At 40.1% G+C, this 57,671-nt stretch carries 54 protein-coding genes and 2 tRNA genes (2 of these 56 running past the window's edge); 30 read left to right on the top strand and 26 right to left on the bottom strand.

What is annotated here, in order from left to right:
- Positions 1–97 carry the start of a type B 50S ribosomal protein L31 gene (locus tag PARA125_RS06965; protein WP_213158100.1) on the bottom strand. It extends 173 nt beyond the left edge of the window, so 97 of the gene's 270 nt are visible here — the first part of the coding sequence; its start codon is at positions 95–97; its stop codon lies beyond the left edge, outside the window.
- Between the two features lie 352 nt (positions 98–449).
- Here PARA125_RS06965 and PARA125_RS06970 point away from each other — a divergent pair, with 352 nt between their 5' ends.
- From PARA125_RS06970 to PARA125_RS06985, 4 genes are all read left to right on the top strand, one after another.
- On the top strand, positions 450–2,354 hold the full coding sequence (locus PARA125_RS06970) for a ubiquitin carboxyl-terminal hydrolase family protein (protein WP_213158102.1): 1,905 nt from the start codon (positions 450–452) through the stop codon (positions 2,352–2,354).
- A gap of 80 nt (positions 2,355–2,434) precedes the next feature.
- The gene (locus PARA125_RS06975) at positions 2,435–3,370 is read left to right on the top strand and encodes a rhomboid family protein (RefSeq protein WP_213158104.1); all 936 of its coding nucleotides are present in this window, start codon (positions 2,435–2,437) and stop codon (positions 3,368–3,370) included.
- Between the two features lie 400 nt (positions 3,371–3,770).
- Positions 3,771–5,576 (top strand): hypothetical protein, encoded by a 1,806-nt coding sequence (locus PARA125_RS06980; RefSeq protein ID WP_213158106.1) that lies wholly within the window; start codon positions 3,771–3,773, stop codon positions 5,574–5,576.
- Positions 5,577–5,737: 161 nt separating this feature from the next.
- Positions 5,738–6,328 (top strand): hypothetical protein, encoded by a 591-nt coding sequence (locus tag PARA125_RS06985; protein WP_249274249.1) that lies wholly within the window; start codon positions 5,738–5,740, stop codon positions 6,326–6,328.
- A 404-nt stretch (positions 6,329–6,732) separates the two neighbouring features.
- Here the strand turns inward: PARA125_RS06985 and PARA125_RS06990 are convergent, their stop codons facing one another.
- Positions 6,733–7,659 (bottom strand): MORN repeat-containing protein, encoded by a 927-nt coding sequence (locus PARA125_RS06990; protein ID WP_213158109.1) that lies wholly within the window; start codon positions 7,657–7,659, stop codon positions 6,733–6,735.
- A gap of 962 nt (positions 7,660–8,621) precedes the next feature.
- Here PARA125_RS06990 and PARA125_RS06995 point away from each other — a divergent pair.
- The 6 genes from PARA125_RS06995 (at position 8,622) to pgsA (ending at position 15,792) form a co-directional block, all read left to right on the top strand.
- Positions 8,622–9,206, top strand: coding sequence for a collagen-like protein (locus PARA125_RS06995; protein WP_213158110.1), 585 nt, complete (start codon positions 8,622–8,624; stop codon positions 9,204–9,206).
- A gap of 359 nt (positions 9,207–9,565) precedes the next feature.
- Complete coding sequence (locus PARA125_RS07000; protein WP_213158111.1) at positions 9,566–11,368, top strand: ABC-F family ATP-binding cassette domain-containing protein; 1,803 nt, start codon at positions 9,566–9,568, stop codon at positions 11,366–11,368.
- 193 nt (positions 11,369–11,561) lie between these two features.
- A complete protein-coding gene (locus tag PARA125_RS07005; protein WP_249274250.1) occupies positions 11,562–12,311 on the top strand; it encodes a Stp1/IreP family PP2C-type Ser/Thr phosphatase in 750 nt (249 codons plus the stop codon).
- Positions 12,308–13,447, top strand: coding sequence for a cysteine desulfurase family protein (locus tag PARA125_RS07010; RefSeq protein ID WP_213158113.1), 1,140 nt, complete (start codon positions 12,308–12,310; stop codon positions 13,445–13,447). The genes PARA125_RS07005 and PARA125_RS07010 overlap by 4 nt, the downstream gene beginning before the upstream one ends.
- Positions 13,448–13,538: 91 nt before the next feature.
- The gene (locus PARA125_RS07015) at positions 13,539–15,065 is read left to right on the top strand and encodes a glycogen synthase (RefSeq protein WP_213158114.1); all 1,527 of its coding nucleotides are present in this window, start codon (positions 13,539–13,541) and stop codon (positions 15,063–15,065) included.
- Between the two features lie 118 nt (positions 15,066–15,183).
- The gene (gene pgsA / locus PARA125_RS07020) at positions 15,184–15,792 is read left to right on the top strand and encodes a CDP-diacylglycerol--glycerol-3-phosphate 3-phosphatidyltransferase (RefSeq protein ID WP_213158116.1); all 609 of its coding nucleotides are present in this window, start codon (positions 15,184–15,186) and stop codon (positions 15,790–15,792) included.
- 450 nt (positions 15,793–16,242) lie between these two features.
- Here pgsA and PARA125_RS07025 read toward each other — a convergent pair whose 3' ends face one another.
- Together PARA125_RS07025 and PARA125_RS07030 are read right to left on the bottom strand one after the other, a co-directional pair.
- On the bottom strand, positions 16,243–17,592 hold the full coding sequence (locus tag PARA125_RS07025; RefSeq protein ID WP_213158118.1) for an amino acid carrier protein: 1,350 nt from the start codon (positions 17,590–17,592) through the stop codon (positions 16,243–16,245).
- Positions 17,593–17,667: 75 nt separating this feature from the next.
- Positions 17,668–18,147, bottom strand: coding sequence for a DTW domain-containing protein (locus PARA125_RS07030; protein WP_213158120.1), 480 nt, complete (start codon positions 18,145–18,147; stop codon positions 17,668–17,670).
- Between the two features lie 140 nt (positions 18,148–18,287).
- On the opposite strand from PARA125_RS07030, the gene PARA125_RS07035 reads away from it, so the two are divergent.
- Entirely contained in the window at positions 18,288–18,809 is a 522-nt protein-coding gene (locus PARA125_RS07035) for a thioredoxin family protein (protein WP_249274251.1), read from the top strand.
- A 26-nt stretch (positions 18,810–18,835) separates the two neighbouring features.
- On the opposite strand, the gene PARA125_RS07040 is transcribed toward PARA125_RS07035, so the two are convergent.
- The 3 genes from PARA125_RS07040 to rpmH are packed head-to-tail and all read right to left on the bottom strand — an operon-like array spanning position 18,836 to position 21,418.
- Positions 18,836–20,869 carry an ATP-dependent helicase gene (locus PARA125_RS07040; protein WP_213158122.1) on the bottom strand — a complete coding sequence of 678 codons (2,034 nt, stop codon included), beginning with the start codon at positions 20,867–20,869 and terminating at the stop codon, positions 18,836–18,838.
- A 60-nt stretch (positions 20,870–20,929) separates the two neighbouring features.
- Positions 20,930–21,274, bottom strand: coding sequence for a ribonuclease P protein component (rnpA, locus tag PARA125_RS07045; RefSeq protein WP_349305696.1), 345 nt, complete (start codon positions 21,272–21,274; stop codon positions 20,930–20,932).
- Positions 21,275–21,280: 6 nt separating this feature from the next.
- Positions 21,281–21,418 (bottom strand): 50S ribosomal protein L34, encoded by a 138-nt coding sequence (gene rpmH / locus PARA125_RS07050; protein ID WP_213158123.1) that lies wholly within the window; start codon positions 21,416–21,418, stop codon positions 21,281–21,283.
- Between the two features lie 537 nt (positions 21,419–21,955).
- Here rpmH and rpmJ point away from each other — a divergent pair.
- Both rpmJ and rpsN read left to right on the top strand, forming a co-directional pair.
- Positions 21,956–22,093 carry a 50S ribosomal protein L36 gene (rpmJ, locus tag PARA125_RS07055; protein ID WP_006340143.1) on the top strand — a complete coding sequence of 46 codons (138 nt, stop codon included), beginning with the start codon at positions 21,956–21,958 and terminating at the stop codon, positions 22,091–22,093.
- Between the two features lie 12 nt (positions 22,094–22,105).
- On the top strand, positions 22,106–22,411 hold the full coding sequence (gene rpsN, locus PARA125_RS07060; RefSeq protein WP_213158124.1) for a 30S ribosomal protein S14: 306 nt from the start codon (positions 22,106–22,108) through the stop codon (positions 22,409–22,411).
- Between the two features lie 52 nt (positions 22,412–22,463).
- Here rpsN and PARA125_RS10000 read toward each other — a convergent pair whose 3' ends face one another.
- Entirely contained in the window at positions 22,464–22,892 is a 429-nt protein-coding gene (locus PARA125_RS10000; protein ID WP_213158126.1) for a DUF4339 domain-containing protein, read from the bottom strand.
- 210 nt (positions 22,893–23,102) lie between these two features.
- Between PARA125_RS10000 and PARA125_RS07070 the strand changes: the two genes are divergently transcribed.
- The 3 genes from PARA125_RS07070 (at position 23,103) to mnmM (ending at position 24,888) form a co-directional block, all read left to right on the top strand.
- Complete coding sequence (locus PARA125_RS07070) at positions 23,103–23,573, top strand: Asp23/Gls24 family envelope stress response protein (RefSeq protein ID WP_213158127.1); 471 nt, start codon at positions 23,103–23,105, stop codon at positions 23,571–23,573.
- A gap of 9 nt (positions 23,574–23,582) precedes the next feature.
- A complete protein-coding gene (locus tag PARA125_RS07075) occupies positions 23,583–24,107 on the top strand; it encodes an Asp23/Gls24 family envelope stress response protein (RefSeq protein ID WP_213158129.1) in 525 nt (174 codons plus the stop codon).
- 172 nt (positions 24,108–24,279) lie between these two features.
- Positions 24,280–24,888 (top strand): tRNA 5-(aminomethyl)-2-thiouridylate-methyltransferase MnmM, encoded by a 609-nt coding sequence (mnmM, locus tag PARA125_RS07080; RefSeq protein ID WP_213158131.1) that lies wholly within the window; start codon positions 24,280–24,282, stop codon positions 24,886–24,888.
- On the opposite strand, the gene PARA125_RS07085 is transcribed toward mnmM, so the two are convergent.
- On the bottom strand, positions 24,855–25,502 hold the full coding sequence (locus PARA125_RS07085) for a 3'-5' exonuclease (protein ID WP_249274252.1): 648 nt from the start codon (positions 25,500–25,502) through the stop codon (positions 24,855–24,857). The genes mnmM and PARA125_RS07085 overlap by 34 nt on opposite strands.
- 162 nt (positions 25,503–25,664) lie before the next feature.
- On the opposite strand from PARA125_RS07085, the gene PARA125_RS07090 reads away from it, so the two are divergent.
- The 9 genes from PARA125_RS07090 (at position 25,665) to PARA125_RS07130 (ending at position 34,919) form a co-directional block, all read left to right on the top strand.
- Positions 25,665–26,060, top strand: a complete 396-nt coding sequence (locus PARA125_RS07090; protein ID WP_213158133.1) for a hypothetical protein — start codon at positions 25,665–25,667, stop codon at positions 26,058–26,060.
- A 172-nt stretch (positions 26,061–26,232) separates the two neighbouring features.
- Positions 26,233–26,553: a hypothetical protein gene (locus PARA125_RS07095; protein ID WP_213158135.1), complete on the top strand. Its 321-nt coding sequence runs from the start codon at positions 26,233–26,235 to the stop codon at positions 26,551–26,553.
- Between the two features lie 14 nt (positions 26,554–26,567).
- A complete protein-coding gene (locus PARA125_RS07100) occupies positions 26,568–27,149 on the top strand; it encodes a Maf family protein (RefSeq protein ID WP_213158136.1) in 582 nt (193 codons plus the stop codon).
- Positions 27,146–28,849 carry a HEAT repeat domain-containing protein gene (locus PARA125_RS07105; RefSeq protein WP_349305697.1) on the top strand — a complete coding sequence of 568 codons (1,704 nt, stop codon included), beginning with the start codon at positions 27,146–27,148 and terminating at the stop codon, positions 28,847–28,849. Before PARA125_RS07100 ends, PARA125_RS07105 begins: the two co-directional genes overlap by 4 nt.
- 16 nt (positions 28,850–28,865) lie before the next feature.
- Positions 28,866–31,058 (top strand): LPS-assembly protein LptD, encoded by a 2,193-nt coding sequence (locus PARA125_RS07110; RefSeq protein ID WP_213158137.1) that lies wholly within the window; start codon positions 28,866–28,868, stop codon positions 31,056–31,058.
- A 255-nt stretch (positions 31,059–31,313) separates the two neighbouring features.
- The gene (locus PARA125_RS07115) at positions 31,314–32,738 is read left to right on the top strand and encodes a UDP-glucose dehydrogenase family protein (RefSeq protein ID WP_213158139.1); all 1,425 of its coding nucleotides are present in this window, start codon (positions 31,314–31,316) and stop codon (positions 32,736–32,738) included.
- The gene (locus PARA125_RS07120; RefSeq protein ID WP_249274253.1) at positions 32,707–33,636 is read left to right on the top strand and encodes a polyprenyl synthetase family protein; all 930 of its coding nucleotides are present in this window, start codon (positions 32,707–32,709) and stop codon (positions 33,634–33,636) included. Before PARA125_RS07115 ends, PARA125_RS07120 begins: the two co-directional genes overlap by 32 nt.
- Before the next feature lie 90 nt (positions 33,637–33,726).
- Positions 33,727–34,377 carry a sugar transferase gene (locus PARA125_RS07125; protein ID WP_213158140.1) on the top strand — a complete coding sequence of 217 codons (651 nt, stop codon included), beginning with the start codon at positions 33,727–33,729 and terminating at the stop codon, positions 34,375–34,377.
- 8 nt (positions 34,378–34,385) lie between these two features.
- On the top strand, positions 34,386–34,919 hold the full coding sequence (locus PARA125_RS07130; protein WP_213158142.1) for a mreD: 534 nt from the start codon (positions 34,386–34,388) through the stop codon (positions 34,917–34,919).
- Positions 34,920–35,056: 137 nt separating this feature from the next.
- On the opposite strand, the gene PARA125_RS07135 is transcribed toward PARA125_RS07130, so the two are convergent.
- Positions 35,057–35,617, bottom strand: a complete 561-nt coding sequence (locus PARA125_RS07135; RefSeq protein WP_213158143.1) for a hypothetical protein — start codon at positions 35,615–35,617, stop codon at positions 35,057–35,059.
- 758 nt (positions 35,618–36,375) lie between these two features.
- Here PARA125_RS07135 and PARA125_RS07140 point away from each other — a divergent pair.
- Both PARA125_RS07140 and PARA125_RS07145 read left to right on the top strand, forming a co-directional pair.
- On the top strand, positions 36,376–38,232 hold the full coding sequence (locus PARA125_RS07140; RefSeq protein WP_213158144.1) for a hypothetical protein: 1,857 nt from the start codon (positions 36,376–36,378) through the stop codon (positions 38,230–38,232).
- On the top strand, positions 38,225–39,028 hold the full coding sequence (locus tag PARA125_RS07145; RefSeq protein WP_213158145.1) for an aminotransferase class IV: 804 nt from the start codon (positions 38,225–38,227) through the stop codon (positions 39,026–39,028). The genes PARA125_RS07140 and PARA125_RS07145 overlap by 8 nt, the downstream gene beginning before the upstream one ends.
- On the opposite strand, the gene PARA125_RS07150 is transcribed toward PARA125_RS07145, so the two are convergent.
- Positions 39,011–39,394, bottom strand: a complete 384-nt coding sequence (locus PARA125_RS07150) for a DUF202 domain-containing protein (protein WP_349305699.1) — start codon at positions 39,392–39,394, stop codon at positions 39,011–39,013. The two genes, PARA125_RS07145 and PARA125_RS07150, sit on opposite strands and share 18 nt — an antisense overlap.
- A gap of 66 nt (positions 39,395–39,460) precedes the next feature.
- On the opposite strand from PARA125_RS07150, the gene surE reads away from it, so the two are divergent.
- Positions 39,461–40,249 carry a 5'/3'-nucleotidase SurE gene (gene surE, locus PARA125_RS07155; protein WP_213158146.1) on the top strand — a complete coding sequence of 263 codons (789 nt, stop codon included), beginning with the start codon at positions 39,461–39,463 and terminating at the stop codon, positions 40,247–40,249.
- 161 nt (positions 40,250–40,410) lie between these two features.
- Here the strand turns inward: surE and PARA125_RS07160 are convergent.
- Positions 40,411–40,484: transfer RNA gene (locus tag PARA125_RS07160), tRNA-Asp, on the bottom strand.
- 17 nt (positions 40,485–40,501) lie between these two features.
- Positions 40,502–40,574, bottom strand: a tRNA-Val gene (locus PARA125_RS07165).
- A gap of 230 nt (positions 40,575–40,804) precedes the next feature.
- On the opposite strand from PARA125_RS07165, the gene PARA125_RS07170 reads away from it, so the two are divergent.
- Both PARA125_RS07170 and queG read left to right on the top strand, forming a co-directional pair.
- On the top strand, positions 40,805–41,743 hold the full coding sequence (locus PARA125_RS07170; protein WP_213158147.1) for a YitT family protein: 939 nt from the start codon (positions 40,805–40,807) through the stop codon (positions 41,741–41,743).
- Entirely contained in the window at positions 41,744–42,724 is a 981-nt protein-coding gene (gene queG, locus PARA125_RS07175) for a tRNA epoxyqueuosine(34) reductase QueG (RefSeq protein WP_213158148.1), read from the top strand. It abuts the gene before it with no gap.
- 425 nt (positions 42,725–43,149) lie between these two features.
- Here queG and PARA125_RS07180 read toward each other — a convergent pair whose 3' ends face one another.
- The 13 genes from PARA125_RS07180 to truB form a co-directional block, all read right to left on the bottom strand.
- Complete coding sequence (locus tag PARA125_RS07180; protein ID WP_213158149.1) at positions 43,150–43,956, bottom strand: hypothetical protein; 807 nt, start codon at positions 43,954–43,956, stop codon at positions 43,150–43,152.
- A gap of 51 nt (positions 43,957–44,007) precedes the next feature.
- A complete protein-coding gene (locus PARA125_RS07185) occupies positions 44,008–44,766 on the bottom strand; it encodes a hypothetical protein (RefSeq protein ID WP_213158151.1) in 759 nt (252 codons plus the stop codon).
- A gap of 71 nt (positions 44,767–44,837) precedes the next feature.
- Positions 44,838–45,626 (bottom strand): hypothetical protein, encoded by a 789-nt coding sequence (locus PARA125_RS07190; protein ID WP_213158152.1) that lies wholly within the window; start codon positions 45,624–45,626, stop codon positions 44,838–44,840.
- Positions 45,627–45,814: 188 nt separating this feature from the next.
- Positions 45,815–47,176: an acetyl-CoA carboxylase biotin carboxylase subunit gene (accC, locus tag PARA125_RS07195; protein WP_349305713.1), complete on the bottom strand. Its 1,362-nt coding sequence runs from the start codon at positions 47,174–47,176 to the stop codon at positions 45,815–45,817.
- A 14-nt stretch (positions 47,177–47,190) separates the two neighbouring features.
- The gene (gene accB, locus PARA125_RS07200) at positions 47,191–47,706 is read right to left on the bottom strand and encodes an acetyl-CoA carboxylase biotin carboxyl carrier protein (protein WP_213158154.1); all 516 of its coding nucleotides are present in this window, start codon (positions 47,704–47,706) and stop codon (positions 47,191–47,193) included.
- A 21-nt stretch (positions 47,707–47,727) separates the two neighbouring features.
- Positions 47,728–48,282, bottom strand: a complete 555-nt coding sequence (locus tag PARA125_RS07205; RefSeq protein ID WP_213158155.1) for an elongation factor P — start codon at positions 48,280–48,282, stop codon at positions 47,728–47,730.
- 48 nt (positions 48,283–48,330) lie between these two features.
- Positions 48,331–49,044: a ribulose-phosphate 3-epimerase gene (rpe, locus tag PARA125_RS07210; protein WP_213158156.1), complete on the bottom strand. Its 714-nt coding sequence runs from the start codon at positions 49,042–49,044 to the stop codon at positions 48,331–48,333.
- 1,144 nt (positions 49,045–50,188) lie between these two features.
- Positions 50,189–50,350, bottom strand: a complete 162-nt coding sequence (locus PARA125_RS10180) for a PP2C family serine/threonine-protein phosphatase (protein WP_213158382.1) — start codon at positions 50,348–50,350, stop codon at positions 50,189–50,191.
- 259 nt (positions 50,351–50,609) lie between these two features.
- Entirely contained in the window at positions 50,610–52,589 is a 1,980-nt protein-coding gene (locus PARA125_RS07220; protein WP_213158157.1) for a hypothetical protein, read from the bottom strand.
- Positions 52,573–53,406, bottom strand: a complete 834-nt coding sequence (locus tag PARA125_RS07225; protein ID WP_249274255.1) for an amino acid kinase family protein — start codon at positions 53,404–53,406, stop codon at positions 52,573–52,575. Before PARA125_RS07225 ends, PARA125_RS07220 begins: the two co-directional genes overlap by 17 nt.
- A 348-nt stretch (positions 53,407–53,754) precedes the next feature.
- On the bottom strand, positions 53,755–56,025 hold the full coding sequence (locus tag PARA125_RS07230) for a hypothetical protein (protein WP_213158162.1): 2,271 nt from the start codon (positions 56,023–56,025) through the stop codon (positions 53,755–53,757).
- 168 nt (positions 56,026–56,193) lie between these two features.
- Entirely contained in the window at positions 56,194–57,117 is a 924-nt protein-coding gene (locus PARA125_RS07235) for a bifunctional riboflavin kinase/FAD synthetase (RefSeq protein WP_213158163.1), read from the bottom strand.
- Positions 57,114–57,671, bottom strand: partial view of a tRNA pseudouridine(55) synthase TruB gene (gene truB / locus PARA125_RS07240; protein ID WP_249274256.1) — the 3' portion only. 156 nt of this gene lie beyond the right edge of the window; only the last 558 of its 714 coding nucleotides appear in the window; its start codon lies beyond the right edge, outside the window; it ends in the stop codon at positions 57,114–57,116. Before truB ends, PARA125_RS07235 begins: the two co-directional genes overlap by 4 nt.

The raw sequence follows: 57,671 nt of genomic DNA on the forward strand, positions 1-57,671 counted from the left end.
CCTTCGGTTGTAAAGTAGAACCACATACAAATCGATGACCTGTCGCAGAGTCAACAAATAAAATTTGCTGATATTTTGGATGCGTATTTTTTTTCATGAAAACTCCAAACAATTACGGTTTCCCTTTTTCTCGCTTGCCTGAGGAATTAGGGTTTTTATATTAATCGTACGGACATCCTCTTCGAAGAAGCAGCGGCTTAAACAATTTTAAGCGAGCTTATCCCCTTGATGTCCTAAATCACTAAATTTTTCATCTATAAAAAATAGATAATGCGTTAATAAATCACAAGCAAAAACGAAGCAAGGGGCCCCTCTTAAATTTTTTTTTATTTATTGTTAAAGCCTATTCCAAATTTTTTAGGCTTCCTTCAATAATTGTAGAGATTAAATAATTGTATGTGTGTTATTATTTAGTTATAAGTTTAAAATATTTTCTTTTGGAGTGAATAATGCCTAATATTACCCCTCGGTTTTTTTCAAAAGATCACTGGAAACATCCTTTTACTATTAAAGTGACTAAACCTTCGGATCCAACTAAAGTGGAAAAAACAAAAATAGGAAAGGGAAAAAGAATTACGGCTATTTTCCTAGCAGTGATAAGCGGAATTTTTTCCCTGGGTCTTCTAGCAGCCCCAGTTTTCTTCCTTTCTGCTTTTTTCTTTAAAAAATTAGAATTGCGCCAAAGAAAAGTAACTAATATTACCAATCAGAAGGGAATGCATCAAAAAGTTCCTAACCCCCCTTCAGCTGGTAGTGCTAAGCTTGCTGCTTCTAAACCCTCCCCATCACCTCGTTCCGAAGTTAAGTGGTATCCTAATCCTAAGGTTTCCAGACAAATACCTATTTCCGAAGCTCCAGAAAAAACAGAAGAATTTTCTCCTCCTTCCGAGGATGGCGGACGTGTCGGCTTAACAAATGTTGGCAACACATGCTGGGTAAACGCAGTTTTACAATGGTTGGCGGGTACGGGGGTGGCCGATTGGCTCATTTTCCTTCTAGTCAATGACAAACTTTTGCAGATTATGTCTACTAAAGAGCAGGTGGAGAATTTTAAAAACGATTTAAAGAATCTTTTAGACAGGATACAATCCCAAACCTATCTAAGCAAAACAGACCGGGCCTCACTGTTAGAATTCGATAAAATCTGGGATCACCTTTTCCGTAAGACTGATCTTTTAAAAGTAAACAAAGAATTAGAAGGGAGCGCAGCTTTACAAAGGGATTTAAAAAAACTTATAGCAAGCTTAGCCCGTTCCTCTGAATTTGAAGGGGAAGAGGTCATACTTACAGATTCTCATAAAGCGTTGTTAAAAAATATGACTGAAAATTGGGAAAACCTCTTCAACTCTACTTTAATTTCCCACGCACTTAAGAAGAACAGTCAATATAAAGAGACCCTCCTCAAATTCCAAACAGCTTTTAAAAATCTTATTTACACCCTGCGAACTCAACAAGGGTACATTGGGCGCAAAGACTGCCAAGCTTTTGAAAAATTGGTAACTAGTCTCATGCAACAGGATCTCATAGCTGGGACTGGAGGACAAATGGATGCGAGTGAATTTCTCCTCGTTTTGCAGCGGACTTTTAACTTCCCTCCTTCAGACGATCTAAATAAAGAAAGCCAATACAATCAAGAAAACTTTGTTAAAATGCTCACTCTTTATGAAATGCAAAAAATCCCTGAGCATACAAGCAAGCCGCCCGTTTACAAGAAGCCTTATATTGGACCTTATGAGCCACTAATCAAAATTTCTGTCCCCTACGAAGAGGCCAATTTAAAAGCGCCTATTTCTATTTTACATTCTATAGCCGCACCAGATGCTAGAACAGTCCGAGCCGACTTTGCCATTAAAGACAGCCCAGTGGATACCTACGAAGACGGCACCCCTTTTGATACAAATAGCTATCCTGTTAATCTACCTAAGAAAATAAATGTCTATTTTTCGCGACTTGTGGGGGTGGAGGAGAGCGGAAGCCAAAAATTCGATGAAGAGGGCAACCCTGTTTACATGAAATGTGAGCGTTCTTACGAAATTGACGCGCAAGGCTGCATTCAACTCATAGAATACAATCGTGACACAGTAGGAATGAACGAGGGGGCTGATTCTAACCTTTCCACTCAAGATGGAAGTGAGCCGTGGAAAATTTTACCAAACCGAACATGTACCTATGAAATTTCCGCCGCTATCCTGCATGAGGGAAGCGCAACAAGCGGCCATTATGTGATGCTTCAAAAAATAACAGACAAACAGTATCTTTACTTTAGCGACACAACTGTTAAATTTATAAGCTCCGAAGAAGCATTAGACAAAATTCGCAAGGAGGCCACCGTTATGCATTTCAAGCTTGTGTAAACCATTACTTTTCCAAAAAAAGATATACTCCACACAAACGGTAGCCCTACCGCTAAATAAAAAATTGGAAGAGGCTAAGTATGAGACCTATGACCTTTCACACGCAATTTGGACCCGAATGGACTCCACCCTTAGTTAAACAACTCATCATCGCCATCACTAGCGTGAGTATTGCCTGTGCCCTTTTGCATCCTTTATTTGCGCATGTTTTTGGAGTCCTTTCTCCTGCTCAATGGCTAAGTTTGTCATGGGCTGGAATGACAAACTATTTCATTTGGCAACCTTTTACCTATGCATTTGTGCAAGAGGGAACATTCTTTGGAATTACTCTGTCTTACTTGCTTTCTTTATGTTTTAACATGTACATTTTATGGATTGTAGGAACAGCGGTTCTGGAACGAATGACTAACCGAGGCTTTATTTTTCTGGTCACCTCGGCCTCCATCCTGAGTGGCCTAATGGGGCTTTTAGCCATGGCTCTAGAAGGATCGCCTGGTTATCTATCAGGCCCAATCCCCGCTATCCTTGCTTTATTTGTGGTATGGGCATGCCTGTATTCCGAAAATGAAATTCTTTTGTTTTTTGTATTCCCTGTTAAAATAAAATGGCTTCTGGCTGGGGTTACAACTGCTATTTTACTCATTTCTCTTTCCCATATGGATGGGGTAATGCTCTTATTTTACGGCACTGGAATGTTGGTCGGATATCTGTATTCCGTCACAGTGCTTGGCCTTCGCACTCCCTTTTCCTGGACGCATCCTTTGGATGATAGGCTGACTATCTGCTATGACAATAGCTTAAAAATATTAAAAAAATGGTTTAAAAAAAAGGATCGAGAATCGAATAAAACCAAAATATTCGATATCAAATCCGGGAAACCTATTTTCAATGACGACGAGCAATTTATCGATGCCATGTTGACTAAAATTTCTCGCCACGGGGAAAAATCCTTAAATGCAGACGAAAGAAGACGGATGCGTGAGATTTCAGAACGGAGAAATCAGAAAACCAACTAATCGCTTTAATGCCAAAAACTTTGATTGCTTCTCTCTTGCAGGAGTGGAGAAAAAAAATCCTCTCCTCTTTTAAAACGCACAACTTAAAAAACAAGGTTTAAGGGGATAAACCTTACAAACATTTCACCTTTCTTTTTAATCTTTGATGTTCTTTTTAAAATAACGTAGCTCCTCCCTTTTTCTTTTCGTAAAGTTTATGATTTAATTTTTCTACAATTGAAAATTAAGTTTTTAAATTATTTAGCCCAAACCAAAGTTATTAAGAGTAGCGGATTTCTAATTATTTTTTAAAATATTTCTTTCCTAATTTTCAAATTCATTTTATATGTGGGTTAACGAGAAATTTTTCCCAAAATTAGCAAGCCGAGCGCCCGATTAAACCATCCCAAGCGAGGAAAATATGAAACTTCTGCGAGCCCTTTCTCCTCTTATTTTAGCCTTCAGCTGCATAATAAGTCGCCTTCACGCAGAATGGTCATTGCCCGTGGATATTGCAGGCTGGTCAACACCTGTTGATCTTTCCGTTCCTGGCCAAAACGCTTCCATCCCAAAGGTAGCCACAGATCCTCTAGGGAACTCTGTTGCAGTATGGGGGCGTTTCAATGGAGCTAATTTGATCATTCAAGCTTCTAGCCTAGCATTTGGCGGGATTTGGTCTGAGCCTTCCAGTCTTTCGATTATGGGGAGAAGCGCGACCTCTCCTCAAGTAGCTGTTGACCCGTTGGGAAATGCAGTTGCCATCTGGAGTCGCAGCGATGGCTTAAACTTAATCATCCAGTCCTCCACTCAAAATTTTGGAGGCAATTGGTCTATCCCTGCCAACCTTTCGCTACCCGGCCAAAATGCCACAAATCCGCAAGTTGTGGTGGATCAAAGCGGAAATGCTGTAGCCATTTGGGAAAGGTCTAATGGAATGCATTTAGTTATTCAAGCTGCTACATTGCCACGTAATGGGAGTTGGACTACCCCTGTAGATATTTCTCTTCCCGGTCAAGAGGCGCTTCAGCCCCATTTAACGGTAAACTTAAGTGGTAATGTTTTAGCTGTGTGGAAAAGATTTGATGGAAGACATTATTTGATTGAATCAGCGGCTCTGCCTTATGGAGGAAGTTGGTCGTTCCCTACCATTCTTTCACAACCAGGGCAAAATGCTGACAAACCTCAAGTTGCACTTGATGCTGCAGGAGAAGCGATTGCAGTTTGGAGTAGATATAATGGAAAAAGGAATGTGGTGCAAGCAAGCCGCTCCACCTTCGGTAACCCATGGGACACTCCTAAAGATCTTTCTTCCGAAACAATTAATGCTTTAAATCCCCGTATAAACATGGCTCAAGGTGGAAAAGCGACTGGAATTGCTTTGTGGGAAGATACCACTAATCATGAAATACAATCGATGAAAATGTCTGAGGGGATCTGGGAAGAAGCGATTGTAATCTCTAATTCTTCAGAATTTTCAACCATTCCTCAAGTGGCAATGGATTTTCACGGAAACGCTATAGCCGTTTGGCAAAATCCTATAAAAAAAGTGGTTCAGGCTGCTACCTTACCTTTTAATGGAAAGTGGTCTCTTCCTGAAGACTTATCTGAATCTGGCCAATATGCTATTGTGCCCCAGGTTGCCTTAGATTCAAAAGGCCACGGGATAGCTGTTTGGATTCGATCAAATGGAACCCATAACATTGTACAGGCTTCTTCTGGTTTTAACTTATTCAATCGCCCTCTAAATGAAAAACCTTGGGAAATAGCAACTGAAGAGGAAGAGATCGAAGAAGAAGAGATTATTTCTTCTGAAGAGCAAATTCCCCCAGCAGAAATACCAGCTCCACAGCCTTCTCAAGAAGAAGAAGCCCCTATAGACACATTGCCTAATACAGAGCCTAGTCCAGCAAAACAGCCTCCACGGCGCCCTGTAGTTGCCACTCCACAACTTGCACCGCCTACAAATTTTAAAGTTAAGATTGTCAAACAATCTTTCTTCTCGCAAAAAGTTCGCGTGCATAAATTGTCCTGGAGCCCTAGTCCAGATACAGAAACAAGCGGGTACTTATTAATAAGAAATGGGAAGACCATTGCAAGTATCCCTGCAAAGGGGCCTTTCTCATTCTCGGATGTCAGGACCCAGAAGAGAGGAAAAGATGTTTATCAATTATACGCGTTCACAAAAACAGGCCTTACAAGTGCTACATTAACCTTAGTAGTGCCTTAAAGGCTTTTTGCTAAATATAGAACTGAAAAGAGGGAGAAACTTTCAGCTCTTAAAATAGCTTGAAGAGGACTAAAATCTCGATAAACCACCCCTACTAAGGAATGGTTTATCGAGAAGGACAAAAGGATATTATTAATTCCTATATATTAGAGGATATGGCCATGAAAATTGTGATTTTTCTAATTGCACTCTGCTTACCGCTGTTAGGACTTTCTGCTTTCGATATAAGAAATGGTTGGGAACCAGAAATACGAGCCGCGGCTTTCTATCCTTCCTCGAAAAAATTTAGAAAAATTTACCATGAATGGGATGCTGACTATCAAATTGAAATTTCCAAATCGATTTGTTACGGATTTTCAGGATGGATGAATGGGGCATGGATAGCCGAGAGAGGACGTTCAAAAGGGGATATTAAAAATTCTTCCCGCATCCATATTGTTCCGATTAGCTTTGGAGCCAAATATTCATATCAATTTGCCACCTCGTGGAAAGTTTATGCGGGCATGGGAGCTTGTTACACTTTCCTTCGAATGAAAGATCATTCCCCCTTCGTGAATAATCATCTCCATAAAAGCTCGTGGGGCGGGGTAGCGAAAACTGGCATTCAATTTTATTGGAAATCTTTATTTTTTGACTTATTTGCAGACTATCTGTACCAACCTTTCCATTTCTCTAATACTTCAAAAGTTAAACGAGATAACGTAAACGTGGGGGGATACAAATTGGGATTAGGCATAGGTTTTAGCCTATAGTGATTTAAGCAAGCCATGGTTTTAGCAACCATGGCAATATTATCGCCCAGCAGCTAAAGCTTATTTAAAAAACTTTAGCTTTTTAGTAAATTTAAGAACTTCTCTTTCAAAGTCTTTTCTGACCACTCCTTATACACTTGTGCTTTGTATCTTTTACCGCTATTGTAAAGGAGTACGGCCTTGATTCTAATTCTATCTCAGAGGCGTTTACTATGCTTTTTTGTGTTGAGCATGTAACTGCAGTCGTCCTTTTCTGCTGCAAAAAATTCATGCCTCCATTTTGAACGCAATAAAATTTTTCCTTCATGAACGGTACTACGGTATAAATGAGAAGAGGAATAGTTTTTAGTCTGGGTATGGAATTATAAAGCCGTGGCTTTTTAGCCGCGCTTTATGCAAAGAAGTTATTTCTTAAAAACGCTCCTCATTTTTTCTAAGAAGCTTGGCTTTTTTTCTCGATTTTTAGAAGTTGGGCCAATCTTCGTTTTTATGCCTTTTTGGCTAGTCATCACTCCTTTAACCAATTTACCCTCTTTAAATATTCCTTTTAATTTTATACCATTTACATATAGGGACTCGCCCTTTCCATCCATATTGCCTTCCTTAAATTCTCCGGTGAATTTATCACCTGATTTATAAGTTATTGTCCCTTTTCCATGCGCTTTGCCGTCCTTAAAGCATCCTTCATAGGTATATCCCTCACTATGCCCATTCCCTGCATACTTGTAGGTTCCGCGACCAGCATGTTTATCATTTTTAAATCGACCTTCATAAGTTGAACCATCCGAATAAGTAACCACTCCCTTTCCGTAATATTCGCCATTTATAAAACCACCTTCATATTCACCTTCACATTCTAACTCATTATCTCCATATCTACTCCCCTCATGATGCTTCCTCTCTGCATTAAGGGCTCCTGTATAGCTTGAAAAGCCTTTTTCCTTTTCTTTATTTTTTTGTTGAGTTTTTTTTTCAATTTTATGAGAAATAAAGAGGGTTAAATCTGCTCCAAAAATTTTTTTCGCTGCCTTAAATTCTTCTTGGGTTATTCCAAATCTTTTTCGCAAGCTGCTCGCATTGACTTTAACATATCCAGCTTCCTTTCCAGCGGAATTTACAACGCGCAATAAAACAGCCCTTTCCCATAAACGAATCTTGGGTTTTTTATCATAAACTTTTAAAGCAGTAAGGGCCACAGTATAGCGAGAATCATTTTCTAATCCTTGAAATTTCATCCGTTTTTTGATCTTTCCTGTGCTCTTTTCTGGAGATGAAATTGCTTTTGCAGGCAAGATATCTGCCTTTATGAATGGAATACGCACTATGTGCATAAAAGCTCTTTAATTTTATTAATTATATTTTTTACAACAATTTATACAAATAATAGTTTCCAATAAACAAAGCAAAAAAAATTAACTTAAAATTTAACAAATATTTTCTAAGTAATTCGATTTATTACCAAAATAAAATATTTCGAGAAAACTTTAATTTAATTATTTCAAAATTAGTGTTAACGTTCAATTAATTATAAAACTTTTTACAACGACTGTACTCCCTTTCGAAATTGTTAAAGAAATCAAACTACCTTCTATTAAATTAACAAAATAAAAAAAACGGCTACACTCGCAAATTAATCTGGTGATTGCTCCTTGCTAAAAAATTAAGGTTCTTAAAAACAATCTTAATTATCTCTTCTCTGCGAGTGACAAAATGAGGAGACTATTTTTTGAAGCGAATTGAGGACGAATAGCAGTATTTAAACATATCTGCTCGAGAAAACTTTTCCTATCCCTTGAGAAAGAACAAACGCCATGGGCAGCATGGCTATCTGCGGAAAAAATTAAATCTTCTCTAAGTTAGAAAAATAAGAAGACCTCCTTATGAAATTGAGGCCAGCCGATCAGCTTATTCCACATTTTTAACAGAATATAGTTTTCTTGTTTTCCTAAAGGGAAAGCCTCTTTTAAATAAAAGTTTACAAAATTTATTGAGAATTTTGATAAACTAAACTAAAAATATCCTCTATTTATTAATTGAAAATCATCGTGCGAATGAACAAAACTTTTCTTTAGATCCAACAATCTTGTGTTAGAATTGTAAGCAAAAATTATGAATATTTGTTAAGATAAAAAATAAAAGGGCTAAAACGAATATTTTGTTACAAAAAAAATAATCGCAAAGTTTTTATAAAACTAGGAGAGATACTCAGCAAATAAAACGGTGCAAAAGTTTTACAGTTTTTTTAAGCCTTGGATTTATAAGGTTAAAAAATCATTATTACTTTGGAGGATGTATGATTCAACTATCAAAATGCTTTTCAGCTTTAGCTTTGATTTTAATGGCCACTCAGTTTCTACATGCAGAAACCGTGGCTAGTCCAACCGATCCTACTGTTCTGCAAGGCCCTACTGGCCCAACAGGCCCCCAGGGAGCAACGGGCCCAATAGGTCCTCAAGGTCCCTCTGCTTTTCCACCTAGCTATGCTTTTTATTACAGCCCCAATTCTCAGCTATCCATTTATGCGGGAGAAACAATTAATCTCACTATGCTTGATCCCGAGAATGTGGGAGGCTTTACAGCCCCTATCAACGGCGGCATCTCCATTCCTCATGATGGTGTCTATTTAATTTCTTATTCGGTTTTTACTAACGTGCGAAATGGGGTGATAGCACTTGCTGTTAACGGAAAAGCTATTGCAAAAACAAGCGTAGCAGTTCCATTAAATCAAAATACGATTATTTTGCGATTAAATGCAGGGGATATTTTAACCCTTACTAATGGGTTGCTGTCCGGTTCAATCAATGCCCTTTCAGTTACAACCAATACACGTTTGCCAACTGTGCCTGTAACGTTAACTTTACAGCAAATTGGCTCTTAATCGCTTCAAGGCCTTGCTAAATTGGTTTGGCAAGGTCTTAACATTAGGTAAGATATCCTTAAAGGAGGAACGCCTACCATCAAATCCTGTACTCTCTTCAGTTATCCGCATCTTGAATGGAATCTGTAGGGAGGGATCGATCCATTTCCCAGAGCCAGATAATCATGCCTTTTGCCAGTAAAGTTTCAAAAAAGGGCCACTTTGGTAGAAGGTGGCCAGGTATACTGTTAAATAGGCATAAGTGATTTGACTTTAATTGTTTTTCGAACTATTATTTGATACAAACTTTGTTAATAAGCGTCTTTCATATTCCCAAATTCTATCCTTTCCAAAAAAAGTGTTAAGGAACTTTTTATTCTATGTCGCCTCTCATCAATTGTCACCGAATTAGTAAAACCTTTGGATCACACCTTTTATTCGATCAACTGAATTTGTCGATTTTTAAAGGAGATCGGATTGGAATCGTAGGGCCTAACGGAGCGGGTAAATCCACTTTATTAAAAATACTAGCTGGGCTCGAACAAGCTGACAGTGGAACGATTGCTACAAGGCAAAAACTAAAAGTGGGATATGTTCCCCAAGACGCTGTTTTTCCAGAAGGGACAGTAGGGGAAATTTTACGTAAACCTTTACAATCTCATGCTTTGCCTGACTACGAGCAAGAAACTTTGGTCAGCAAAATGCTAAGTAAATTGGGTTTTGAAGATCCTTTACAATCGGTAACCATTCTTTCCGGCGGGTGGAAAAAAAGACTTAGTATCGGTCTTCAACTCATTCAATCTCCTGATATACTCCTTTTGGATGAACCCACCAACCACTTAGATCTGGAAGGCATATTATGGCTAGAAAAATTCTTAAATCGAGAAAACCTTACCTTTCTTTTAATTAGCCATGATCGCTTTTTTTTGGAAAATACGGCCTCTAAAATGCTAGAGCTTAACCGTATGTTTCCTGATGGCTTATTTCTTGTCGATGGAACTTATAGCACATTTTTAGAAAGAAAAGACCAATTTCTCTCTGGCCAACAACATTATGAACGCTCTCTTGCCGGCAAAGCCCGAGAAGAGATCGCTTGGTTAAAAAAATCCCCTCAAGCTCGTACTACAAAAGCACAATCGCGGGTTCAGCAAGCCCATCGTTTAATAGATGAACTCGCTGAAATTAAAAATCGAAATAAAGCTACTCAAGTGCAAATAGACTTTTCTTCAACAGAACGGCAAACACGCAAATTGCTGACTGTAAAAAATTTAACCAAAACGTTCGGAAATAAACTGCTTTTCCGTAAGGTAGATTTTACTCTGTCTCCCGGAATGCGACTAGGGATCATTGGCCTAAATGGAAGTGGCAAATCCACATTGCTCAAAATGTTAGCCAAAGAAATTGAGCCAGATGTAGGGACTTTAAAATTTGCTGAGGGTGTGCAAATCGCCTATTTCGACCAACAGAGAGAGGAGTTGCCTTTGGACCTTTCTTTAAGGCATGCCCTCGCTCCGGATGGGGAATACATTAACTACCGGGGGCAACCTTTACATATTCATTCCTGGTGTAAACGATTTCAATTTCCCTCTGAGCGGTTAGATTTGCCTCTTCGTAAGCTCTCTGGAGGGGAAAAAGCACGCGTATTAATTGCCCGCCTGATGTTAAAACCTGCCGATATTTTGCTTTTAGATGAGCCCACGAACGACTTAGATATTTCAACTTTGGAAGTATTAGAAGAGAGCTTACTCCAATTTCCTGGAGCAGTGATCTTAATTACGCACGATCGGTATTTGCTCGATCGTGTTTCTACCACTTTGATAGGGCTGGGCCTTTCGGAAGAGCCCTCTTTTTTTGCAGATTATACCCAATGGGAAACCTATCAGCAAATATGCAAACAAGAAAGCGAATTTTCAAGGATACAAAAGAAAAATAAACAATCTGAGAGAGAGCCGCCTAAGCAAAAAAAACTTACTTATGCAGAGGAATTAGAACGGCAAGGGATGACGGATAAAATTTTGACCATTGAAGCAAAACTTGAAGAATTACACAAAGGAGCTGAAAAAGCTTCGAAAGATCCTTCAAAACTTCATGCCACTTGTGAAGAATTGACTAAGACCCAAGAAAAGCTCGATCAACTTTACGCCCGTTGGGAAGAACTCGAACATAAAGCTCAAAGAGCTTGAATATTGCCGCTTCCAAATATGTTTGATGGAAAAATAACTTAAAATGTGCTAAGGTTAATTTAAATCTAACCCAACTCGCTAAATAGAAAATAACCCTTAACTTCTTTCCGAGACGGCGGCGCATGTTGTGTTTACTACAAACCATAATTCGTAAATCCAAACTTTCAAACGCTAGCCTATGGTTCTTCCGTTGATGTCATATAAAGTCGTTACATTTGGCCTTTCCGATGTGGGTCTTGTCAGACAAAATAACGAAGATGTTTGGGATCAAGTTCCTACAATTCGTTTTTTTGTGCTAGCAGATGGAATGGGTGGTCATCAAGCAGGTGAAGTTGCCGCTAAAGAAACTGTTTATCACTTATGCAAGCTGGCTCAAAAGAAATTTAACGCGTTAAACAACCCTTCTTTGAAAGAATCTTACCAAACATTAAAAAATGCGATTATTCAAGTGAATAAACTCATTTATAAAATGAGCCGTGAATCCATCGACTTAAAAGGAATGGGTACAACGTTATGCTGTCTTTACTTCCACAATGAAGGGGTAATTTATGGACATGTGGGAGATAGCCGTATTTATCGTTTAAGAGGACAAAAATTAGAGCAACTTACAAAAGACCACTCTCTTTTATGCGAAATGATGGATTTAGGAAAAATTCATGAACAGCAATTGCCAAATTTTTTATATAAAAATATCATCACCAAGGCTATTGGAACAGAATTGATGGTGGAGCCCTCCATTGCTATTACCGATTTCATGAATGGAGATGTCTTCATGATGTGCACCGACGGCCTTTCAGACTTGCTCTCTCAAAAAGAAATGGAAAGTATCCTGAACCACTCTTCAAAAACGGAAGAAGCCGTCGAAAATCTTGTCAAAGCTGCTAAAAACAAGGGCGGTTATGATAATGTCACGGTCGTTATGTTACGTGTAGTTAAAGAATGAACCAAAAAATTTATCTAGATAATAATGCCAGCACTCCGCTTGCTCCCGAAGTCCTGCAAGTTATGGTAGAGTGTCTTTCAGAAAATACCGGAAATCCCTCTAGTATTCATTCATTTGGGCAAGCATCCCGCGCTAAGCTCGTCAGTGCCCGGCATGAAATCGCCTCTTATTTAAACGTTTATCCAGACGAAATTGTATTTACTTCCGGTGGCACAGAAGGGATTAACTTGCTCATTAAGGGTATTTTAGAAGGGAAAAATGGGCATGTGATTACTTCAAATGTGGAACACGCTTGCATTTATAGCACCTTAAAAGCTTATGAAAAAAAAGGAAACTCTATTTCTTGGCTTAAGGCAGGCCTAAAAGGAGCTGTCACGCCTGAAGCTGTAAAAGCAGCTATTCGCTCAGATACGCGCTTGATTGTGCTAACGGCAGTCAATGGCGAAACAGGGGCTAAGCTTGACATTTCTCCCCTAGCCTCTATTGCACTTGAAGCTAGAATCCCCTTTGTTTTAGATAGTGTTGCTCAATTAGGGAAGGAAGAGATCTCCCTTTTTCCAGGGGTATCGGCAATGTGCTTTAGCGCGCATAAAATTCATGGACCCAAAGGTGTGGGCTTCATTTGGCTAAAACGTGGCACACCTTTTATTTCTCCTCTTACGGGTGGGCCTCAAGAATTTGGCAAGCGAGCTGGATCAGAAAATCTAGCAGGGATTGTGGGGCTTGCCCGTGCTGTAGCATTGCTAGAAACTGAACTTCCCAAAGCCATTCACCATATGCTAGCCTTAAGAAACCGATTCGAAACCGAAGTCTTGAGAAAGCTCTCGGGGGTTGAAATCAATGGACAGGGAGAAAGAATTGCAAATGTAAGCAATTTATCTTTTGAAGGAATTGAGGGGGAATCCCTTATTGCTCTTTTAGATCGTGAAGGTGTGGCTGTTAGTCATGGTTCTGCCTGTTCTTCCGGGGCTCTTGAGCCATCCCGAATCTTACTAAGCATGGGAACGCCAATAGATCAAGCAGCTTCTGCCATCCGCTTCTCTTTAAGTCGATTTACCACACAAGCAGAAATCGACCAAACAATCGCCATTGTCGTTCGCCTTGTTTCCCATTTGCGCAATTTAACCAAACCGTGAAACGAGATTGAAAAGAAATTCGGTACAATTTTTAATAAGCCATACATCCTTTAAACTTTGATTACACTTATCAGAAAAGGTCGCGCACACGATGCATATTATTCATATCGCAGCTGAACTGGCTCCCCTCGCTAAGGTCGGCGGCCTTGCCGATGTAGTTCTCGGTTTATGCCGAGAACTATCCTGGAAAGGACACGACGTTGACATCATCCTTCCCAAGTATGACTGCATGGATAGCAATCAAATTGGGGATCTTACAATTGTTACGGACAACCTTATGTCGTATTATCATAATGAATGGCATAAGAATACCGTGTGGAAGGGTTGGGTAGAGAACCTAAAAGTTTATTTTATCGAGCCCCACCACCCCCACCGTTTTTTCCAGCGAGGGTGTTATTATGGCTGTGAGGATGACGTTGAAAGATATCTTTATTTTTGTCGAGCCTCCTTAGAATTCTTGTTTAACAAACAAATACCCTGTGATATTATTCACGTGCATGATTGGCAAACAGCTGCCATTCCCCTGTTGATAAAAGAGATTTATGAGAACATGGGATTTAATCATGCTAAGACCACACTGACAATCCATAATATTGAATACCAAGGCAGGTGCTCTGCGTTCGATCTCGATCGGATCGGTTTAAAAGGGGATTCCTATTTTACCCCCGAAAAGCTTCAAGATAAAGTTTATCCTGAATCTTTAAATCTCCTAAAAGGGGGGATCACCTACTCGAATTTTATTACCACAGTCTCGCCCACCTATGCTCGAGAAATTCTAACACAAGAACTTGGGTTTGGATTGGAAGACACTTTACTTAAATATACAGATAAGCTTAAAGGCATTTTAAATGGGGTGGATTATTCCTATTGGAACCCCGAAATTGATCGTTATTTACCCGCCCACTACTCTTCGCGAGAGCTTCCCCGAGATAAAGAAGATCGGCATACCTTAAACAAAAAAGGGTTTATCAAAAAGGTTTTAAGAGAGCGGCTAGGCCTATCAGAAAAACATAAGCCTATTGTGGGCTGTGTAGCACGACTTGTCCCTCAAAAGGGGATCGACTTGATCAAGCATGCCATTTCTTATCTTGTTGAGCAAGAGGCCCAGTTTATTTTGCTGGGAACTAGCCCTATTCCAAAGATTAGCGAAGAGTTCTTCCTCCTTCAGCAGGTTTATCTTAACCACCCTGATGTCAGTCTAGTCCTTCATCACCAAGAAGAATTAGCCCATCAGATTTTTGCAGGCTCCGATATTTTAATCGTGCCTTCTTTATTTGAACCTTGTGGGCTCACTCAAATGATTGCCCTTAAATATGGCACAATTCCTGTCGTGCGTAAAACCGGCGGGCTTTCTGATACAATCATCGATGTGGGTTCCCCTACAGAGACCGGTAACGCCAATGGTTATACCTTTAACGATCCGACGCCCCAAAGTTTTGAAGCAACTCTTCATCGAGCGATTCGTTGCTGGTTCGATGACCCAAGCAAGTGGTGGCAGCTCATGATTCACGGCATGAATATCGACTTTAGTTGGAATCATCCGGCAAGCCATTATTTAGAAATTTATCAGCATTTGGTCTCTCTAAATCAAGAGCTTCTTCAAGCAAACGAATTGTGATCTTCCTAATAGCTTTATTCTTGGCGATCTTGCTGTTAATTGCTTCCCAGAATAAAGCAATTCATTTAGAATTTTATCAGCCAAATGAACCTAACAACAACGAATGAGTAGGTGTTTTTTGAATATTGCGAATGCTTTGACGATTATTAGACTTTGTATCAGCCCTTTTTTTTTATTGGTCTACCTCAAGCCAGATTTTCTCCATCTTTCGACCCATCATCTTCCTTATGTTCTTTTAGCGTTATGGGCTATTTCTGAGCTTTCAGATGCCTTTGATGGGTACTTGGCTCGTCGCTATAATCAAGTGACCGAACTAGGTAAAATTTTAGATCCCATGGCAGACAGCATAGCACATACCACTGTCTTTCTCGCTTTCACCCAAGCTCCTGTTAATCTCCCCATTCCTCTTCTCTTCATATTTTTATATCGAGATTCTGTGGTCAGTACGCTCCGCACCATTTGCGCTTTAAAAGGATTTGCTTTGGCCGCTCGCACTAGCGGGAAAATTAAAGCGGTTATTCAAGCTCTGGCAGCTTTTTTTATTCTTCTGTTAATGATTCCTCATGCCACAGGGTTGCTTTCTCAAGAAAAGCTGCAATTCACCAGCACCTGGATTGTCATAGGAGCTGCTCTTTATACTATTTATTCTGGGGTTGATTACATTTATGCGAATTGGACTTATATTGCACGCATGTTAACCCCCCAAAATCCCGCTCAAACTAAATGACCTCGCATAACTTACAAGGTTCAAGGTGTCGGAAACCCTGCGATGGGGTTTATCATTCAAAGAAAGGAAGCCTATCTTAACACATTTTTGGGTATTAAAGGAGGCATGGCCTTACGATTATGCTGCCTGGCTGCCCCTGAGGGAAAAAAACTTTTCGCTTCTATCTCTTGCTGTCCTCATGCCATATTTTACCCCGCCAAGAGCTTAGGCCAGCTTATTTTAAAAGAATAGGGCTTGTTTATTTAGAAGGCTATAATTTCTGGGAGGAATAGCTATGAGCCTAGCTAGAGAAGTCTCAGAACAAAGATTGCCAGACCCTTTCAAGGATAAAAACAGCCTTTAATTCCTGTTCAAGCATCGTCAAGCTACTTAGAGGGATCGCTATTTTTTATCTAGGAACCAAATTCCCCCTTGAAAGTTGGCAAAAGGTTAAAAATAACGGCCTTCAAATTAGACGAGAAAAAGCTCACACTCTTCTTTGATTGAATCTATTTCAAAGGAAATTTCTCTGCGAAGCTTGAAAATCCCGATCACGTTAATCACCAAAAGAATCCCTCCCATGATCGTCATTACACTTTGGGCAGCAGAAGAATCCACTAAAGCAAAAAGGATGAGAGCACTCACAGCATACGTATAAAAAATTGGACGCCCTTTAGTCGGGTGCAAAAACTGGGCACATTTAAGACCCACGCAAAAAAAGGCGTTAATCGTTGAATACCCTAAAAGAAATAAGAAAAATGGCATGAAAAAATTCATGAAAGGAAAGTAACCTTCTAAGGCGCGCTGGACTAAAAGAGAGCAATCGAGAGGTTGATTCCATACACCCGTAATTAAGGTCAGAAGGATCGTAGTTGTGCAAACTACAAAAGAATCCAAAAAGATGTCCATGAAAACTAAACAAGCTTGTTTTTCGGGTATTTTAACCGACGTCTCGCTGTGAATGACGGAAGCATATCCTATTCCCACGTCTCCCGTGTAGCATCCTCGCCTAATTCCCTGAGAAGCCGTCAACATCATCGTACTTCCAATAAAACCCCCTGCAGCGGCATGGCCAGAGAAGGCCGAGGTCATGACTTCCCGAAAAAGGGCAGGAAGAAGGGAGAGGTTCTGCATCAAAATCCACCCTCCCATCGTCACATAGAGGATAATAAAAACTGGAATCACGGCACTTGAGATATTGCCAACCCTTCCAACTCCTCCGCTTGTAGCAAAAACAATTAAAGCAATTAAAACAAATACCACTACAGGTTCACTAATTGGAAAATTGGAAGACACACTAGTGGTTATCACTTTAAATTGCCAAATTTCTACACAATAAAGGCAGAGCAAAAAAGCCACAAAAGTTGGAATCCATTTCTGCTTGAAAGCGCGGGTTAAGAAATACATGGGGCCCCCATCGAAGCTCCCATTTGGATTGGTTATGCGATAGCGCAACCCCAAATAAACCTCCGCATATTTGATCACCATCCCCCCAATCGCCGTTAACCAAATCCAAAAAATGGCCCCTGGCCCCCCAATTTGAACAGCCGTACAAATCGACACAATATTGCCAATGCCCACGCACCCCCCTACACAAGCAAAAAAAACTTTAACCGGGTGAACACCACTTCCATAGGATCCTGTATCCTTTAAAAAGCTAAGTAATGTGAAAATGGCCGTAGGAAATTTTCTGATTTGAACAAAATTAGATTGGAATGTGAGAAAAAAGCCTAGGATCAAAACCAAGGGGGCTGAGAGGTAACTCCATATAAAGTCTTCTATACTCACCAAAAATTTTAAGATGGGAACCATGCCTTCCATAAGATCCTTACATTCCTTTTAACAAAAAATTATAACAAAAATTAGAGTAAAAACCAATAAATTTGTTTACAATTTTCATAGACGTAAGGCATCTAGGAACGGCTTATTTTTTCTTAGGAACTCTTCTTTCCAATAATAATGATCTAAAAGGTGCGAGGGATCTCTTTTTAAAATGATATAAGCGATATAAATGGCCTCGATCGAAGCTAAACCTTGCTCGGGAAATGGGCAAGCCGTTTGACAACGGGGATAAGCAGTGCGGCATTGGGCGGGGATACTGCGCCGTTTTATTAAGCTTTTTTGTTGTACCCACTCAAGCATTTTCTCCGCATAACGCCAAGTCCCATCCAAAATGAGAAGACCCTGCTGAGAATCTGAAGAATCTAATGGAGGGGCATCGATCGCCAATAAAACATACTGCTCTACAGAAGGCAATTCTTCTGTCGGGTAAGTTAAAAATGAAAAATCCGGCCTATTCTCTAAACCACGCAGGCTACACTTCAGCAGGTTTTCCTTCCGATGGCGGATAACTAGAGTTGGAGGAAAGAATTGCATGGTTTAAATGTTTCAGTTAATATGGCGTTGAAGTACAATTTATGCACGTATTTTGTGCAATGAAACAATTATTTAAACATGTAGGAGCTTTTATTTCAAATAGATAAAAGGCATCTGCTCTAAAATCGCAAGAGGTTGAAATGATGAAACAGTTATCTTTTATTGTGTTAACAGCTCTCGCTTTCTGCTGGCTAAGCTCAGCCCAAGCTGCTTCGGCAACTTCTCCCCTTCAATGGCACGAAAATTACGCAGAGGCAGCCAAATTATCTGCGTCCAGTGGTAAACCGCTATTTGTCTTGTTCACCGGCTCAGATTGGTGTACCTATTGCATTAAATTAGAAAATGAAGTATTTGCAACCCCCGAATTTGCAAAAGCCTTGGGAAATCGGTTGATTTTTGTTAAGCTAGATTATCCCCCTAAAGCTTCTGTACCCGTTCAAATCAAAGAACAAAATGAAGCCCTTAAACGAAAATTCAATATTCAAGGATTTCCTACTGTAGTCCTTTTAGATTCGAAAGGGGGACAAATTGGAGTCACGGGCTATAAAACTGGCGGCGGTAAAATTTATGCCGACCATATTCAAAAATTACTCGATAACCATTCCGCTTATTTGCAAAAAATGGACACCCTGCAAAGTCATAAACTTGCGGGAGTAAGCTAAATAAAAAAGGGGTTTATCCCCTTCTTTTAAATCTCCAGCGCTTGATCCCATTTTGTGATTTTTAATAATTCTTTTGGAATCTCATGCAAAAAGCGAGAAGGCTTAGAGGCATATTCCTTTCCCATTTTTTTTCTTTTGCGTGCCATGCTGATTGTTAAAAACTGCCTTGCTCGCGTAATGGCGACATACATTAAACGCCTTTCTTCCTCTACTCCCACTTCTTTTAAGCTCTTTTCATGGGGAATAATGTGATCCTCAATCCCTACTAAAAAGCAAGCCTTGAACTCAAGGCCTTTGGCACTATGGAAAGTTAATAAATTGACTTGATCTTTCTCAGACGTATTTTTTTGATGAGGTTTCCAATCTTGCTGCAAAGGAGTTGCGGTAATAAAGTCATGTAAAGTTGGATTTTTATGAAATTCTTTGTGAAAAGATTCTTTAAACTCTGCTAGGGAAGAAATAAATTCTTGCACATTCTCCCACTTGAAATCACGCATTTGGGTACTTTTTACTTCATCATCAATCGCTTTTTTATAGTTGATCGCTTCTACCAATTCTATTAAAGCAGGCGATAAATCTTGCTCGAACCGCTGTTTGGAACTCTCTAGAATTCCTATAAAATTTTGAAGGGAATTCAGGGCTTTTTGGCTCCAATGCGAAGCGACTTCTTGCACAGTAGGTTCCCCCTGCGCTAGAGCTTTTAAGACATCCCATAAAGGAAGTTGATGATTGCGATTGTAAGCTGTAGCGGCATCCAGCGCTGCTTCTCCTATCCCCCGCCTTGGCTGATTGATAATGCGTAAAAGGGCTTCTTGATCCAAAGGGTTCGCAATCACTCTTAAGTAGGCAAAAAGATCGCGCACTTCCCTTCTTTCATAAAATTCTGTACCCCCAAAAATCTCATAAGGAATCCCTTTAATCCATTGGTCCCCCTCCTTCCAGGTGTAATTCATTAAAGCGAGCTCAAAAAGGCGTGATAAAGCATTCGAGCGATAGAGAATGGCGATATCCCTCCATTTCAGCTGATACTTTTCGCGTAGATGCGCAATCCGATAAACCACAGCTTCTGCTTCCTCCTTTTCTGCGGGCGCATGAAAAATTTCTATCGGCTCCCCCTCGCCTCGATGACTCCATAATACTTTCTGGTGGCGTGTTTGGTTGTGGCTAATCACTCCGTTCGCGGCTTTTAAAATCGTGTTTGTAGAGCGGTAATTTTGCTCTAACTTGATAATGGTTGCGTGGGAAAATTCGAGAATATTCTTAACTTCTGCCCCCCGCCAACCATAGATCGACTGATCATCATCTCCCACTACACAAAGATTTTGATACTTTCTTGAGAGTAAAGAGGCTAATTTATATTGGATGGGATTTGTATCTTGGTACTCATCAATCATGAGGTACCGATAGCGCTCTTGATATTTATCTAGCACCTCGGGAAAATTTTCGAAAAGTTGAACAGTTAACCCCAATAGATTATTAAAATCAACCGCGTTATAAGCACGCAAGCTAGCTTGTAAGCGTTGATAAATAGACCTGGTAAATTCATCATGCCATTTAGAACCAGTATTGCAGATTTCTTCACTCGCGAGCCCTTTATTTTGGGCCTGATTAATCACGGCTGTGGTACTAGCTAAAGAGGGCAATTGGGCTTCGTGTTCAAGCAAATCGCGCGCGATCAAGCCGATCAGCCGCTGCACATCTTTTTCATCATATAAGCTAAACTGCGAAGTGTAACCAAGCTTATGAATTTCAGCCCGTAGAATCTGCATACAAAAGCTATGAAATGTGCACAAAGAAATTTGTTTAGCAATTTCAGGAGCTGCTAGCAATCCAATACGGTGGCGCATTTCAGCAGCAGCCTTGTTTGTAAACGTGAGTCCCAAAATCGATTTGGGAGATACTCCTTTAGCAGACATTAGATAAGCCATGCGCACAGTCAAAACTTTCGTTTTGCCACTACCCGCGCCTGCTAATATTAAAACTCTTCCATCTGTGGTCGTAACAGCGGTTCTTTGTGAAGGATTTAAAGCCTCTAATTCCTCTTTAAAATCACATTTCATAAGGGTTCCCTCTTTGAGGGGGAAAAATAGATTTTACTTTTAAAGCCAAATTAAAGCATTTTAATTTTCAGCAGATTGGAGCAAAAGCAACATTTCTTTTTGCACGTCTTGAGCCTTTAGATTTTTATGAAACCCGCGAGGTTTCACGTTTAAATCTAAATGAGAGGGAAGTAAATGATGGCATGTCCTAAACGCCTCGCGCACCGTTCTTTTAAAGCGGTTGCGGTCGTGCGCTTTACCATATTTTTTGGTTACCGTAATTCCAAGCCTTGTTTGCGCCTGGGAGCGCTTACAAAATTCAATCATCACATAACACCCGAAGCAGCGCCTGCCTTTATACGATAACCGTTGATACTGTTTGCGGGTGCGGATTTTTAAGGCTTTTGGAAAAGAGCAAGAGATCACTCTTTATTATACTCGAGTTAATTGCTTACGTCCACGACGGCGTCTGCGATTAATGATTTTACGTCCATCGGCAGTTTTCATTCTTTTACGAAATCCATGCTCGGATTTTCTACGGCGCTTGCTTGGCTGATAAGTTCGTTTCACGATTTTTTCCTTATACTGGCATTATAAATATAGGTGTTCTTCGTTTAGAAGAGATAATACTCTAAGGGCAAAAGAATAGCGGACACTTTGAATAATTGCAAGCCTAAACTCTTAGGCTCCTTCTTTATTGCACAAAACTTTTGAGAAGTAAGTGTCCATGCAAAGAAAAGGCTCTACCGCAAGGCTTGAGAAGCAAGGTTAAACTAAAATTGGGGAGTTTAATGAGCTTGCCAGCTAAGCTGGGAAAGGGCTAGAGGCGAGGGGAAAAAGAGTTTAGGGTAAAAGAGCAAGCAGGTAGGAATTTCTTCTGCGCCCCTAGAGAAGCTCTAGCATTCTTAAAAACAAGGGCTTAAAAGGCCTCCCCTCAAAAGCCAAATATCGCCTTAATAAGGATTCTTAAGCAAAATAGATCCTATAGAATTTTTATCTTTTTATCCAAGCAAAGGGAGAGAAAAGGATTGAAAAGAATTCTCCATTGTTCTATAAAAAACGGATAACTCTTGAAAAAAGCTCATAAAGAAAAATCAGGATATTGTCATGAAAGTAAAGGCATCGATTAAAGCCGATAAATCTAAGGGAGACATTTTAGTCCGTCGGAATGGACGTCTCTACGTACTCAACAAAAAAGATCCTAATCGCAAGCAGAGACAAAAAGGTCCTGCACGTAAAAAATAAGAAAGGAAAATTATGGCCAAGAAGTCATCTATCGAAAAGCAAAAACGGCGTGAGCGTATTGTCAAGCTTAAATGGGAAAAAAGACAAGAGCTCAAGAATATAGTTTACAATATGAATCTCAGCGAAGAAGAAAGAGAAAATGCGCGCATAGCTCTCAATAAAATGCCTAGAGATTCTTCCCCTATTCGCCTCCGAAACCGTTGCCAACTCACTGGGCGAGCACGCGGTTATATTCGCAAGTTCAAATTGTCTCGTCTTACTTTCCGAGAAATGGCTCTAGCTGGATTACTTCCTGGAGTGACTAAGTCCAGCTGGTAATTCGCAAAATGGATAAAAAGCTTAGACTAGTCGCTAAGCTTTTCTCGTTTGTTTAGTCTTTATCTAGGCAAGTCTTTAGTGACCGTAAGTCTTCGATTTTTTTCCATCCATCCATTCCCTCGCTCCAAACTAAAGTAGCCAGTTGAATTTGGCCGGCTTTCCAAAGTTTTACAAGTGTAGACATAGAAACAGGGCCCACGGATTGTTTACCAGTATTTACATAATACCATTCCTTGCTCCATTCTACGGGGCGCAATTCTAATAGTTCTTCCTCTGAATCTACAAAATTAGGATTTTGTTTGGGTCTCACCTCGTTCTTTCCCGAAAGATCTGGTAAAAGAAATAAAACCAACAATCCAAAAAGACTGAATAGCATCCCTATAACGAACCATCTGAGCGGGTCACGTCCTTTTGCCTTCGCGTATTGCGAAGCTAGACTTCCCACTATAATTAAAAAAATAAGTGAAGTAAAAAAATTCACAAACTACCTTACAGTAATAACTAAGCCTTGTTCAGTTCATTTTTAACAAGGATTTATTATACGGGGATTCTGAGGAAAAGTCAACCTGATCCTGGAGGTCTCCTTATTTCCACAAAATGATTGTAAAATGCAAAAGATCGTTTATTTTATTACCTAGGCGTGATAGAGTGAAAAACAATAGCATCGATTTGTTTAAGGAGCTTGCCAGATATGGGAGAAGAAAAAACTCGCAAAGTAGATACTAAAGAATTTGAAATACCTGAAACTGTTTTTGTCCGAGATATTGAGAATCGTGTTTTTCAAGGGATTGTTCTACAATGCTTAGCTAAAGTGGAAGGAATCAACCTTGTAGAAGGAAACTTTATTGATAGCATTTTGGGGCGAGGAAACGTAGAAGGGGGAGTTAAAGGGATCTATTCGGAGCAAGATAACAAAACTCACACCGTCGATATTAAGGTCGAAGTTAATATTTGCTACGGAATTTCCATTCCCAACAAAGCAGAGGAAATTCAAACTAAAATTGCAGAAGAGATCACCAAAATGACAGGCCTGCATGTCTCACGCGTGCACGTCGTTTTTAAAAATATTGTCTCACCTGCTCAAATGAAAAAAACTCTCGGCCCTACTGCGCCCCTGCCCCTAGAATCCAGCTTAGAAGACGAATATAACGATGAGTTTTAATTAGAGCGTATGGGAAATCTCTTCTATTTTTTGATGAATTTTGTTTTAGCCCTTTTCTTTCTTTTAGTGGGAATCGCCTGCCTTCTTATTTCTTTTTTTCCCAAAATGCGTATGGAAGTTCTTCATTTTATGACGGATGGGACCTGGGTTATCTTTTCGGCCGGCTCCATTTTTGCTTTGATTGGCTGTGCTATTTTCTTCCAGTTGTTTATTTCCTCGCGACGTAAAACCTACGTGATTCGCTCAGGCAAAAATGCCCTTGAAGTGGAGCAAACCCTCATTGAAGAATATTTGCATCTTTATTGGAAACAAGCCTTTCCTCATCACACGATTCCCATGTACGTGCAAATTAAAAACAATCAGATCTATTTAACTGCTGACTTGCCTTTTATGCCTGAAGAGGAACAAGGGACATTTCTTAAACAATTTGAAGAAAATATAAGCGAGCTTTTTACTCGCACCTTGGGATACCGCAACGATTTTTATCTCACGATCAGCTTTCAAGACAAGTGCAAAGCTATATCAGAGAAGTAAACTCTCTTATTTTCCCTGCCCATCGCCCTGGCATCTCTTAAAATTAAGGAAAAATCTAAGAAAGAAAACTGATTTAAATTTACCCTATTTACCTAATTTGCGCGGTATTTTCCTTAAAATCCTCTATTTGATAGACTGTAGCAAATAACCCAAGCTTTATTCGCTTATATTTATGTTTACCTCGTACCCTCTTTTTCAATCTCATTTGGATGTGGCCCATCACTACTGGAAAAAGCTTGTACAACCAGGAGACACCGTGATCGATGCGACCTGTGGAAATGGACATGACACCCTCGTGTTAGCTAAACTAGTCCTCAATTCCCCTTCAGGAAAGGTGATCGGAATGGACGTGCAATCACAAGCCATTAAAAATACCCAAGAAAGGCTAGCAAAAGAATTTTCTGCAAACCAAATGCAACGCATTCACTTACATTGTGCCTGCCATTCTACTTTTCCCGTCCAAGCCCCTCACGTAGTTAAATTGATTGTCTATAATCTTGGCTATTTACCAAACGGCGACAAGTCGCTGACCACCTGTGTCAATACCACTCTTCTAAGTTTACAAGCAGCCCTTTCTATAATTACTCCAGGAGGAGCCATTAGCCTTACCTGTTATCCTGGACATGCAGAAGGCAAAAGGGAAGAACAAGCTATTTTAAGTTTTGTCCGGGGGCTTCAACCTCAAGAATGGAGCTGCAGCTATCAAACTTGGATCAATCGCCACCAAGCACCAGGGCTTCTTTTCATTCAAAAAGCAAACTTAACCCCAAAAAGGGCTTGATAGCATAATAATAAGTGATTAACGCCATTCATAGCTCGATGAGGAGAATCTTCGGGGGGCAAATGATAAAAGTTCGCAATCGCATCTTTCGATAAACTCATCGTTTGAGGAATACTTTCCTTGATTGCCCGCCAAAGCTCAATCCTTTTAGTCCAATACATGGAAGCTAAATCCAGCCAATGATAGGGCCAATTCAGCTGCTCTTGGGTATAGGTATCAACTAATTGATTAAAAAAGGGACGATCAAAACTCGGATTTTGGCAGATAAAAATCGCCTGCCCTCTTATGATTCCTAGCTGAGTAAAAAGTGCAATAATCTCCTCGCGGATCTGCCCAGAAGCATCCCCCCCCTCTACTTGTTCTCGCGTATAACCATTAATCTCTAAGCTTATGGGATCCGTTTTCTCCCAAATCTCAGGAGGATGCTTAATTAGCTTTTGAAAAGACGTTCGAATTTGATTTTTGGATAAATCTACCACCTTGAAAGCAATGTCAATGACCACATGCTTAGTCCAATCTAGTCCTGTAGTCTCTAAATCTAAAAATATGGCTTGCATAAATAAGTACACGTGTAATTTAGGAGTTAAGCGCATTGAGAAATATTTATTCTTCAATCTAACAAACTCCCTTCCCCGAAAACAAGAACAAAGATTAGCCTGGCAAAACTCTGTCTTCCCCTTTATTTATTGCTTATTTTTTTTATATTTGCTAAAGTGATGTTTAACACTTAGTTTTACTTCAATTCTATTAAGAATCATAGAAATAACTTTTTTACTATGTCTCATAATCTATTTGAAGGATTTTGTCGCCTTTTAATGCGGTTTCGCTATCCGGTTTCTCTTCCCGAAGATATTGCCCAAGCTCTAGGGATTTCTTTTTCTAATTTTTTAACTTTCGACCAGCTTATTGAACGGCTTATCGATCCCAATTGTTCTCCCAAAAGGCTCAAAAAATATATGCCCCGCGAAGAAGCCGAAGCAGCCTTTGAATTGGCATACAAAAAAGATAAATTTCTTAAAAATTCCCTTTTTTCTTATTACTTTAATGAAGGATGGCTAGAGTTTATCCTCCAATTTGATGATCGCTCCCGCCTGCGACGTATCTATGTGCAGCACAAAAAAATACAACAAGAAGGAGCCGAACTTCGTTTAAAAGAAATTTTTCCTCCCTAATCCTTATGCCCCCCTAACTGGTTAAGCTTAACTAGGGGCTTTTCTTATTGAGCTTCAGTCGCTTTTGGCCCCAGCAGGAGTTTTAACGCTCGACTTTTAACTCGCTTGGCGCTTAGACTCTAAAGAACGATCTCATTAAACATTGCGACTTCTCAAAATGAAAAGGTGATGCATGCACACAGAAATTGAAAAAAGCATTCTTGTTAAAGTGTTCGTCGGGTATCGTTTACATGCTGAATTAAGGTTGTTACTTAATCAAAGTCATGCCTGGAAACAAGTGATGATTGAATCCAGGCCTCAAGATGGCACGCTGTGCGAAGTCCATTATCAACAAAAAGAGTATGTGGGGATGTTTTTACCCCAAGAAACCCTGACTCTTGCAGAATTAGCAGAATATGAACGGCTCCTCCAACATAAGTTTAAAGAATATTGTCCTTCTATAGAAGAAGAGCATATGAAACTTATTGTATTTCCTCAAATTTTTATTTGTTAAATTTAGGATCTCCGATGACCCGCTTAATTTTAGGTTCCCAATCTCCCAGACGCAAAGAAATCCTGGAGTATTTTTCGATCCCTTTTGAGCAGGTTGTCCCAGCTTTCGATGAAGCATCCATCCCTTTTTTAGATAACCCCGAAGAGTATGTGTGCGCCATTTCACAAGGTAAAGCTGCGAGTTTAGCTCAAAAATTTCCAAACGCTATTATTTTAACCGCCGATACGATCGTCTATAAAGACGGAAAAGTGTATGGCAAGCCAAAAAATAAAGAAGAAGCCACATCCATATTACAATACTTAGCAGGTCAATGGCATCAAGTTTACACAGGAGTAACCGTCAGGCAGGGAGAAGAACAATACTCTGACTACGCAAAAACTCATGTCTTGTTCAATTCCTTAACCCTCGAGGAAATCCATTTATATCATGAAAAGATCTTGTGGGAAGATAAGGCTGCCGGCTATGCCATTCAGCAAAGTGGAAGCCTGATTATTCGCTCGATTGAAGGGTGCTATTATAACGTGTTAGGATTACCTATTCAAACAGTGAAAAATTTATTAGCAAGGGTGGGGATCAACTTGTGGGAGTATTTGTGAAATATCGTCTGTCTCTACTTTTTACCTGTTTTTTGAGCCTTAGTCATTTATTTTTACCTTTAACTTCTTATGCCCAAACGGAATCTGCGCATAAAAAACAAGTGTTATACTTTATGCAAAGGGGAAATACACAGCAAGCCTTAAATCTTTATTCCAACCTTTGTGCTCAAACAGGGAAGCATGATTTTGAGCTACTTGAGCAAGTGGGATTGATTCTTTTAGATCAAGGTCTACGGACGCGGGATCCCGAAACCCAACTTCTCACTATGTTTGGAGCCGGAATAGCGGCAAATGATAAAACATTATATGTCCTTGAAGAAGGGCTAAAAAGTCCTAATCCCATGCTGCAATTAATCAGCCTAAACTTGTTAGCAAATTCTTTTGACGATGAAGCCGATGAGGCTTTGATGCATGCCATGCTTTCAAGCGAGTTATTAATCCGTCTAGAGGCGGCTTTTCAACTAGCCAAAAAAAAGCATCCACAAGCCGTCTCTCAAATTGAATCCTTGATGTATAAAGTGCCTAATACCCTGCAACTCCTATTTCCTCAGTTATTCGCTCTTGTGGGCAGCTCAGAGGCCTTTCAAATGATCCGTAAGCTCATGACTTCACCCGATCGAGAGACTCGCCTTTCTGCCATTCAGTGTGTAGCTAAAGCTGGCCGAGATGACTTTTTACCTCAAATCCGTGTACTAGCCTCACACCACGATGCGCATCAACAAGAAATATGCGCCTATGTTTTGGGTTTACTAAAAGATGAGCAAGCCGCCCCTCTTTTAGAGAAACTTTCACAGTCTGGGGCTATTTTTATCCGGTTAGCAGCTTTAAATGCTCTATATGAATTGGGGCATCAAGAAGCCTGCGAAGGGATTATAAAAGCCGCAAAAAACCACAACCCGTATGCTCTAACTCTTCTGGGAAATATTAAGGGATATGGATCTACCCTTTACGAGCTCTCAAAATCTGGCTCGCCTGTAGTCAAATTAAATGCTTGTTTAAGCTTACTTCGCCAAAGAGATAGACGCTGCTTACCTTTTCTAGCCGATATTTTGCTACAAGATTCTCGCGATTTAGCTTTTGTCAAAACTCACTCTCCCGGATTGTCTTTATCTTATTGGAAAATCGTCCCTTCTGCCCATCACAATCTTGCCAATCATCCTATCGCTTATGAATTATCGATCGCCATGCGTGAACAGGTTTTAATAGAAACCTTGGAATTACCTGAAAATGATTTTCTTGAAATTGCAGCGTGGATTTTTGAAAAAGAGCAAAACGACTTAATCCCTTGCTTAGTTAATTTATTGGAAAATTTACAAACCCCTAAAGCGATTGAAATCCTTAAGAAATATCAGCAAAAAGCTGGCGCTCCCCTGATTCGAAATTATTGTAACTTAGTCCTTTATAAATTGAAAATAGACGGACCTTACGAAGAAAATTTAAAAAAATGGATCCTTGAGCAAAAAGGCAAAGAATTGATCCGTTTCCGCCCTTTTCTTCCTTGGGAAACACGTTCAGATATTCCCTCGTCGCGTTATCATCTAACCCCCCATGAAACTTCTCGTCTGCTGATTGATTCTTTTGAAGCTTTAGCGCGCTCTCAAAACAATGAAGGAATCCAAGTCCTCTTAGAAGCAATACAAAATGGCAATCCAAGTAATAAATACGCTCTTGCCGGGCTTCTATTAAGGTCTATACAATAAGATGATACTCCTATCCATGTGTACTTATTTGCGATGCCACCTTAAAAACTTCAAATGGTTAAAAATCTACCCTTTTTTAGTAGGTTTATTTGTCTTCCTGTCAGGAAATTGCTTATTTGCCGAAAAAGAGGAGAAATTAACCAATGAGCTTTTTGAGCAAAGAATCACGGTTGATTTACGCTCCCCTTCTTTTTCCGATGGAGTTTTGCACACAGATCAAGGTGGCATTATTCAAGGACGCGACATTCGTATTCAAGCGAAAGAAATTACCTATACTAAAAAAAAAACGATTTGCTTTTTAAACGCTAAAGACTCTGTCATGCTAGAGCTTGGCGATTATGTTTTTGTGGGATCTCACTTAGAGTTTGATTTTCAAACAAATTCGGGGGTGATTTACGGAGCAAGAACAGGCATAGAACCGTGGTATTTAGGAGGTAAAAAAATTGAACTATGCTCAGATGGCAGCTATATAATCCATCAGGGGTTTGTAACCACTTCGGAAAATTACACGCCTGAATGGCAAATTTCTTCAGATGAGGCTTCTTTAACAGATCAACGCAATGTATCCGCCAAAAATGTCTATTTTTCTTTTGTAAAAATGCCTCTGTTTTGGCTTCCCACTTTTAAGATAAACTTAAATACAATTCTGGACAATCCTATTCGCTATAATGTGCGGTGGGGCGGAAGACAGGGTCCTCGTATTGGCATGACTTATGAAGTGTTTTCTTGGAACAACTTTAAAACATTTTTCCGAGTAGATTACCGTATTCGGCGTGGGCCTGGAGCAGGTTTTGAAACGTATTACCGCTCTCCTGATCATCGCACCCAATTTCAATCAATCAGTTATCTTGCCAGGGATTCCTCTCTTCTGCATCCCAGTGAAAAAATACGCTACCGCTTTCAAGGCGTTTACCGCACTTCTGTATTAGACGATAAAGTCACGATTGATCTGACATATGATAAGCTTAGCGACAAAGAGATGGCAGCCGATTACCAAGATAAAAGCCTGGAATTAGAAACCGCTTTACGCACCAAGTTACATGTCCGAAGGCAACACGAACGGTGGATTACAAATTTTTTCACGATTGTGCGGCTTAATGGCTTTCAAACGTTGAAGCAAGAATTGCCTGCCATTGAAACAAGTTGGAGACCTTTTTTAATAAGCCCCGCAGGCGTCATCACTGATATCCATTTTACAGCCTCCTATCTGGATTTTGTCTACGCCACACCTAATAAATGGAATGCCCCCAATTACCACTCAAGCCGCGCCGCTTACACTCAACGGTTCTACCGTTCTTGGAAAGTGGGTATTTTTAATATAAGCCCTGAGATAGGAGGTAAATTAATATATTACGGCAATAGCCCCCAAAAAGATGATAAATTGCTGACATTTGGAAATTTTGGATTTAATACTCATACAAAATTTGAACGTTTGTACGAAAATTTCAAGCATATCATACAACCGTATGCGCAATATCGTTATTTGACAAGCCCTACAGTATCGCCGAACGATCATTATATTTTTGATATTGATGATGGTTGGTACCGCCTCAACATGTTGCGTTTTGGAATTAACCAGAGCTTATATTGCAAAGAAAAAAGAGGGGGCCTGCAACGTCCTATTTTTGCCGATTTATACGCTTATGCTTTTTTTAATACTCCCACACTCTCTAAAACTATTCCTAAAGTTTATGCTCAAATTCGATGCACTTCCTTTGAAACTCTCCGCCATATCTTAGTCACTTCTTGGGACTTTGAACGTCAGCAATTAGATGAATTTAATTTTCACACTGATTGGACCATTAATCAAAATGTGGCCTTTGCGTGCGAATATCGGCACCGCAGCGCTTGCCATTGGAGGAAAGTTAACCACGCCAATTTTATTCTCGATTCTTTTCATAAGGAAGCTTCTTTAAAGAATTCCTCCCTTTCTGATCGCCGCGATACTCTTTTATTGCACCTTTTCTATCGTTTTCATCCTTGCTGGTCGGTGGAATTTCAATCGCGCCATGGCTGGCACCGCATGAAGGAGCCTTCTTATAATGAATTTGAGATCGACCTTAATACTATTATTCGCTCATGCTGGCATGTCCAGCTTGCTTATCGACATAAAGAAGATGACGATCGGCTTGCTCTCTACTTAACTATTGGCATGAAACGCCCAGACACATCGGGCAAAAAAAGTTTTTGGCCTTCTTTAGAGTTTTAAAGAGTATAACCGCCGCCCCTTATAAAATCGTTACATAATTTAAAGTTTAGTTTTTCTTTAGAATTTAACCATTTGTTATTTTGCTCAATTGTGTTATCGTTTCCTTTTTACTAAACTGTAGTTAGGATTTTTGTTCTCACCCATTTCGGGCAAGAATACGATTTTTTGCAGAAATAGGATGCTAGTTAAGTTAAAGGTGCTAGAAATCAAGAGTCAAACATCCTAACTTTAGACTCCTAATCACAAAAGAATTGTATGGATTTATTAATAATTGGCACCGGATATGTGGGATTAGTCACAGGCACGTGTCTTGCTGAAATGGGACACCACGTGTTATGTTTGGATATCGACCACCAGAAGATTGATCGTCTGAATCAAGGGGTAATTCCGATTTATGAACCTGGATTGGAAGAAATGGTTAAACGAAACGTGAAAGCTGGCCGCTTGCAGTTTACCACTGACTATGCTCGTGCAGTTGCCTCTGCGCTGGTGTGCTTCATCTGTGTGGATACACCTGTTTCACCAGATGGAAAAGCAAATCTTACATATGTCAAAAATGTGGCGCGTTCCTTAGCACAACATATGCAGGAATATCGAATTATTGTGAGTAAATCTACGGTTCCTGTAGGAACAGCAAAGGAGCTTTCTTCTTTAATCCAAGAAGTGTTAGAGGAACGTCAGGTAAAAATTGAATTCGATCTCGTCTCTAATCCCGAATTTTTAAAAGAGGGAGATGCTATTCATGATTTTATGAAGCCCGATCGCGTTATCATTGGAACGGATAATGAGCGCGTGAGCGAAATCATGCGGGAAATCTACTCTCCTTTTATGTTAAGTCACGACCGTTTAATTATTATGGATGTTCCCTCCGCTGAACTGACTAAATACGCGGCCAATGCCATGTTAGCCACGCGCATCTCCTTTATGAATGAATTAGCGGGATTCTGTGAGCTTACAGGGGCAGATATCAATAAAATTCGCAAAGGAATCGGGGCAGATAAAAGGATTGGTTACAATTTTCTCTATGCCGGCGCTGGCTTTGGAGGTTCTTGTTTTCCAAAAGATATCCGTGCACTCTGTGCCCATGCCAAATCGTTGAGATATCCTACCCCCTTGCTAGAGGCCGTTTTTTCTGTCAATGAACGTCAAAAAAGGACGTTAGGTGAAAAAATCTGCGCTTATTTTGCTCAAAAAGAGGAACAAGGGCTCAGAGGGAAAACCATTGCCGTATGGGGCCTCGCTTTTAAACCCGAAACAGATGATATGCGCGAAGCGCCTTCCATTAAATTGATCGAGCATCTTCTTGCTGAAGGAGCTCAAGTACGCGTCTTTGACCCCGTAGCTCTTGAAAATGGGCGCAAAATCTTTGGGACACATGAAGCTGTCCATTTCTGCTCAAGTGAACAAGAAACGGCTCAAGGAGCTGATGCGATTGCTTTAATTACGGAATGGAAACAGTTTCGCTTTCTCGACTTTAAAACCATTTTAAAAGTCATGAAGGGTAACGCCTTTTTTGATGGACGGAACCAATATCATCCGGAAGATATGTCAAAAAAAGGATTTGACTATATTAGTATCGGTCGGCTACAAGCTTTAGCTGAACAACCCAGAACCTTTTTAGATTCAAAAATTCCACCCCTCGAGGATCATGCTTCAGCCAATCTCAACCTGCTGTCTTAAACATCGAGAGAAAATTTGTGTGGAGGAATTTCAGCAAGAAGCTTTGCAACATATTGAAGATTGCTTAGATAAACTTTTACCTGAAACCCATACCTCTTACCAACAGCTTTTTGATGCGGCTCGCTATTCTTTATTAGGAGGCGGTAAACGTATTCGCCCGCTTTTAACCTTAGCTGTTACGCAAGCATTGACAGGCACTTTTATTTCAGCGATTCAACCTGCGTGTGCATTAGAGCTTATTCATACTTACTCTTTGATCCACGATGACCTACCTTCGATGGATAACGATGATTTTAGAAGAGGCAAGCCTTCCTTACACAAAGTTTTCCCTGAAGGACATGCGATTTTAACCGGAGATTTTTTGCTTACTTATGCTTTTGAAGTGGTATGTTCTTCGTCCCATTTGACAGCTTCTCAAATCGTTGAACTGGTTTCACTGCTAGCTAAAAGTGCGGGTGGACATGGGATGATCGCAGGACAAATCATGGATATCTCTGCTGTTAATCAAACACTAACATTAGCAAACCTTCAAAAGATCCATCAAACAAAAACAGGTGCTTTAATTACGTGTGCCATTGAATTTGGGGCCATTCTTTCGAATTGTTCGCTAACTGAACGCCATCTTTTACAACAATTTGGAAATGAAGTAGGACTTGCCTTTCAAATTCTTGATGACATTTTAGACATCACTTCGAGCCATGCCAAACACGGAGGCTCGGTCGCTTCTGATCTTAAAAATAATAAAACCACCTATGCTACCCTTTTAGGAGTTGAGAAAGCACAACTACTGGCTAGCGAGCATGTTAAAAGCGCCCTGGCCAAACTTGAAAAGTTGCCTTTAAAAACAAATTTATTGCATAAGCTTGTCCAAAAAATTTGCCCAACCATTTGCTCATAAATATATTTTTTTGTTGCCCGTTTATTAATGTTTCGATATATCGCTTGATGATAAGTAAATCTTTTCAATGTCATTAACCCTTGATATCCGATGAGCAGCCTATCTAAAAAATTTGAAGTACAGGTTAAGCATAACCCTATAAAAAGAACCTTTGATATTTTTTTTAGTCTATTTGCCCTTCTTTTTTGTTTTCCTTTGTTTCTCATCATTGCAATTAGCATTAAGCTATCTTCAAAAGGTCCTATCTTTTTCTCCCATGAGCGCATTGGTAGAGGGGGGAAACCTTTTAAATGCTACAAATTTCGCACCATGTATCCTGATGCAGAAGCTCGCTTAAAGGAAATGCTTGTTATCTGTCCCAAAACACAGGAGGAATGGAACCAAACCCATAAACTCAAAGACGATCCACGTGTAACTCCCTTAGGATCTTTTTTACGCAAAACGTCTCTGGATGAATTCCCTCAATTTTGGAATGTCTTAAAAGGAGATTTAAGCGTGGTCGGCCCTCGCCCCGTTGTCCAAGATGAGATTGCAAAACACTACGGCATTAAGGCGGCAGATATTTTACGCCTACGTCCAGGAATCACAGGCCCTTGGCAAGTTTCAGGCCGCAATGATGTCTCCTATGACACCCGAATTATGTTGGATCAAAAATACGTTGAGGATCACTCGATTATTCTCGACCTTAAACTTATTGCTAAAACGATCCCTGCTATTTTTACTTCTAAAGGGGCTTATTAAGCGGCACCATGAATCTCTCTTCTAAAAATCTTCCAGCTGTTTTTTTAGTGGCTTTGCTTTTTACTCTCATCACTCCTGTATTTTTCCCAGCTTTGCGCATTTTATTTTTTTCTCCTTTTTTAATTGTCCTTTTTTATAAAAAAAAACTGCCCACCTGTTTATGGAGTGCTTGTCTATGCGGATTAATTATCGACCTGCTTTCCTCACACTCTCGTCTCGGCTTACACGCTTTTGCTTATGTCTGCGCCACAGGGGTTTTATTTCGTTTTAAACGCCATTTTTTTGCGGATAGCCTGAGCACTCTTCCATTAATGACTTTCTTTTTTTCTTCGGTCACTTCTATTATTTTACTACTACTTGTTCGCATGCTTGAGAAAAACATTCAAATTCAACCTAGCTGGATCTTAACAGATCTTCTCTTTTTTTCAGCTATAGATGCCTTGTATGGTTTTTGTGTTTACATCCTTCCTGCATGGCTATTTGGAAAGCCTATCCGTAAAGGGCGAGAATATTTTAGCGAAAACAGCTTTGAAAAAGGCTAGAACCGTGGGGGGAATTTGACTGGCGTGGCAAGCTTTTTTGACGGAAAATAGCAAAAAAACTGTTTACCAGTGAATGACCTTCAGGTCAAGAGCCTAGCTGCAAGCCAAATAGACTTGCAGCTGCAAGAGAATAGAAGTTAAAGCTTTTTATTTCCAGCTGGAGCAGTTAGCGTGGAAGACACATTTTTATCCTCTTCTTTCTTTTCTTCTTTCTCGGCCTTGTCATCTTCCTCATTCTCATTTAAGAAATTTGATTTTTTCATGCATGCTGCAAATTTTCGGGCTTTTTGCTGCTGAATATCATCTAGCATGGCTTGAATTTGCCTTGCATCTTGAATGTCATGTTGCTTCAAAACAGTTGAAAAAACGCCGATAAGCGTTTCTCTAAAAAGCTTCACGGCCATCTGACGATCGCTCGGGTCTCTTAACGGGTTTGGATTCATAGCTGCAGCTTTACTTTCTACAAGCTTGATCACTTCTTTGTCTTGCTGCTTGAGCTCTGCTACAATTCCAGCCCATTCCTTTTCGGGTACCTTGAATTTTTTTAACGTTGCACTTACAAAAGGTTCAGGAAAATAGGAAAGCAAAAGCTCTTTTGAGCAATCGTCTACTGATGGTTCAACAGCCATAACTTCGACAGGCACCGTAAATGCCAAAGCTCCCAAACACAATGAAAGCACATAGTATAAAAGCTTCATTCTTCTCTCCTTAATTTTAGATAAAACTAACCTTACTATAAAGCTGGGATTCCCTCCGGCTAGCTAAACAGGCCTTCAACCTAGCTGCATGAGGTCCCTTGATGTATTCAAAGCTTGAACGAATTACCACGGGACTTACAGGAGTTGCGACATTTAAAGCAAGCATTATATCGTTGTACCCGGTAAGTAAAACCTGCAGAAGGATACAAACTGCCCGACTTGAATCAAAGGGATTTACCAAAGGATTAGGCCTCATTTGATTGGCTATATTTTTGATTTGAGTTGCCATTCGCGGCTTTCTCTCCCTAAGAGATTGATAGATGGGCTTCCATTGACTTTGTGAAACGTCCTTCATATTCAAGGCTTCACTTAAACCTTCATAAGAAAAAAGCCGGCTTTAAATTCTTTGAACCAGGTCGACGTGTCGCCATAAGCCTTTAAGAAGGAAGATAAAAATAAAAAAATAAACACAACTTTTACCCCCTCTAAGCGAAAGACTTAAGCTTCTAATTAACATAGACTTAACCTCATGCGTTCCCTTTACTAGGTTTGACGATCTTTTTATAGACTATGGAGGAAAGTAATTTTTTGTAAAGCCCCTCTTTAAATAATAGAACTCAAAAAAAATTTAAGTAAATCATCCCCTTAAAAATAAGATTGCCTATATACATCAAATCCCGTTTGTTTAAAATGCTTTAGGGTGGAAACGCCCTTATCTTTTTTAATTTTTTTTTAAGATTTAACTTTTGAGAAGGATTATGACTTTTTCCACCCCGCCGGGGGACGTTAAACGTCTTATTACGCAATTTGAATCACACCCTCCCCCTCCAGCTTCACTCCTCCTCAAAAAAAGCAGGGGAAGCTCTATATCCGCATCTGCCTCCCTTCCCTCTTCTTCCTCAACAATCTCTCCTCGTATAGGGATACCGAAACTCAAAATACCAAATTCAGAATCAAACGAAGTTTGCGAGCCTACCTCCTCCTTGTCAATAAATGACATCAAAGAAATGAGCAGCGGGCCAAAAACAACCTACAAGGTATTCAAAGCAGGCACTCGCACATTTTCTACCAATCCCCTTATTTCCCCGCGAGTAGAAGAAAAAGGAAAAGGGTCTAAATATTTAGATAAAAAAATAAAAAACTTTTGGAAAGCAAAGTTAGAAGGGGAAGAGGAGGCGTTATCTTTTAATTTGTTTCAAGAAGAGTGCTTTCTTTATCCCTTGCAGGGTCTCATGGAAAATGTCGCACATGCTTCAACAAAATTAGAAAAGTACAAAAAACCTACCAACCCTATCAACTCAGATGACGCTCTTCATCAATTAGCAGAGCAGTTAAAACTTCTGCTTGCCCCTATGGCGCAAACTTCTCTCTATCATAAAATTGAGCAGCTTCGCCCTCTTCTGCCCTTAATCTACGATTTAAAAAAATTAAAGGAGCTAACAAAACATAAAAAAAGTCAAGATTTGCCCACTTTTTTTGATGAGAGTAATTTAAAGCTAATAAAATTTCTCCTCGATTGGAATATCTCCAGCTCATTTTATTGGAGTGAAGCTAAATGGGAATCGACATACAAAATACCGGCAAGTGAAATCGTGCGCGCGCTAAGTCCTCTAGAGGCTAATCAAACAATTGCAGAGGTTTATTTAAACGGAAAATATATCCTTAAGGCGGATACCCCTCTGACAAAAGAAGCCTTATTTACAAAGCTCCTCTTAGCTATTGCTACAGAACAAGGGTTGGGGGAAATTGAAGTTGCCAAACAGGTCGGTATCTTTCTCTTTTTTGCTCAAGCGCAGCCTGAGGTTTTAAGAAGCATCCAAAAAGCCCTTTTGTCCTCTCCAACCAATTGGGATAGGATTAGCAAAATTATCGCCTATCAAATTCCTGAAAGGATTCAAGAAAAATTCCACCTTTTAAAAGAAGAACTTTTAAAAAATATCCAAAAGGCTTTTACAGAAATTCCTGCATTTAAGCATCTAAGCACTTTCTCTACCGATGAAATTTTTAGCTTCCTTGATAAAGAGACTAAAGAGGGAAATGACCTCGACATCTATGTCGATCGAATGAAATCAACCCTACGTCACGCAGAAAATGCCCTTTTACGCCTCCTTATCCCTGCTTATAAACCTCTGCAGCTTTGTACAGTCAGCTGTATGGGTTATACTTCTGACATTCATAAAACATATCTTAACGCCTTGAGAGATGGCTCGCATGAATTTTTAATGCGAGATACCCATGAGATTATCCGAAGTTTTCATTTAACCGTTGGCCCTCATCATTATGGCGTCACCATTCCCTTACAATATGGCGTGTATCCTAAAATAAATCCTGATGACAAAGAGTGCCATAAAATCAACCAATCCCTTAGGCTCTTTACCTTCAATTTCAATTGGACTATCACCTCAGCTGCAGAAAATATCCTAGGCTGTTTAGATGTAGACATTTTAGTTCATGAAGAGGCTAAAAGAGAATCTTCTAAACTTTTAGATATAATTAAAATATTTAAAGAAGGATCCAATAAACTGAGAGCTCTCGCTCGCTTCCAAGAGGAGAGCTTCCCTCCTTTAAAATTAAAATACCAAAAAAAGCCAGAGCCTAAACTCGCGTATGTATAAGGCCATTTATTTTAACGGACAATTTTACCCAGCCGACGCCCCTTTATTTACAGCTAAGGAACGCTCATTTTTATATGGAGATGGTTTTTTCACCTCCATCCGCCTCTTAAACGGGGAGGCAACACACCTCTCCTTACACTTCGAACGTTTAAAAAAAAGTGCAGAAGCCTTAAATATTTCTTTCGCCTCAATTTGCACAAAAGCTATTCAAAAGCTTATCTTTCTTAATCAAGCTGAAACTGGCTTGTGGAAGCTAAAAATTATCATTACAGGAGGAGATACGACTCCCTTAATGCTTCATTATCGGCAAGGCAAAGTCTTAATGACTTTAGCTCCTTATGAAGCCCCCCCATTCCAGCCTCTTTCTTTAGGCCTTTTCCCCGAACCTATCTTACGCCCTTTTGCTCGCTACAAAACGCTCTCTTATCTCGATCAATTAGCCGTAAAGCATATGGCGTTAGTTCAAGGAGTTGACGATATGCTCATTTTGTCTTCCAAAAATGAACTTCTCGAAACAGCTTTTTCAAACATTTTTTGGATGCATGAAAAAACTCTTTATACCCCTTCTCCTGAATTACCTTTGTTGTATGGTGTCGGTTTGCAAAGTATTGAAAAGATGGTCGTGAAAAAAGATTGGAAAATTCAATATGGAGCCTATCGATTAGAAGAAATTCCCGTAAATGCCCAAGTCTATGTGTGCAATGCTTTGATGGGCTTTCGCCCAATCATTCAAATTGCAAGCCGCGTGTTTGTGCGAGATCCATCCCTGGAACACTTGCTAAATAATAAACAGTAAGGCTACCGATAAAACCGCTAAAGTGAAAGTCAGGATACAAAACGTTTGGATAGAAATCCCTCCTTGATAAGAAAGATTAAGCTTAGAAGTGTTTTGTTTATATTCAATTAAGGATAGGATAAAAATTAAAATCCCCCAAAGGATGAGGATAATTCCCACTATTCTTGCCGTGTGCGCATGGAGGGGATTTTCAAAAGTAAGCAAACGCACCACTCCAATTCCTCCCCCAACCCCCGCTAAGCCTGTTCTTATCCATGACAAAAAGGTGCGCTGGTTTGCAAGGCGAGTCTGTTCCATAGCAAGGGACGTTCTTTCTTGGGCCAGTGATACACGCGGATCGAGTCTTTCATTCTGGTTGAAGTTCACATTCTCCTCCTTGACAAGATGTTTCTTATTCTCCTATTATTTCTTCATAAAAAACGGTTTATATTTATGAGTCAATCTAACCGACCTTTTATTCTAGTGACTAATGATGATGGAATTCACGCTCCAGGAATTAAGCATTTATGGCAAGCAATTTCCTCATTTGCCGATGTAGCGGTTGTTGCGCCGTCAGCTGAACAATCCGCTGTAGGTCTTTCCATTACAGTGCGTAGCCCTTTACATATTGAAAAAATTACCTGGCCTACAAATATCCCTGTGTGGAGCGTGTCGGGAACCCCTGCCGATTGCGTCAAGTTGGGTTTGAATGTCATTTTAGATCGGGCCCCTGATTTAATTTTGTCTGGTATCAATCGCGGAACAAATGCAGGGCGCAATGTCCTTTATAGCGGAACAATCGGTGGGGTGATTGAAGGAATTATGCGTAACATTCCTGGAATTGCTTTTTCTTGTTATGATTCTCACGATCCCGCTTACTCACTTGCAGAACAATATGTCCCTTTAATCGTTCAACATATTCTGCAGCATCCGCTTCCTAGCGGCACCTTTTTAAATGTTAACTTTCCTTCAAAGCACTTCCAGGAAATTAAAGGAATCAAGTTAACGCGTCAAGGAAAGGAATATTGGATCGAAAATCCGGATAAACGAGAACATCCCAATCAAGGGCATTCTTATTATTGGCTGGGAGCTAAATTAGCGAAATTTGAAGAAGAAGCCGATTCCGACATCTCCCTCCTTCAGCAAGGTTACTTAACCGCTGTCCCTGTACACGTAGGAGAGCTAACTGATCATCGTCACCTCACCGCTCATCGTGAACATTTTGAAAGGCTCACCCTATAAACCCCTCATAAAAAGCTTAAAGGCCCTAAAAACCGACCTCTTTTTTTCAAAAAATGACAAACCCCTTAGCTAAAACAAACTGAACTAACTAGAGTATAGACAATGAAAAGAATAGCTTTAGAACTACTCATGAAAAGGCTTGATAGTGAGATAAGGAAAAACGCGAGAGAAGGGACTCGAACCCTCAACTTCCGGCGTGACAAGCCGGTGCTCTAACCGATTGAACTACTCCCGCAGAGTATTATTAAAGAATGGGCGCAACAGGACTCGAACCTATGACCGCCTGTGTGTAAGACAGGAGCTCTACCAACTGAGCTATACGCCCTTGCGAAATAAGCACTAACTTTACTGTTTTTGCCATTTCCGTGCAAGCGGATTTTGTCATTACGCCCATTTTTTCACTCAATCTATTTGTTGCCAATGTCTTAAGAAGTAAATTTCCTTCTCAATATAAATGGCCTTTTCGCACTTTTTTGCTGTACAAAACCTCCCTTGATTCAGTACACTGTATGCTTCATTATATGCTTCATTCACAGTTTTTCCCGGATATTCGTCATGAAAGATTCATCAGTTGCTTCCTCTAAGCCTTTCTCCAGCCATGTTTTGGATTATGTCTTTATGGCTATCGGAGCTTTTCTAGCCGCTTTTTCTATTTCGGTTTTCCTAATTCCCAGCAATTTAATTGACGGCGGCATCGTCGGCGTTGCGATGATTTTCGGGTACATGTTCAAGCAAAGCCTGTTTCCACTCTTTCTATTTATCTTCAATCTCCCCTTTCTATATCTCGCTTACAAGCATATAGGGAAGGGATTTTTAATTCATATGCTGTATGCTGTGATTCTTTTTATAGGATGTGTTGTCTTTATTGAATCCGTCTTGCACGTTGAATTTCATGGAGATTCAGTGGAAGTGGTAGTCATCGGTGGAGCTATTTTAGGAATTGGAATTGGCTTAATTATCCGTTACGGAGGTTGCTTGGATGGCACAGAAATCCTCGGCTTGATCATCAATAAAAAAACGGGATTTACGGTTGGGCAAGTGGTGCTCGTGTGCAATATTTTTATCTTTGGAGGGGCAGGAATTGCTTTCCAAGATTGGCACTCTCCTCTCCTTTCTCTGATCACCTATATGGTGGCAAGTAAAGTGATGGATTCAGTCATCGTAGGATTAGATGAAACCAAGTCCATGTTGATTATCTCAAAATATTCCAATGCCATTGCACAAGCCATTATCCATGAACTCGGCTTAGGATTAACCATTATGTACGGGCGTGGAGGATACTCTGGAGATGCCAGAGAAATTTTGTATGTCATTGTGGAACGGCTTCAACTGGCAGAACTTAAAGAGTTAATTTATCGAGAAGATCCTTCGGCATTTATTGCCATTGAAAATTTACATGAGGTCGCCAATGGAAATCAAGGCCCTAAAACAGATCGCAACCAAAAATGGATTGAATTTTTTGTTTCCCGCACCTTGGGAACTAAAAAAGCTTAAATGACACCAGAAATTACTTTTGAAGAAGTCCAAACAGAAGCATTGCGTTTAGGTTGGGATGATGTAGGAATTACAGAGGCGCAAATTCCTCCTGACGATATAAAAGCCTATACCGCTTGGCTCGCTAATCATTATCAAGGGGATTTGCAATACATGGAGAATCTCCTGCGCTGCGAACCTCAACACTTCTTTCCAGGCGCAAAAACAGCCATCATCTTCGTCACCCATTATAAACAAGAGAAAGTCCAGTTTCGCAACGATGCGGGGGTCGTCGCCTCCTACGCCCGAGGAAGAGATTATCATCACCTTCATCGGAAAAGATTAAAAAAATTCATCCTTTGGCTTGAGAATCGTTCAGGACAAAGCCATATTGCCAAAGGCTTTAGCGATTCTTCCCCTGTGCTTGAAAAAGCTCTTGCTGTACAAGCTGGGCTCGGTTGGTTCGGGAAAAACACCTTGTTAATTCATCGCCGCTTTGGCACTTTTCTGCTCCTTTCAGGCCTTTTTACCACGCTTGAGTTTCGAGAAAAAACTTTAAATCTTCGCTTACCACGCTGCGGCACCTGTCGCCGATGCTTGGAGGCGTGCCCTACTCAGGCATTTGAAGCGCCCTATATTTTAAATGCGACAAAATGTTTATCTTATCACCTGATTGAATCTAAAAAAGAAATCCCCGAAGAAATTCGCCATAAAAATCCAGGTTATGTTTTTGGATGTGATGTTTGCCAGGACGTTTGTCCCCACAATGTTAGGCCAAAAACTTCCCCCTTGCCCGAATTTTCCCCCCAACAGGGCATGGGCGCTTATCTATCTTTTGAAGATATGGAAAAAATTGAGCAGAATCCGGAAAAACTATTTGGCACGCCGCTTCAACGGCGTGGCGCAGCGGGATTGAGACATACCATGGAAACCTTAAATTTGCAAAATCCCAAGCAAGATCCTCCTCCGGAACTACAAGAAGATGAGCATGGACAATCTTGAGGCAAGCCTTCTTAAAACGAATTGTTGGAGTGTTTTTAGAATCCCCTCTAATCTTGCCAATGTTTTAAAATAATGACCTAATTAACGGCAGTTCTCTAATTAGAGAGCTTATCCACTTTAGAACCTTAGCAAGGCCTCTCCTTCTAGCTTGCTAGGCAAGATACCTTCAAGAAACAAAACGTTGAGGGATGAATAGCAATAGGGATGCCACCATACCAAGAGGGTCATCCTACCTGGCAAACCAGATGGCAGAACATCCCTTCCTCTATCAAAGCTAGGAACCCCATGGCCACCTGTCCACCCTGTCTTCTCTTGGTGGTGGGGTTTCTCTGCGGGACAGAAGCAGAATTCTTAACACTCCGTGCAGGAAACGCTCGCTTAGGGTAACTTGGCCTTATTTAAAGGATTCATCTCCCCCTGCTTTGCTAGTTCAAGCAAGTGGCACCGGCATCCTCTATTCTGTTCACGTTTAGTAAAATATTTGGATGGACGCAAAGAGGATCGTTATTCACCCCTAAAATGAGGGTGTCGTTAATTAACCATTTGTCAAAAATGAACGAATCTAACCAGCAAACTTTCCAAGAAGAGCCGTCGTTAAGATAAACAATGCTATTCACATAGTCGATATCGGAGATAAAATAGGTATAAATTCCACGATAGAGGGGCCCTGCAAAAAGATTGACTGGGACAATCACATTTGTATCTAGATTCACGAGACTATAATCATAACTCGAAAAGAAATTGCTATTAGGCGTTACAATAATTCTATCAGAAGTTAACCAATTTAAAGTTTTATAACGATCGGAAGAGCAGACTAACCAAATGGAACCATCATTTAGTTCCACCTCTCCACCGTCAAAAGAAACCACATAAGGATGCCGATATACCCCTTGGTGAGTTGTGCAATAACCTATAAACTTAGGCAATTTGGAAGAAGCTAGAAAGCGAGGATCCTTAACATCCCCAAAGCTTATCTCTTGACGTATACTGGCGGAGGTAAGTAGGACCTCTTTCACTCGTACCTCTTCCGTCTCTTCACTTTCTTCTGAAACTTCATGACGGGCCTCTTTGGCTATCACTCTTTCTGCATGAGGCTCTGCACGCTCTCCAATGGGCAGATGCACACGCTCTTCTTGCGGCTCTTCATTTGGCTTATCTTGCCCTGCCCATGCACTTGCACAGACACATAACAATTGTGTAAAAATAAATAAATGTTTTTCAAATTTCATCATTAATCTCTAGTTAGTTTTTTTATTATTTTTAAAGCGACTAAGAACGCGTTCCTATTGAAATACGTTTTGCGCCATCCTTCTCATTTTCTCGCGTTTTTTTTGCGTATTATCAGCAGGGGCTGGTACACCGCTCCCTCTTGTTTCTCCTTGGAAAGGGACCCCTGTAGATCGCTCTCCTACAGGAACATGGCCCGGAAAATTTCCCCGCGCAGGCAGGCCTCTCTCCCTTGTTTCTTCTTGGAAAGGGACCCCTGTAGATCGCTCTCCTACAGGAACATGGCCCGGAAAATTTCCCCGCGCAGGCAGGCTTCTCTCCCTTGTTTGTCCTTGGAAAGGAACCCCTGTAGATCGCTCTCCTACAGGAACATGACTCGGAAAATTTCCCCGCGCAGGCCGACCTCTCTCTCCCCAATTCTCGCTTCTTGTAGAACGTCCATGGCCTGAACCAAAACTTCTTCTAGGGATCTCCCTCACGAAGACTGAACCGAAGCGCCAAACTGCCCCACTTAATTGAGCAGCATTTCGTGCAAAACGGCTTCGACTTTCATCTGTTCTTACTGGCCTACTCTGGATAGGTTGTACACGAGGAGTACGCACAAAGCCCGGTTGCCGGGCTCTGCATACAGCACATAAAAGAAAAAATATCGGAATGGCCCCCACAAAAAAAACAAAAGGAGAGGAAAGGATGGTAATAGCCAGGATTGCCACTTTAGCTTTTGTGGAAAGTTCTCGCGTTAAGATTCTTCCCTCACCATTTTCTCTACAACTATAAACAAAGGGGTGAGAAGTAAAAATGACTGTATCACACATAATTTTCCTATATTTATTATTACGATTATTTTAGCGGTTTTTTATTTGAATGGGTCTTCCACCTACCGTCTTTAGAATATCACTGCGCCGCGCGCGTAGTTAAATACATTGACGTTAATTAGAATATTTGGGTTTTTCTTGCTTGAAAAATACCCATCATTCACACCGATAATCACCGTGTCATTCACAATCCATTTATTTATGGCTACACGATCGGATTTTTTCATTTTCCAAACAGTGCCATCTTCTAGGCAAACTTGGCGGTTGGAATAGTCGATTGCAACAATCCAGTGCGCATTAACGCCATTGTAACGTGGCCCTACGGCCAAATTTGCCGCCACACTTTTTTTCGTGTTGAGGTTAACCAATTTATATTGGTAAACGGAAAACCAGTTGTGATTGGGCTTAATTATAACTTGATCGCTTGTCAACCAATTAGACGTTTTATGCCGATCGCTTTTTTGAATTACCCACATCGAGCCATCGCTCAATCCAACGGTATCTCCTAAAGGAGAAACACTTAATGGATTCTGATAAACACCAGGATGATGGGTGGCTAAATTTTTGGTTGTAAAGGGGAAAAACTTAGCTAGCAGCTCGTTTCCTTCTTCGTCAACTTGCGGTCCACAAGCACTGTCATTCTCTTCAAACTCCATTTCATTTTCATCTCCATCTTCAGCCGCACGCTTTTCTTGAAGGGCGATGTGGTCTGCTAAAGGAAAGGGACGAGATCCTACCACAACGTGCTCTTTTTGAGGCTCGCCCACCTCTTGCTCCACTATCGTAGCTTGAAGGACGCCTGAAGAAATTAGCAAGGTACTCATGAGAACAGCTGATAAGTTTTTTAAAATAACTTTCATCGTTTTTCTCCTTTTGTTGATGCTTGAAGGCAAAATGATAAAATCATTCTACATTGAGATTTATTCAATAATTGCGACTAATACGCACTATCTCTCAGAATAATTAAGACAATGTTAAGATTAAATAAATTTTAGGTTATCTTTGAAAACAAATTTGGAAACGCCCAGGGTCGTATGGGCGTAAGCCTTTAATCTCGTGTAAATTGAGATCCTTCAGAAATTAGCTGGTCGATATAGGCAAGATCAAAATCTGCCTTTAAAAACTTGTTGTCCTCAAGCATGTATAAATGAAAAGGGATGGTGGAAGATACTCCCCCGATATGAAACTCACGAAGAGCTCTTTTCCCAATGGCAACAGCTTCTGCTCGGTTTTTTCCATGCACAATTAGCTTTCCGATCATGGAATCATAGTTAGGTGGGATTTTGTATCCAGAATAACAAGCGCTATCCACGCGTATGCCAGGGCCTCCGGGTGGTAGGTAATATTCTAACTGTCCAGGAGAAGGAGTGAACCCTTTCCTAGGATCTTCTGCATTAATGCGAAATTGAATGACGTGTCCTTCAAATTGAACATCCTTTTGGGTATATTCAAGCTCTTTCCCCATTGCAATTTTAATTTGCTCTCTAACAAGGTCTACGCCTGTCAACTCTTCTGTAACAGTATGCTCAACTTGAATCCGGGTGTTGACTTCCATAAAGTAAAATTGATGGTCTTGATCGAGCAAAAATTCAACCGTCCCTACTGAATGGTAGCCAGCAGCTTTCACGACCTTAATAGCTGCCTGTCCCATTTTTTCGCGAAGTTTTGCCGAAAGTACCGGACTTGGAGCCTCTTCAATTAATTTTTGACGTCGCCTTTGGATCGTGCAATCCCGTTCCCCTAAATGGATGTAATTTCCATGCTTATCTCCCATAACTTGCACTTCAATATGGCGTGGAGATAGAATCATTTTTTCCAAATAGACATCCGGATTTCCAAAACTAGCTTCCGCTTCAGCTCTAGCAGCTAAAAAAGATTTGTTAAACTCTTCTGCATGGTATGCAATCCGAATGCCCTTTCCTCCTCCACCAGCAACCGCCTTGATAAAAACAGGAAAACCAAGCTCTTTGGCAACTTCTAAGGCTTGGGCGCTATCTGAAACCACGCCGTCAGACCCAGGAATCACCGGGCATCCAACGCTCATAGCTGTAGCTTTTGCCTTGGCTTTGTCTCCTAAAAGAGCGATCGATTTGGGAGAGGGGCCAATAAAGTTAAGACCGCAGCTTTCGCAAATCGAAGCAAAATTTGGGTTTTCACTTAAAAAGCCATATCCCGGATGAACCGCGTCAGCTCCCGTAATTTCGCAAGCAGAGAGGATGTGAGGAATTTTTAAATAAGATTTACTCGAAGGCGCTTCACCAATGCAAATGGCTTCGTCTGCATGCAAAACATGTAAGGCTTCAGCATCCGCCTCAGAATAAACAGCGACTGTTTGCAAATTTAAATCATGGCAAGCTCTGATGATTCGCACAGCAATTTCGCCGCGGTTAGCAATAAGAACTTTTTGTATCATGCAAAACCCCTCTATTTCTTAGAGGAAATTTCAATCAATTTGGTGCCAAATTCGACAGGCTGACCATTTGTGACTAAAACCTCTACTACAATGCCTTCGACACCAGCTTTAACTTCGTTCATCACCTTCATAGCTTCGATGATGCATACGACAGTATCCTTAGTAATCACATCTCCTTTTTTTACAAAAGTGGGTTCATCTGGTGCTGGAGATGAATAAAATGTCCCAACCATGGGGGATTTGACATAAGTGCCAGGCAGGGATTCAGACTTTACCTCCTCCGGAATCGGGGTGTGAAGAGAAGAAGGAATGTCGCCTGCTTTAGAAGGGCTTCTGGAAGAACGGTGATAAGCCTCTTCATACTGAGCGGCAAAATGGGGCGGCGGTGAAGTAAATTCTGTTTCTAAAAAAGGAATTGCTGCTCCTCTCTCTAATCTAAGCTCGAAATCGCCTTCTTTTATAAAAAGCTCTTTCATATCACTTCGCCCCATTGCGGCCATAAGTTCTTTTATTTGCTTAAGTTCCAATTAAATGTCCCCCAATACGATCTAAACGCGTTGTATATATTCGTTTGCCTTGGTATCCACTTTAATGATATCTCCCACATCAATAAAAGGGGGAACCGGGACCGAAGCGCCTGTCTCTAAAACGGCAATCCTAGCTCCTGGATTTGCCCCTTTCCCCTTCTCATTTTCCACTTTCGATACCATTAACTCTAAAAATTGTGGGAGTTCAACAGAAAATACTGTATCTCCATAAAAAGAAGCCTTAATATCTACTCCTTCTTTTAGGTAATTGACTTTAGCGCCAATCACCTCGGGAGGAATTAAAATTTTATCTAGATTGCGAATATCCAAGAATAAATAGCTCTTTCCTTCTAAATAAAGAAATTCCAAATGTCTCTCAACGAGAGGAACGTCACTGACCGTTTGACCAATTTTAAAACTTTTTTCGACAACCTGATTAGTCGCAAGATCTTTTAACTTGGTTTTAATAAAAGGGGCGCCTTTTGGCACAGTGACTTTAACACTAGATTCTACTTTGTATAGCTTTTCGCTAATTGAAAGAATCATTCCAGGAGTAATTTGATTACTTGCAACCATAGTTAACCACGACTTCTTAAAGTGAATAAATTAAAACAAATTGAAGCATTATTGCTTCACCCGCAAAGACTCAACAGCTGCCTTGAGGTCTGCAGCATGAAAAAGATACGATCCAGAGACAAGCACATTTGCGCCAGCTTTGACGCATAATTCTGCCGTTTGGGGATTAATTCCTCCATCCACTTCAATCAAAAAAGGCTTTATAGTAGACGGGTCAGCACCTTCGGGTGCATATTTTCCCCCTTCACAAATGTTTAATTTGCGGCAAAGATCGCGCGTAAATTTCACTTTTTCCAAAACTTCAGGCATAAATTCTTGCCCACCAAACCCAGGATTGACAGTCATTAGAAGGACCATATCGCATTTATCTAAAAATTTCGGAATCATTGACAAAGAAGTTTCTGGGGAAAAAGCCAATCCTGCTTTGATATTACATTTTCGAATATAAGCTAACGTTTCTTCTATATCTTCAGTTGATTCAAAATGAAAAGTTAGCATATCAGCTCCAGCTTCAACAAATCTTTCAATATAATCGAAGGGATGATAAACCATTAAATGCACGTCTAAAAACATGGTAGTCGCTCGATTAATCGCAGCCACCATTTTTGGCCCCATAGTGAGATTGGGGACAAAATTGCCGTCCATAATATCAATGTGAATATAATCTGCTCCAGCATCTTCAACGCGGCGTGCTTCATCAGCCATTTTTCCAAAATCCGCAGAAAGGATAGAGGGAGCAATTTTAAGAGAGTGGTTTTCCATTGGTAAAATTAACCCTTAGCAAAGCATAAAACTTGACTACTTTCATATAGGATTATATTAGCAAAGTCAAGATTTTTAGCCTTATAGAAATGTAGCATGCGTAGGTTATTTTCCCTTTCAGAGACCTTTCTAAAAACCTTCTTGATACCTACTCAATATAGCCATTTTCTTATCTTTTTCATTTAAAAAGAATTAAAAGCTTTTATTTATACCAAACTTGTTAATAAAGCGGTGAGGTTAAAAAAACTTCCAGAAGGCCTCTTGCTGCCATAAAATTTCAAGGATTGTTTAAAGAACGAGTAGTAGACAAAGATATTTGCGCAGATAAGGCCCTATCAAAGGATGAACCAAAAGAGAGCTTTAGCTTTTTTATTTTCCACTTGCTCAAGAATTAAAGCATTTTAATTAGCCCGTCCAGCTTGGCCATAATACTTAGGGTCCTCCTATATGTAACAGCAGGCCCAAATCTTTGGTAGATAAACTGGAGGTATAAAGGGGAATTAAGCCAAGCTTACGGGACAGCGGCCAGCCCCACGGCGTCTTTATTCTTATTGAGATTTTTGCTGGCATGTCAAATGCCATCCTTCCTCATGCAGACCAGCAGCAAGCGTGAAATCCTTAGCGCTAGCTTTCCTCTTAGCAGAATAGTAGATTCCTACAAGAAAGCTTTTAGGCCGGGCATTCTATCAACAGCCCTATCCAGCAAAAATAGCTCTGCAGGATAAATGAGGGTAATAACAGCTTTTCAGCCAAGTTAGCTAGGGTATTCGTAGTAGGGATGCAGCCAGCCATTTAATCCGCTTTTCTATCAAAAATCTAGCTCTTCACTTCCATTTAGGTCCTTTTTTTTATTATTTATGATACAGCTAATGATTAAATCAAGCGATGTCATTTATTTTTTAACACCCTAGAGACAAGTTAAAAACTTTATTTTGGACTACATGTGAAGTCCATTGCACTGCTACTCCATCTATATTTATTAAGCCAGTTCCCTTAAACTCTAGGCTCTAGGGCTATCTCACTTCTATTTCTTGGCTTGCGCTCACCTTGACGACAATAAACATCACATTTTCGCAATTACCTTTCAAAACTTTACCTACCAAGCGCTGAGCAGCATTAAAGCCATCTTTTTGCAAAGCTTCCGCTATTTTTTCTCAGGTACATAATCTTTTAATCCATCGCTAGCTAAAATCAAGGTATCGTCAAGTATTAACTGATGGATTGTTATTTTTGGCTTTTGAATGATAAGGGGTTTATCCTCGGTGACAGAAACATCGGTAAAACCAATAGAGCGACTGACATTCAGCCCGAAACTTCCTTTCCGATCCGATTTATATCAACGCAACTCTTTTGAATTTTCAACCTTGGGCCATTCGACTTCAATCCAAGAGTCATTAATTATTTGCAACAGCTGCTCTAAAACTTTCTCTTCCCAGCAAAATAATAGGGGCGCCTGGAGTTATAGCAATGGCAGTACTTCAGGCGCCAAGAATCGACATAGAGAGGGGCTCAGCTCCACCCTAAATGCAAAAAAAGGCCCCTTAAATAATTTTCAAAGGGATTCCTTAGATGCTTGAAGCATCTTTTTGGCTATCCCAGTTCTCAATAGTTTGCTGAATAGTTTGAAAGAGAAGCCGCTGCTTGTAAAAGTCATCGCAGCGGTAAATGTAACCGATATAAGAAGCTTCATAAATTCTCACGCAAAAGCTGGCCAAAGAGATAGAGGGATAATTGAGCTTTTTAAATACCCGCTGCAATTCTTCTTCTAAGGCCCAATCTTCTGCGGCTACCATGGCTAAAGCAAAATCTGACTCACTTTGAATTTTGAGCGTATAGGCTTCCTCGTTAAAAAACCGCTCTTCAATCGCCTCCATTAACAGCAAAAAGAGCGCCTTTAAAGCTTCCACTTCTAAAAAAGTGCGCATGATAACAGGTTTTAAAGAGTAAAAGAAATTCTCGAGCAAAATCTCGTTGTAATTTCGGGTAGAAGACAATACATTTTTGAGCTCGAGCAATAGCTCATTTTGCTTGGAGATCATGCCTCCGTTAAAATCCCGTATTTCCCCTACAATGCGGGAGATCTCAGAGACTACTGCTTGCCTAGCTTCATTTAAGTTAATCGAATGATCGCGCCGCAAAAACTGATCTTTGGAGACTTTTACCCGAAAAACAGTGGCCTCTTTCTCATGCTTTTTGCGCAAGGTTCCCACGATTTTACACCCATCGTGAATACACTCGAGAAAAGTAGAGCGATTCTTAAACATTTCCATAATAGGCAAATCATTGGGTTTAAGCACGCGCACTAAAATAATGGTAAAAAAGAGATGTAAATGCGTTTGTTCGTCAAAAGTGATGATGACTTGAGGGATATCGCGGATATATTTAATTTGGTTGCTTAAGATCAATATATTGCGCATCACTTCCTCTTCATTGCGGGGCATGAAGACGGGGTGCATAACTTGCTCAATCCGTTCTTCCACTTCGGTTAATAGCTTTTTCCGCAGAAGCTGAACTTCTTGGCTAGTAATCGGGCTATTGTCACTTTTTTCAATTTCAATATAGAAAGTGCAGGCACTAAAAGTCCCCCGACGGTTAGAAAAGAAAGAATTTTCCACGGCTTGCGCTTGAGGAATATAATTTTGGATCCCTTTGATTAAATGCATTTCGTCTAAAACTTCTTTATCCTGCAAAAAGTTGATGCCGATGATAATAGAAAGTACAGACCTAATTCTTCCCTCTATTTTCACTTTGGATCTAAAGGTTTTTAAATGCATATGCCTGGATTTAGGAGCATGCTTAATCGCTTTTAAAAGAAAATTCCGAAATAAGTATTGGTAACAAATCATACGGCATAAGTGATAGCTTTCACGGCTTGCTTTAAACCGATCCTCACACATCACTAACACATTTTGCATTTCGCTAAACAAATCGGAATCAAAGTATTTAGGATAATGCGCAATCAAGCCAGCAATACGCTCTTGCACGCGCACGGTTTTGTCATCATTGGACAATCCTTTGACTTCTAGGATGCGGCCTGCATAATACCCTGAATTTATGCCAAGCTTAAGCTCTGTCAACAGTAAGGGAAGATTTCGATGGATTAATTCGAGATCCTGCGCGCTCTCCACAGAAATCAATAATTCTGAAACCAGGTAAATATCAGGCCCTAAATGGGGAAAGCAAAAATCTACCGAATGCGCCAAAATCACATTTAACCGTTTTCCCGGTACCAGCCAACAGCTCAACATCTCAAAAAAAAACTTAAACACATTCGAACGAGATTTGCAAAATAGGCAAAACGACAGAGTGGAGGGTGCGCTTTGCTTGGAGAGGACATCGATAATCGGTAAAGCCCTATTTAAGTTGTCCGCTTGCTCCTGAACAGTTTTCTCTTGGTCGAATAATTGGTCAGAAGCCACCCTTTTTAAGATATTTTTTACAATCTCCTGATAGTGGGGATAATTTACGCTCTCTCTTTGTTCGCCAAAATCGATGGCGATAGGGGGAATAGACATATCTTTAGAAATTTTAGTTAAAATTTTCATTAAATGCTGCTGTGCAGTTTAAAGAAGCGCTCATAGCGCTGCGATCGATGATATTTTCCTCTTCATATACAACCACCTGATTCAGCTGGTTTAACTCGCCAATTAAAGTCCCCGCAAACTGGCATTTGGCAAAGTCCATGAAAGAGCGCACGTATAAGGCCAGCTGATTTCTACTAGCTAAACGGATACAGCGAGGATGTAATACACTGTGCCCTATTTGAACGATATTAGCGGCCATTTCATATGTCAGGTGTGAATAAAGAGTGGCGTTTGGATTTATTTTAGGATCTTCAGAGTAAATGCCTTTGACGTCTTTAAAAAATTCGACACATTCAGCTTTTAGCGCCAAGCCCAATGCCACGGCAGAGGTATCCGATCCTCCTCGACCAAGCGTGGTGATCTCTCCATTGCGGCTGACCCCTTGAAAACCAGCGACGATCACAATTTTGCCAGAATCTAAAGCCGAAAGAATGCGATGAGGCCTAACTTCAATAATATTGGCGCTGCTATGGTGGTCACAAGTGATAATCCCCGATTGGCTTCCCGTAAAACTGACAGCTTGTTGGTTTTTATCAGCTAAAGCCATGGCGAGCAATGCGATGCTAATCCTTTCACCCACAGAGACGAGCATGTCGTATTCTCTTCTAGGTGGGTTTGGATGCACTTGCTTTGCTAAAGCAATTAATTGATCAGTGGAGTTTCCCATGGCACTAATGACAATAGCGATCCGTTCATATTCTTGCTTTCGCGCCAATATAATCTCTGCAATTTGTGAAAAATGATCTGGAGAAGCTACAGAAGCACCGCCAAACTTCATAACAAGCGTCTTTTTCATAGAATTCAAAACAAGCTATAGAAGAAATTTTATATTTTAAAGTTAAAATTCAAGCCAAGCATTGCGATTATTTTTCAGACTCAAAGAGACTTTTTCTTAACTTTAATCCAAATAAGGTGTAGACTACCATACTAAAATTTACGTAACGAGTCAACGCCAATATTTTTTCTTGAATATCCGATCCTTTTTTTTGTTTTCTGGAATGGTTGTAATAGCCTTTAAAAAGTATTTGTGACCATTTACAAGCTTTCTATGCTTACCTCTCTGTTTTAAGCTGTTAAGGAGAGAAGCGGAAGGCCTAATAAAGACTTCGGTAGTTTAGGAAATAAACTAGGGAGTTGAGAATTTTTTCGCAGCATTTCCCAAGGATTGCCTTAATGCCTCAAAATGCATGTTTGTTTGTTTTTTAATACTTTTATTATCAAGTTTTTGAATATTCGTATAGCAAATTTGCATAATTTCCTCCAGACGCCTAAAGTACAGTTCGCCTTGCCCCCAGATTTGATTATTTAATAGAACAAGAGCGCGTCTGTCATCCCTTTTTTTAAGGGCCTTCTTCTTCCAAATTCCCCTAAGGATATCTAATGCCTTCCCCTGCCCACAAGCAATCATCCAATTATAATAAATTACAGCCATGATCGCATCCCGCTCTTCTTTTAAGATCCCTTCAAATGGTTTCATAAGCTCCCAAAATTTTTCTAAATTCTTCGAAGCTCCATCTATTTGATTGATGGAGTCAAATATCAGCACCACATCTTTAAGATCAACAAAGTAAAAAGGTTTGCATAGAATGTCAGTTAAGGAAAAAAAAGAAACTTCAAAGTGATTGAATGTTTTACCTAAAATTTTTAAAAGCAAGCAAAAATCAGAGTACTTATAACGCTCTTCATCTGCTGCTTTAAGAGCAAGGAGTTGGGCTAATTTAAATTTAAACACGCGTGAGGCAGGCTGGCAATCTAGGATCAACACCATGCTTTTTAAAAGCCCATTAAAGGACTCACCTTTCTTCAGCGATGCTTGGAGGATTTTAAGAAGTTTTTCAGGACTTGTTACGAGGGAGACGAAAAGCTTAATTATTTCAAAGGGAATCGACTCCTTGCCCTCACAGTTATTTGAAAAACATAATCGTGAGATCGCAGGGATTAAAAGCCCTAAGTTTTTTTCAATAGTTAGGAGCGGGGTTGCTTGACAAAGTTCTTTAACTTCACTTAGCCAAGCTTCATCCACGTTAAAACATTTTTTAACTTCTTCACATAACGGAATCACATGCTTTATAAATCCTTTACTCAAGCATAACTCTAAAACCGTTTGCAGAATAAGCTTTCTATTAAAATGAGAGAAGTTTTTTAGCTTATAATTTTTTGAAATCAAGCGAAAAATATTTTTAACCTCGCTTTTAGCTAAATCTTTAGCGAAGTACTTAAAATATAAAACAATAAGAGAAAATCCTTTTTGAAGTAAATCAGGTGATATTCCATAACGCTTCAACATTTGACTAATGAGGGTAATTTTGGGAAAAAGGTTTTCCCAAAATACATTCAGATTTAAGGCTTGTTGTTCCATTTTAAATAACTCGCCTTGCATGCGGCAGATACTTTCTATTTCAAGCCGATCGTACTGCGCTGTTTTCTTTCCTAAAATCGTATAAAGTTTCTCTAGATAGCATTGGTAGCAGGATTGCATTTTTGCTAGTTCCGGAAATTGAATTAACAAAGAGATTAAGGCCATAAAATCGGCCGCATAAATAGAGGATTCGCCTAAACTTTTTTTAAATAAGTTTTCACAAATTGAAAGAAAAACTTCATCCGGTCCTGACAAAGTGGAATTCGCCTGGCTTAAAACCGCTAAGTAGCGGCTCATCAATACATAGCGTTGAAAGATAGAAAATTCATGTTTTTCAAAAGCAGCCAGAACTAGTTGAATATCTGCTTCTTCCCTTTTGGGATGGTTAAGTAAATAGGCGATTTCTTTTACTACTAAACGTTTATTTTGGAGGCCCTTCAGCATGCAGCGCGTTAGATCTAAATACACCTTATCTGTATTTTCTTCCCCCATATGCTCTAGTTTGAAAGCGTAAATAAAAAAGGTAATTAAGCTTTTTTTGCCCAGCTCATAATCTTTCACCGAGAGATCTTCCGGGCCTTGTTGAAGGACTAAGCTGATTAAATGAAACCACGTCTTTTTTTCTTCCTCTCCATTTAAAAACACGTGGTGACTTAAAGTTTTGAAATAATAATGCCATTTATGGAAAAGCTCTCTAGGACCGTTTTGAAAAACAATAAAAGATCGAAAAATAAGGGCGAGAATCTTGATTCCTATCGCAGGCTGCGGCCCAGACCTTCCATAGAGGGCAAAAAGAAATTCAATAAAGGAGAAGACTTCATCCAATCCAGCAATTTGCTTAAAATGGTGTTCGATAACCTCACACACTTTTGTGGCAATGGCCTCAGGTGAGAATGAAGTTAAAGTAAAAGTGGCTTTTTTTAACTCCTGCCATAACGCGGGGAAATAGTGGGGATTGAGATACTTATCAAAAATTTGCTGAGGGGCAAAAAAGTTTAGGGTCGGTTCCCTACTCATGCATACTGGAAGTGCCTGCATTTCTCGATACTCCTTGGGCGGTCAATTAGTTTTCAGTTGTGATAGGTGCTATGCAGCAAAGGAAATAGAATTTTGATGCGCAATTTATGAACATTCAAATGCTAGAAAAGGGAAGTAGATGTCAACAAGTTTGTTTATAACAAGAAAGTCTTGCCAGATAGCCTTTGATTAAGCCAAGTAGTGCCTTGCTTGAATCACATCTCGGGATATTTGAGCTTTTAAATGCTCGATAGAAGGAAATTTTTGTTCAGGTCGAATAAAGGAGTGAAACACAACTTCACAGAAAGTGTTGGGAAGATTATCTAAGGTTGCATCTAAAAGGTGCACCTCGAGAATAGGAACGCTCCCTTCCCGCATCGTTGGAGCAACTCCCAAATTTGCAATAGCAGGAAAATAAATTCCTTGGCGCCAAAGCTTTACTGCATACACACCATAGGGGGGAAGACACATTCCTGTTACATCAAAATTAGCGGTTGGAAATCCCAAGCGCCGTCCTTTACCCTGCCCAGACTTCACCCTCCCATAAAAAGAATAAGGCCTACCGAGTAATTGGCTGGCTTCTGGTAGTTTACCTTTTACAATCAGTTGGCGTATAGTGCTACTCGATATCTTAGTCGCTTCTATACGATATTCAGGAAGGTAGAGGAGAGAAAATTCAAGCTGATTTGCAATTGCCTTTAAGGTAGTCTGATCACCTTTTCTGTCTTTTCCTAAAAAAGCATCATGTCCCAGAATTAAATGGATAAAAGGAATATGTGCATGTAATTTTCTTAAAAAAATTTCTGCGGTTTGGTTAGCAAATTCTAAAGTAAAAGGAAGTAAAACTACCCAATCAATTTTTGCTTGCTCCAGCAGGCAAAGTTTGTGATCTAAAGTACATAACTGAGAAACCACATTTTGAGGATTAAGCACTGTGGAAGGATGGTTTTCAAAAGTTAAAACCGCTGTTTGGGCATGTTGAAGTTTTGCCACTTCCTTAAGAGCTTGTATCACTTTCTGATGGCCAAGATGCATCCCATCAAAATTGCCTATCGTTAAAATCACAGGCTGGGGCGTTCTTAGAAACTCCTGTAAGCGGTGAATGACTTTCATATGAGCAGGGGTTGAATATGCCGTTTAAGTTCTTCAAAAGTATAAGTAGAGGCTTTTAAGGGGACCCCATCTAAGCAATCTTTTAAATGAAAACGCCCACTTCGCACCCTTCTAAGTTGGGTAAGATGCGCCCCTATTCCTAATAACATCCCTAGATCATGGGCTAAGCTTCGAATGTAAGTCCCCTTACTGCAGGAAACAGACAAAGATAAATAAGGATAGGCATAATTTAACAAGCTTATTTGAACAGAAACTTTAACGGGCGGCCTTTCAATCGTTTTTCCTTGCCTTGCCAATTCGTAAAGTTTTTTTCCGTTTTGCTTTTTGGCTGAAAACATGGGAGGGATTTGCAGGATTTCTCCTTGAAAAGAAGCTAAAGCGGTCTGGATTTCTGCAAGTGACGGAATTCTTTCACTCTGCGATAAAATTTGCCCCTCGCAATCATAGGTATCTGTAGAAACGCCCAGGTACACCTCGGCTTCATATTCTTTATCTTGGCTTAAAAATTGATCGGATAGGCGGGTAAAATTTCTCCCTATCAACATGACCATCAC

This window comes from Parachlamydia sp. AcF125, from assembly GCF_018342475.1.
Lineage (GTDB): Bacteria > Chlamydiota > Chlamydiia > Chlamydiales > Parachlamydiaceae > Parachlamydia.

What these genes read in the sequence shown, in the direction of transcription:
- PARA125_RS07145 (WP_213158145.1), top strand. Translation starts at nt 38,225, where the DNA reads ATGTATAAGGCCATTTATTTTAACGGACAATTTTACCCAGCCGACGCC.
- PARA125_RS07025 (WP_213158118.1), bottom strand. Translation starts at nt 17,592, where the DNA reads ATGGAAGGCATGGTTCCCATCTTAAAATTTTTGGTGAGTATAGAAGAC.
- mnmM (WP_213158131.1), top strand. Translation starts at nt 24,280, where the DNA reads ATGTTTACCTCGTACCCTCTTTTTCAATCTCATTTGGATGTGGCCCAT.
- PARA125_RS07015 (WP_213158114.1), top strand. Translation starts at nt 13,539, where the DNA reads ATGCATATTATTCATATCGCAGCTGAACTGGCTCCCCTCGCTAAGGTC.
- PARA125_RS06985 (WP_249274249.1), top strand. Translation starts at nt 5,738, where the DNA reads ATGAAAATTGTGATTTTTCTAATTGCACTCTGCTTACCGCTGTTAGGA.
- PARA125_RS07040 (WP_213158122.1), bottom strand. Translation starts at nt 20,869, where the DNA reads ATGAAATGTGATTTTAAAGAGGAATTAGAGGCTTTAAATCCTTCACAA.
- PARA125_RS07205 (WP_213158155.1), bottom strand. Translation starts at nt 48,282, where the DNA reads ATGGTTGCAAGTAATCAAATTACTCCTGGAATGATTCTTTCAATTAGC.
- PARA125_RS07135 (WP_213158143.1), bottom strand. Translation starts at nt 35,617, where the DNA reads ATGAAGCTTTTATACTATGTGCTTTCATTGTGTTTGGGAGCTTTGGCA.
- PARA125_RS07170 (WP_213158147.1), top strand. Translation starts at nt 40,805, where the DNA reads ATGAAAGATTCATCAGTTGCTTCCTCTAAGCCTTTCTCCAGCCATGTT.
- PARA125_RS07095 (WP_213158135.1), top strand. Translation starts at nt 26,233, where the DNA reads ATGCACACAGAAATTGAAAAAAGCATTCTTGTTAAAGTGTTCGTCGGG.
- rpsN (WP_213158124.1), top strand. Translation starts at nt 22,106, where the DNA reads ATGGCCAAGAAGTCATCTATCGAAAAGCAAAAACGGCGTGAGCGTATT.
- PARA125_RS07115 (WP_213158139.1), top strand. Translation starts at nt 31,314, where the DNA reads ATGGATTTATTAATAATTGGCACCGGATATGTGGGATTAGTCACAGGC.
- PARA125_RS07100 (WP_213158136.1), top strand. Translation starts at nt 26,568, where the DNA reads ATGACCCGCTTAATTTTAGGTTCCCAATCTCCCAGACGCAAAGAAATC.
- PARA125_RS07000 (WP_213158111.1), top strand. Translation starts at nt 9,566, where the DNA reads ATGTCGCCTCTCATCAATTGTCACCGAATTAGTAAAACCTTTGGATCA.
- PARA125_RS07035 (WP_249274251.1), top strand. Translation starts at nt 18,288, where the DNA reads ATGATGAAACAGTTATCTTTTATTGTGTTAACAGCTCTCGCTTTCTGC.
- PARA125_RS07010 (WP_213158113.1), top strand. Translation starts at nt 12,308, where the DNA reads ATGAACCAAAAAATTTATCTAGATAATAATGCCAGCACTCCGCTTGCT.
- PARA125_RS07005 (WP_249274250.1), top strand. Translation starts at nt 11,562, where the DNA reads ATGTCATATAAAGTCGTTACATTTGGCCTTTCCGATGTGGGTCTTGTC.
- PARA125_RS06970 (WP_213158102.1), top strand. Translation starts at nt 450, where the DNA reads ATGCCTAATATTACCCCTCGGTTTTTTTCAAAAGATCACTGGAAACAT.
- PARA125_RS07130 (WP_213158142.1), top strand. Translation starts at nt 34,386, where the DNA reads ATGAATCTCTCTTCTAAAAATCTTCCAGCTGTTTTTTTAGTGGCTTTG.
- PARA125_RS07190 (WP_213158152.1), bottom strand. Translation starts at nt 45,626, where the DNA reads ATGAAAGTTATTTTAAAAAACTTATCAGCTGTTCTCATGAGTACCTTG.
- PARA125_RS07220 (WP_213158157.1), bottom strand. Translation starts at nt 52,589, where the DNA reads ATGAAAATTTTAACTAAAATTTCTAAAGATATGTCTATTCCCCCTATC.
- surE (WP_213158146.1), top strand. Translation starts at nt 39,461, where the DNA reads ATGAGTCAATCTAACCGACCTTTTATTCTAGTGACTAATGATGATGGA.
- queG (WP_213158148.1), top strand. Translation starts at nt 41,744, where the DNA reads ATGACACCAGAAATTACTTTTGAAGAAGTCCAAACAGAAGCATTGCGT.
- PARA125_RS06975 (WP_213158104.1), top strand. Translation starts at nt 2,435, where the DNA reads ATGAGACCTATGACCTTTCACACGCAATTTGGACCCGAATGGACTCCA.
- PARA125_RS06990 (WP_213158109.1), bottom strand. Translation starts at nt 7,659, where the DNA reads ATGCACATAGTGCGTATTCCATTCATAAAGGCAGATATCTTGCCTGCA.
- PARA125_RS07230 (WP_213158162.1), bottom strand. Translation starts at nt 56,025, where the DNA reads ATGCAGGCACTTCCAGTATGCATGAGTAGGGAACCGACCCTAAACTTT.
- rpmJ (WP_006340143.1), top strand. Translation starts at nt 21,956, where the DNA reads ATGAAAGTAAAGGCATCGATTAAAGCCGATAAATCTAAGGGAGACATT.
- PARA125_RS06995 (WP_213158110.1), top strand. Translation starts at nt 8,622, where the DNA reads ATGATTCAACTATCAAAATGCTTTTCAGCTTTAGCTTTGATTTTAATG.
- PARA125_RS07030 (WP_213158120.1), bottom strand. Translation starts at nt 18,147, where the DNA reads ATGCAATTCTTTCCTCCAACTCTAGTTATCCGCCATCGGAAGGAAAAC.
- PARA125_RS07125 (WP_213158140.1), top strand. Translation starts at nt 33,727, where the DNA reads ATGAGCAGCCTATCTAAAAAATTTGAAGTACAGGTTAAGCATAACCCT.
- PARA125_RS06980 (WP_213158106.1), top strand. Translation starts at nt 3,771, where the DNA reads ATGAAACTTCTGCGAGCCCTTTCTCCTCTTATTTTAGCCTTCAGCTGC.
- PARA125_RS07225 (WP_249274255.1), bottom strand. Translation starts at nt 53,406, where the DNA reads ATGAAGTTTGGCGGTGCTTCTGTAGCTTCTCCAGATCATTTTTCACAA.
- PARA125_RS07185 (WP_213158151.1), bottom strand. Translation starts at nt 44,766, where the DNA reads ATGTGTGATACAGTCATTTTTACTTCTCACCCCTTTGTTTATAGTTGT.
- rpe (WP_213158156.1), bottom strand. Translation starts at nt 49,044, where the DNA reads ATGGAAAACCACTCTCTTAAAATTGCTCCCTCTATCCTTTCTGCGGAT.
- PARA125_RS07070 (WP_213158127.1), top strand. Translation starts at nt 23,103, where the DNA reads ATGGGAGAAGAAAAAACTCGCAAAGTAGATACTAAAGAATTTGAAATA.
- PARA125_RS07235 (WP_213158163.1), bottom strand. Translation starts at nt 57,117, where the DNA reads ATGAAAGTCATTCACCGCTTACAGGAGTTTCTAAGAACGCCCCAGCCT.
- PARA125_RS07120 (WP_249274253.1), top strand. Translation starts at nt 32,707, where the DNA reads ATGCTTCAGCCAATCTCAACCTGCTGTCTTAAACATCGAGAGAAAATT.
- PARA125_RS07090 (WP_213158133.1), top strand. Translation starts at nt 25,665, where the DNA reads ATGTCTCATAATCTATTTGAAGGATTTTGTCGCCTTTTAATGCGGTTT.
- PARA125_RS07075 (WP_213158129.1), top strand. Translation starts at nt 23,583, where the DNA reads ATGGGAAATCTCTTCTATTTTTTGATGAATTTTGTTTTAGCCCTTTTC.
- PARA125_RS07180 (WP_213158149.1), bottom strand. Translation starts at nt 43,956, where the DNA reads ATGATGAAATTTGAAAAACATTTATTTATTTTTACACAATTGTTATGT.
- PARA125_RS07140 (WP_213158144.1), top strand. Translation starts at nt 36,376, where the DNA reads ATGACTTTTTCCACCCCGCCGGGGGACGTTAAACGTCTTATTACGCAA.
- PARA125_RS07110 (WP_213158137.1), top strand. Translation starts at nt 28,866, where the DNA reads ATGTGTACTTATTTGCGATGCCACCTTAAAAACTTCAAATGGTTAAAA.